At 63.6% G+C, this 56112-nt stretch carries 58 protein-coding genes, 1 tRNA gene and 1 pseudogene (2 of these 60 only partly in view); 47 read left to right on the forward strand and 13 right to left on the reverse strand.

All coding sequences use genetic code 11. The annotated features are described in order from the left end of the window. From BRA1417_RS40755 to BRA1417_RS41800, 14 genes are all read left to right on the forward strand, one after another. Positions 1-525, forward strand: partial view of a head maturation protease, ClpP-related gene (locus BRA1417_RS40755; protein WP_051448370.1) — the 3' portion only. It extends 213 nt beyond the left edge of the window; the window shows 525 of its 738 coding nt (coding positions 214-738); its start codon lies off the left edge, out of view; the stop codon is at positions 523-525. A gap of 164 nt (positions 526-689) precedes the next feature. Then, a complete protein-coding gene (locus tag BRA1417_RS40760; RefSeq protein ID WP_198034853.1) occupies positions 690-2123 on the forward strand; it encodes a phage major capsid protein in 1434 nt (477 codons plus the stop codon). Positions 2124-2211: 88 nt separating this feature from the next. After that, positions 2212-2754: a hypothetical protein gene (locus BRA1417_RS0123225; protein ID WP_027517863.1), complete on the forward strand. Its 543-nt coding sequence runs from the start codon at positions 2212-2214 to the stop codon at positions 2752-2754. A gap of 99 nt (positions 2755-2853) precedes the next feature. Next, positions 2854-3234, forward strand: a complete 381-nt coding sequence (locus BRA1417_RS0123230) for a hypothetical protein (protein ID WP_027517864.1) — start codon at positions 2854-2856, stop codon at positions 3232-3234. Between the two features lie 77 nt (positions 3235-3311). Further along, the gene (locus tag BRA1417_RS0123235; protein ID WP_156948876.1) at positions 3312-3569 is read left to right on the forward strand and encodes a hypothetical protein; all 258 of its coding nucleotides are present in this window, start codon (positions 3312-3314) and stop codon (positions 3567-3569) included. Positions 3570-3572: 3 nt separating this feature from the next. Next, the gene (locus BRA1417_RS0123240; protein ID WP_027517866.1) at positions 3573-4115 is read left to right on the forward strand and encodes a DapH/DapD/GlmU-related protein; all 543 of its coding nucleotides are present in this window, start codon (positions 3573-3575) and stop codon (positions 4113-4115) included. After that, positions 4109-4723 carry a hypothetical protein gene (locus BRA1417_RS0123245; protein ID WP_027517867.1) on the forward strand — a complete coding sequence of 205 codons (615 nt, stop codon included), beginning with the start codon at positions 4109-4111 and terminating at the stop codon, positions 4721-4723. The genes BRA1417_RS0123240 and BRA1417_RS0123245 overlap by 7 nt, the downstream gene beginning before the upstream one ends. Further along, complete coding sequence (locus BRA1417_RS0123250) at positions 4720-5037, forward strand: hypothetical protein (protein WP_027517868.1); 318 nt, start codon at positions 4720-4722, stop codon at positions 5035-5037. Before BRA1417_RS0123245 ends, BRA1417_RS0123250 begins: the two co-directional genes overlap by 4 nt. Next, positions 5034-5690, forward strand: coding sequence for a hypothetical protein (locus BRA1417_RS0123255; RefSeq protein WP_027517869.1), 657 nt, complete (start codon positions 5034-5036; stop codon positions 5688-5690). The genes BRA1417_RS0123250 and BRA1417_RS0123255 overlap by 4 nt, the downstream gene beginning before the upstream one ends. After that, positions 5680-6057 carry a hypothetical protein gene (locus BRA1417_RS0123260; protein ID WP_027517870.1) on the forward strand — a complete coding sequence of 126 codons (378 nt, stop codon included), beginning with the start codon at positions 5680-5682 and terminating at the stop codon, positions 6055-6057. The genes BRA1417_RS0123255 and BRA1417_RS0123260 overlap by 11 nt, the downstream gene beginning before the upstream one ends. Before the next feature lie 9 nt (positions 6058-6066). Continuing rightward, positions 6067-6315: a hypothetical protein gene (locus BRA1417_RS0123265; RefSeq protein WP_027517871.1), complete on the forward strand. Its 249-nt coding sequence runs from the start codon at positions 6067-6069 to the stop codon at positions 6313-6315. A 3-nt stretch (positions 6316-6318) separates the two neighbouring features. Next, positions 6319-8136 (forward strand): hypothetical protein, encoded by a 1818-nt coding sequence (locus BRA1417_RS0123270; RefSeq protein ID WP_156948877.1) that lies wholly within the window; start codon positions 6319-6321, stop codon positions 8134-8136. Then, positions 8133-9026, forward strand: a complete 894-nt coding sequence (locus tag BRA1417_RS44195) for a hypothetical protein (protein WP_027517873.1) — start codon at positions 8133-8135, stop codon at positions 9024-9026. Before BRA1417_RS0123270 ends, BRA1417_RS44195 begins: the two co-directional genes overlap by 4 nt. Beyond that, complete coding sequence (locus BRA1417_RS41800) at positions 9023-12220, forward strand: hypothetical protein (RefSeq protein WP_027517874.1); 3198 nt, start codon at positions 9023-9025, stop codon at positions 12218-12220. The genes BRA1417_RS44195 and BRA1417_RS41800 overlap by 4 nt, the downstream gene beginning before the upstream one ends. Before the next feature lie 15 nt (positions 12221-12235). Here the strand turns inward: BRA1417_RS41800 and BRA1417_RS0123285 are convergent, their stop codons facing one another. From BRA1417_RS0123285 to BRA1417_RS0123300, 4 genes are all read right to left on the reverse strand, one after another. Next, a complete protein-coding gene (locus BRA1417_RS0123285) occupies positions 12236-12457 on the reverse strand; it encodes a hypothetical protein (RefSeq protein WP_027517875.1) in 222 nt (73 codons plus the stop codon). Positions 12458-12471: 14 nt separating this feature from the next. Continuing rightward, complete coding sequence (locus BRA1417_RS0123290) at positions 12472-13185, reverse strand: PEP-CTERM sorting domain-containing protein (protein WP_027517876.1); 714 nt, start codon at positions 13183-13185, stop codon at positions 12472-12474. Between the two features lie 140 nt (positions 13186-13325). Further along, positions 13326-13862 (reverse strand): hypothetical protein, encoded by a 537-nt coding sequence (locus BRA1417_RS0123295; RefSeq protein WP_027517877.1) that lies wholly within the window; start codon positions 13860-13862, stop codon positions 13326-13328. Positions 13863-14337: 475 nt separating this feature from the next. Continuing rightward, the gene (locus BRA1417_RS0123300) at positions 14338-15081 is read right to left on the reverse strand and encodes a choice-of-anchor K domain-containing protein (protein WP_027517878.1); all 744 of its coding nucleotides are present in this window, start codon (positions 15079-15081) and stop codon (positions 14338-14340) included. Positions 15082-15229: 148 nt separating this feature from the next. On the opposite strand from BRA1417_RS0123300, the gene BRA1417_RS0123305 reads away from it, so the two are divergent. From BRA1417_RS0123305 to BRA1417_RS0123410, 20 genes are all read left to right on the forward strand, one after another. Beyond that, entirely contained in the window at positions 15230-15871 is a 642-nt protein-coding gene (locus BRA1417_RS0123305) for a phage head-tail connector protein (RefSeq protein WP_156948879.1), read from the forward strand. Next, positions 15868-16218, forward strand: coding sequence for a hypothetical protein (locus tag BRA1417_RS0123310; RefSeq protein ID WP_027517880.1), 351 nt, complete (start codon positions 15868-15870; stop codon positions 16216-16218). Before BRA1417_RS0123305 ends, BRA1417_RS0123310 begins: the two co-directional genes overlap by 4 nt. After that, positions 16215-16673, forward strand: a complete 459-nt coding sequence (locus BRA1417_RS0123315; RefSeq protein WP_027517881.1) for a hypothetical protein — start codon at positions 16215-16217, stop codon at positions 16671-16673. Before BRA1417_RS0123310 ends, BRA1417_RS0123315 begins: the two co-directional genes overlap by 4 nt. Before the next feature lie 55 nt (positions 16674-16728). Next, positions 16729-17979: a phage tail tube protein gene (locus BRA1417_RS0123320; RefSeq protein ID WP_027517882.1), complete on the forward strand. Its 1251-nt coding sequence runs from the start codon at positions 16729-16731 to the stop codon at positions 17977-17979. Between the two features lie 140 nt (positions 17980-18119). Then, positions 18120-18593, forward strand: coding sequence for a hypothetical protein (locus tag BRA1417_RS0123325; protein WP_027517883.1), 474 nt, complete (start codon positions 18120-18122; stop codon positions 18591-18593). A 149-nt stretch (positions 18594-18742) separates the two neighbouring features. Further along, positions 18743-18937: a hypothetical protein gene (locus BRA1417_RS44200; RefSeq protein WP_156948880.1), complete on the forward strand. Its 195-nt coding sequence runs from the start codon at positions 18743-18745 to the stop codon at positions 18935-18937. Then, a complete protein-coding gene (locus BRA1417_RS40770) occupies positions 18915-19625 on the forward strand; it encodes a hypothetical protein (RefSeq protein WP_051448373.1) in 711 nt (236 codons plus the stop codon). Before BRA1417_RS44200 ends, BRA1417_RS40770 begins: the two co-directional genes overlap by 23 nt. Beyond that, positions 19625-22192, forward strand: coding sequence for a hypothetical protein (locus BRA1417_RS0123345; protein WP_027517885.1), 2568 nt, complete (start codon positions 19625-19627; stop codon positions 22190-22192). Before BRA1417_RS40770 ends, BRA1417_RS0123345 begins: the two co-directional genes overlap by 1 nt. Beyond that, entirely contained in the window at positions 22192-22548 is a 357-nt protein-coding gene (locus tag BRA1417_RS0123350) for a hypothetical protein (RefSeq protein ID WP_027517886.1), read from the forward strand. The genes BRA1417_RS0123345 and BRA1417_RS0123350 overlap by 1 nt, the downstream gene beginning before the upstream one ends. Further along, positions 22545-23048: a DUF1833 family protein gene (locus tag BRA1417_RS0123355; RefSeq protein ID WP_027517887.1), complete on the forward strand. Its 504-nt coding sequence runs from the start codon at positions 22545-22547 to the stop codon at positions 23046-23048. The genes BRA1417_RS0123350 and BRA1417_RS0123355 overlap by 4 nt, the downstream gene beginning before the upstream one ends. Beyond that, the gene (locus BRA1417_RS0123360; RefSeq protein ID WP_027517888.1) at positions 23045-23449 is read left to right on the forward strand and encodes an NlpC/P60 family protein; all 405 of its coding nucleotides are present in this window, start codon (positions 23045-23047) and stop codon (positions 23447-23449) included. Before BRA1417_RS0123355 ends, BRA1417_RS0123360 begins: the two co-directional genes overlap by 4 nt. Further along, positions 23446-27279: a host specificity factor TipJ family phage tail protein gene (locus BRA1417_RS0123365; protein ID WP_027517889.1), complete on the forward strand. Its 3834-nt coding sequence runs from the start codon at positions 23446-23448 to the stop codon at positions 27277-27279. The genes BRA1417_RS0123360 and BRA1417_RS0123365 overlap by 4 nt, the downstream gene beginning before the upstream one ends. Before the next feature lie 12 nt (positions 27280-27291). Beyond that, entirely contained in the window at positions 27292-28737 is a 1446-nt protein-coding gene (locus BRA1417_RS0123370; RefSeq protein ID WP_027517890.1) for a hypothetical protein, read from the forward strand. A gap of 28 nt (positions 28738-28765) precedes the next feature. Then, complete coding sequence (locus BRA1417_RS0123375; protein ID WP_027517891.1) at positions 28766-30802, forward strand: hypothetical protein; 2037 nt, start codon at positions 28766-28768, stop codon at positions 30800-30802. A gap of 351 nt (positions 30803-31153) precedes the next feature. Then, entirely contained in the window at positions 31154-31933 is a 780-nt protein-coding gene (locus tag BRA1417_RS40775; protein WP_051448374.1) for an N-acetylmuramoyl-L-alanine amidase, read from the forward strand. Beyond that, positions 31933-32463 (forward strand): sterol desaturase family protein, encoded by a 531-nt coding sequence (locus BRA1417_RS41805; protein WP_027517893.1) that lies wholly within the window; start codon positions 31933-31935, stop codon positions 32461-32463. The genes BRA1417_RS40775 and BRA1417_RS41805 overlap by 1 nt, the downstream gene beginning before the upstream one ends. Positions 32464-32510: 47 nt before the next feature. Then, a complete protein-coding gene (locus BRA1417_RS0123395) occupies positions 32511-32867 on the forward strand; it encodes a hypothetical protein (RefSeq protein WP_027517894.1) in 357 nt (118 codons plus the stop codon). 9 nt (positions 32868-32876) lie between these two features. Beyond that, on the forward strand, positions 32877-33293 hold the full coding sequence (locus BRA1417_RS0123400; RefSeq protein WP_027517895.1) for a hypothetical protein: 417 nt from the start codon (positions 32877-32879) through the stop codon (positions 33291-33293). Then, complete coding sequence (locus tag BRA1417_RS0123405; protein WP_027517896.1) at positions 33290-33580, forward strand: hypothetical protein; 291 nt, start codon at positions 33290-33292, stop codon at positions 33578-33580. Before BRA1417_RS0123400 ends, BRA1417_RS0123405 begins: the two co-directional genes overlap by 4 nt. Positions 33581-33643: 63 nt before the next feature. Further along, positions 33644-33952, forward strand: a complete 309-nt coding sequence (locus BRA1417_RS0123410) for a hypothetical protein (protein WP_035968754.1) — start codon at positions 33644-33646, stop codon at positions 33950-33952. A gap of 18 nt (positions 33953-33970) precedes the next feature. On the opposite strand, the gene BRA1417_RS44205 is transcribed toward BRA1417_RS0123410, so the two are convergent. Beyond that, the gene (locus tag BRA1417_RS44205; RefSeq protein WP_156948881.1) at positions 33971-34225 is read right to left on the reverse strand and encodes a hypothetical protein; all 255 of its coding nucleotides are present in this window, start codon (positions 34223-34225) and stop codon (positions 33971-33973) included. A 331-nt stretch (positions 34226-34556) separates the two neighbouring features. Here BRA1417_RS44205 and BRA1417_RS40785 point away from each other — a divergent pair, with 331 nt between their 5' ends. The 5 genes from BRA1417_RS40785 to BRA1417_RS0123440 are packed head-to-tail and all read left to right on the forward strand — an operon-like array spanning position 34557 to position 36592. Further along, positions 34557-34946, forward strand: coding sequence for a hypothetical protein (locus tag BRA1417_RS40785; protein ID WP_035969494.1), 390 nt, complete (start codon positions 34557-34559; stop codon positions 34944-34946). Next, the gene (locus BRA1417_RS0123425; protein ID WP_156948882.1) at positions 34943-35263 is read left to right on the forward strand and encodes a hypothetical protein; all 321 of its coding nucleotides are present in this window, start codon (positions 34943-34945) and stop codon (positions 35261-35263) included. Before BRA1417_RS40785 ends, BRA1417_RS0123425 begins: the two co-directional genes overlap by 4 nt. Before the next feature lies 1 nt (position 35264). After that, on the forward strand, positions 35265-35534 hold the full coding sequence (locus BRA1417_RS0123430; RefSeq protein WP_027517899.1) for a hypothetical protein: 270 nt from the start codon (positions 35265-35267) through the stop codon (positions 35532-35534). Then, positions 35531-36211 (forward strand): hypothetical protein, encoded by a 681-nt coding sequence (locus tag BRA1417_RS0123435; RefSeq protein ID WP_027517900.1) that lies wholly within the window; start codon positions 35531-35533, stop codon positions 36209-36211. The genes BRA1417_RS0123430 and BRA1417_RS0123435 overlap by 4 nt, the downstream gene beginning before the upstream one ends. A gap of 12 nt (positions 36212-36223) precedes the next feature. After that, complete coding sequence (locus tag BRA1417_RS0123440) at positions 36224-36592, forward strand: hypothetical protein (protein WP_027517901.1); 369 nt, start codon at positions 36224-36226, stop codon at positions 36590-36592. A 386-nt stretch (positions 36593-36978) separates the two neighbouring features. Here BRA1417_RS0123440 and BRA1417_RS0123450 read toward each other — a convergent pair whose 3' ends face one another. Together BRA1417_RS0123450 and BRA1417_RS0123455 are read right to left on the reverse strand one after the other, a co-directional pair. After that, a complete protein-coding gene (locus BRA1417_RS0123450; protein ID WP_027517902.1) occupies positions 36979-37800 on the reverse strand; it encodes a hypothetical protein in 822 nt (273 codons plus the stop codon). A gap of 186 nt (positions 37801-37986) precedes the next feature. Continuing rightward, entirely contained in the window at positions 37987-38589 is a 603-nt protein-coding gene (locus BRA1417_RS0123455; RefSeq protein WP_027517903.1) for an RNA ligase family protein, read from the reverse strand. Positions 38590-39394: 805 nt separating this feature from the next. Between BRA1417_RS0123455 and BRA1417_RS46325 the strand changes: the two are divergent. After that, positions 39395-39499: pseudogene (locus BRA1417_RS46325) on the forward strand (PEPxxWA-CTERM sorting domain-containing protein); the annotation flags it as partial. Between the two features lie 70 nt (positions 39500-39569). On the opposite strand, the gene BRA1417_RS40790 reads toward BRA1417_RS46325, so the two are convergent. The 4 genes from BRA1417_RS40790 to BRA1417_RS0123480 all read right to left on the reverse strand — a co-directional run bounded on the left by BRA1417_RS40790 (position 39570) and on the right by BRA1417_RS0123480 (position 40703). After that, positions 39570-39815, reverse strand: a complete 246-nt coding sequence (locus BRA1417_RS40790; protein WP_035968758.1) for a hypothetical protein — start codon at positions 39813-39815, stop codon at positions 39570-39572. Between the two features lie 13 nt (positions 39816-39828). Continuing rightward, positions 39829-39990, reverse strand: coding sequence for a hypothetical protein (locus BRA1417_RS44930; RefSeq protein ID WP_198034940.1), 162 nt, complete (start codon positions 39988-39990; stop codon positions 39829-39831). A gap of 217 nt (positions 39991-40207) precedes the next feature. Further along, complete coding sequence (locus tag BRA1417_RS0123475; protein ID WP_027517905.1) at positions 40208-40525, reverse strand: hypothetical protein; 318 nt, start codon at positions 40523-40525, stop codon at positions 40208-40210. 101 nt (positions 40526-40626) lie between these two features. Further along, positions 40627-40703: transfer RNA gene (locus BRA1417_RS0123480), tRNA-Arg, on the reverse strand. 403 nt (positions 40704-41106) lie between these two features. Here BRA1417_RS0123480 and BRA1417_RS0123485 point away from each other — a divergent pair. From BRA1417_RS0123485 to BRA1417_RS0123510, 6 genes are all read left to right on the forward strand, one after another. Continuing rightward, positions 41107-46311, forward strand: coding sequence for an alpha-2-macroglobulin (locus tag BRA1417_RS0123485; RefSeq protein ID WP_027517906.1), 5205 nt, complete (start codon positions 41107-41109; stop codon positions 46309-46311). Between the two features lie 11 nt (positions 46312-46322). Beyond that, entirely contained in the window at positions 46323-48449 is a 2127-nt protein-coding gene (gene pbpC / locus BRA1417_RS0123490; protein ID WP_245286264.1) for a penicillin-binding protein 1C, read from the forward strand. Positions 48450-48499: 50 nt separating this feature from the next. After that, entirely contained in the window at positions 48500-50242 is a 1743-nt protein-coding gene (locus BRA1417_RS0123495) for a glycosyltransferase family 39 protein (RefSeq protein ID WP_027517908.1), read from the forward strand. Between the two features lies 1 nt (position 50243). After that, a complete protein-coding gene (locus tag BRA1417_RS0123500; RefSeq protein WP_027517909.1) occupies positions 50244-51089 on the forward strand; it encodes a phosphatase PAP2 family protein in 846 nt (281 codons plus the stop codon). Between the two features lie 63 nt (positions 51090-51152). Then, entirely contained in the window at positions 51153-51899 is a 747-nt protein-coding gene (locus BRA1417_RS0123505) for a glycosyltransferase family 2 protein (RefSeq protein ID WP_027517910.1), read from the forward strand. Beyond that, complete coding sequence (locus tag BRA1417_RS0123510) at positions 51896-52234, forward strand: lipid-A-disaccharide synthase N-terminal domain-containing protein (RefSeq protein WP_027517911.1); 339 nt, start codon at positions 51896-51898, stop codon at positions 52232-52234. The genes BRA1417_RS0123505 and BRA1417_RS0123510 overlap by 4 nt, the downstream gene beginning before the upstream one ends. A gap of 10 nt (positions 52235-52244) precedes the next feature. Here BRA1417_RS0123510 and BRA1417_RS0123515 read toward each other — a convergent pair whose 3' ends face one another. Continuing rightward, a complete protein-coding gene (locus BRA1417_RS0123515) occupies positions 52245-53936 on the reverse strand; it encodes a Na/Pi cotransporter family protein (protein WP_027517912.1) in 1692 nt (563 codons plus the stop codon). 133 nt (positions 53937-54069) lie between these two features. Then, complete coding sequence (metC, locus tag BRA1417_RS0123520) at positions 54070-55254, reverse strand: cystathionine beta-lyase (protein WP_027517913.1); 1185 nt, start codon at positions 55252-55254, stop codon at positions 54070-54072. A gap of 395 nt (positions 55255-55649) precedes the next feature. Between metC and BRA1417_RS0123525 the strand changes: the two genes are divergently transcribed. Next, positions 55650-56112, forward strand: partial view of an amino acid ABC transporter substrate-binding protein gene (locus BRA1417_RS0123525; RefSeq protein WP_027517914.1) — the 5' end (the start) only. The gene runs 554 nt beyond the window's last position; 463 of the gene's 1017 nt are visible here — the first part of the coding sequence; the start codon lies at positions 55650-55652; its stop codon lies off the right edge, out of view.

The raw sequence follows: 56112 nt of genomic DNA on the forward strand, positions 1-56112 counted from the left end.
ACCATCGACCTTCGGATCAACTCCGAAGGCGGTTCAGTGTTCGACGGCAAGGCGATGTACTCGCTCCTCAACGAGCACAAGGCCAAGAAGATCGTGCACATTGACGGGCTGGCGGCGAGCGCTGCCTCGTTCCTGGCGATGGCCGGCGACGAGATCGAGATTGCCGAAGGCGCCTTCGTGATGATCCACAACGCCTACACCATTGCGATGGGCGATGCGCGCGAGCTGCGACGCTCGGCCGAGATGCTCGACACCGTCAACAACACCATCATCGACGTCTATGCGGCGCGCACCAAGGGCGATCGCAAGAAGATCACGCAAATGATGAACGACGAGACCTGGATGACCGGTGCGGAAGCCGTCGAGAACGGCTTTGCCGATCGCATGGTCGAGAATCTGAAGATCGCCGCCTGCGTCAGCAACGCAAAGGCGCTCGAGACCTTCAAGAAGGTCCCAGCATCGCTGAAGCCGAACAACCGCCGCGCCGCTGCCGCCTTTGCGCGCATCGCGGCGCTGAAGACCTGATCACGAGATTCCGTCTGCAGACGGATACGCGCCGCAGTGATGCGCCGCGTCAATCGCGACCGATGTGAGATCGGCCGCATCATAGGTCCCGTCGTGAGACGAGACAGCCCATAGAAGGACAGAATTCTATGACCATGAAGAGCGCCCTTCTGGGCGAAACGAGAATGCTCGCTTTGCTGTCGACCTCGCGCCTGGCCGCACTTGCGGCGGTCGGTGCGATGTCGATCGGCATGATCCGGATGGACACCGCCGGCAACACGCTTCCCGAGCTCGAGGCGCGCGCCGTCGAGATCAACGCGGCGCTCGATGCCTTCCGCGTTCGCGCTGAGGCCGGCGAGGATCTCACCGACGAAGAGACCGACGAGATTGAGGCCACCGCCGGTGAGCTCGAGAAGCTCAACAAGAAGATCAAGGCGATGAAGCTGCTGCAGCCCACGGGTCAGGGCCGCCGCAGCTCGCCGGAGGCGCGGACCGAACCTGCCGCCGGCGGCCGCCGCACCGTGCCGGCCGAGCCGCGGCAGGATGCCCAGCGCATGGGCTTCCGCTCGTTCGGCGAGTTCGCGCAGACGGTGCAGAACCATTACCGCGGTAACGTGAATGATCAAGTCACGCGCCTCCGCAACGCCGCGACAACCTTCGGCAATGAAGGTGTCGGCGCCGATGGCGGCTTCCTGATCCCCCCGTCGTTCTCCGCCAACATCTGGCAGAAGGTCAACGGCATCGAGAGCCTGCTGTCGCGTTGCACGCCGCTGACCACTGACGGGAACAGCCTCACGATTCCGAAGGACGAGGTCACGCCTTGGGACACCACCAAGGGTGTGCAGGTCTACTGGGAGGGTGAGGGCCAGCAGATCCCGCAGTCCAAGGGCCTTTACGAAATGGGCCAGCTGCGTCTCTCCAAGCTGTCGGCCCTGGTGCCGATCAGCGAAGAGATGATGCAGGACGCTTCGGGCCTCGAGTCCTGGCTGAATGCCAAGGCGCCGCAGAAGATGACCTCGAAGATCAACACCGCGATCGTCGCCGGCACCGGCGCCGGTCAGCCGCTCGGCATGATCCCGGGCTATGGTGCGGTCGGTGCGTCCGTCATCCAGGTCTCGAAGGAAACCTCGCAGCCCGCTGCTACCGTCTGGTTCGCCAACATCAACAAGATGTGGGGCCGGATGTACGCCGGGTGGCGCAGCAACGCGATCTGGCTGGTCAACCAGGACGTCGAGCCGCAGCTCGAAGGCATGGCGTTTGTCGGCAACGGCATCACGCCGACGGCGGCGTCGTCGACGCCGGTCTATCTGCCGCCCGGTGGCCTCAACGACGCGCCGTATGCGCGCCTCAAGGGCCGTCCGGTCGTGCCGATCGAGGCGTGCTCCGCACTCGGCAATCTGGGCGACATCATCCTCTGCGATCTGAGCCAGTACTGGGCCCTGACCAAGGCGGGTGGTGCGATCCAGACCGACACCAGCATCCATCTCTACTTCGACCAGGCGCTGACGGCGTTCCGCTTCATCTTCCGGGTGAACGGTCAGCCCGCCTGGTCGGCGCCGATCACGCGCCAGAACGGCAGCAACACGCTGTCCTGGGCCGTCACGCTGCAGGCGCGCTGATCCGACTGAGCCTGCGCCTTACCCGGCGCAGGCCTCCCCGCAATCCTCGCGCCCCGCGCGGCGCCATTTCTCGAAGGGACCACCCCAAATGGACTTCAACCAGCACTTCTGTGAAAAGAACCAGATCGCGCAGGGCTTGCTGCCGGTTCTGATGAACACCGCGGCCAACAACGGCGACTGGGTCAGCATGAAGGGCTACGGCCGCATGGCGATCCTGGTCTTCAAGGCCGTCGGCACCGCCGGCGACGATCCCACCATCACCATCAAGCAGGCGACCGACGTATCCGGTACCGGCGCGAAGGCGCTCGGCTTCACCGAGGTCCGCAAGAAGCAGGCCACGCCGAATCTGCTGGCGGTCGACCAGTTCACCAAGTCCACCGTCGCGTCTCCCGCGACCAACGACACCTTCAACACGACGAACGGCACCTGGACGAATACGGATCTCGCCGAGCAGGCCGCGATCATCGTCATCGACATCAAGGCCGAGGATCTCGACGTCAACGGCGGCTTTGACTGCATCCAGGTCTCGATCGCCGACATTGGCACCAACGCCCAGCTCGGCTCCGCGCTCTACTTCGGGCACGAGCCGCGCTACCCGAAGGATGCACTCGACTCCATGATCGTCGACTGATCGGTCTCCCTTGATCGACAAGTAGCTGGAAAGCCCCGCCATCGCGCGGGGCTTTTTCGCGTCTAGGGTATAGGGCAGTTTTCAAAACCGGAGCCGATCATGAAGATCCAGTTCGTTCAGCAGCACATCCTCCGCGGCGAAACGCGCGACAAGGACGTTGTCTTTGAGAAAGACCAGGTGGTCGATTTCGGCAAGGACCGCGTCGAAAACAGCTACGCGCAGGCGTACATCGATCGCGGCTATGCCGTCGAGTTCGACGAAGCTGGCGATCGCGTGCGCGAGAAGGGCAAGGCCGATACCACCAGGGCCGCAGCGAGGCTCGAAGCCCGCGGCAAGATCGTAATTCCGGACGATCTGTCGACGTTGGCCGATGCTGATCTGATCAATCTCGGCCGATCGGTCAGCGACGACCAGGTCAAGACCAAGGATGATGCGCTGAAGGCGATCGAGACCGAGAAGGCTCGCCGCAACCCTACGTGACGCCGGAAGGCGATCGGCTCGATCGCCACCTCCGGACCTCCATCACCGAGCTCTCCAAACCGAGCGAGCAAGCAACCATGCGCGGCATTCAGCGGCTGGCCAACGCGGCAGGCAATCTGATGAAGCAAGCGGACGCCGAGGCTGATGCCGCGGCGTCCGAGCTCGAGGCCGCCTATGCCGAGCAGGCCAGCGTCGCGAAGCGCTATTCGGCCTTCGCCAAGCAGGTCTCGCAGGCTTCGAAAGAGGCGCTCGATAATCTGAACCAGATCAGCAACGTCCCTTTGCCGGATGGGGACGGCTCCGAGAAGCCGCCCGGTTCGACGCCGGGCTCCTGATCCATGATCGACCCGTCTGCGTTCATCCATGAGCGGGCGCTGGCCGATGCGAGCGTCAGCATCGGTGCGCGCAGTCGCGTCTGGCAGTTCGCGAGCGTCATTCGCGGGACCGTGCTGGGTGAGGACTGCACCGTGGCGTCCAGCGCCACGCTCGACGGGCCGGTGTTCGGGGATCGCTGCATCATCTCGCAGGGTGTGGCGATGGGGCCGGGGTTTCTGATCGGCGACGATGTCTTCATCGGCCCGAACGTCACGGTCTGCAACGACCGCTGGCCACGGACCTACAAAACGGGCTTCGACCTCAAGAAGTTTCAGTCCGGCTTCGTCACGGTGCGGATCCACAATTGGGTGAGCATCGGCGCCAATGCCGTCATCCTGCCGGGCGTCGTGCTCGGAAAGCGCGTGATGGTCGCTGCCGGCGCCGTAGTCGACCGCAATGTGCCGGCGGATTGTCTCTATACCCGCGGGGGCAAGATGCTGCCGCTGTCCGAGAAGCATGAGACCCGCTACGCGCGGGCGCGGATGCGCAAGGCACTCGAATGCTGACGGTCGCAACGTTGCTGTGGGATGCGAACGACGCCTCGCTGCCGTTCTCGCGATGCTACAACGAATCCTGGGTGCGCAAGCTCCACGACGGCTTCGACCGGAACCTGACGCAGCCGTTCCGCTTCGTGCTGTTTACCGATCGGGAACGGCCGCTTCCGGCTCATATCGAGCAGGTCCGGATGAAGTCGAAGATGCCGGATTATTCGTCCTGCATCGAGCCGTATCGTTTTGGGGTGCCGATGATCCTGGTCGGGCTCGACACGATCGTCACCGGTAGCATCGACCACCTGGCGGACTATTGCCTGAACGCAGACACCATCGCGCTGCCGCGGGATCCGTTCTTTCCGGAGCATGCATGCAACGGCGTCGCACTGATCCCGGAGGGTCAACAGCACGTCTGGCGCAACCATCGCGGCGAAAACGACATGGATTGGATGCGGGCGCAGGATCACGTCTTCATCGACGACCTGTTTCCGGGGCAGGTCGTCAGCTTTAAGGGTCATGTCCGCGATCACGGACTTGGGGATGCCCGCATCGTCTATTTCCACGGCAACGACAAGCCGCACCAGCTGCCCAACGTGCCGTGGATCCAGGAGCATTGGCGATGATCACCTATATGCAGAATTCTCATCTGCGTGATCGCAGGGCGGTAGTCGAGATTAATCCGACTCTTATCGCCGAATGCGTTCCGGTCTTAGTCGATGCGGGCTTCAAGATCGTCGGCAGCGCGACGTCTCGCGGCCTGCCCATCGAAGTCGTTCGTCTCATCATTGAGGGCGACGCACTGCCGGCCGAGTGTGATGGCGCGCATGGCTTGCTACTGGTTAGCCTGACCGTGCAGCAGGAGCAGTATGGCCGCCAGCGGATCACGCGCGTAAAGGATGTCGCCCTCGTCAGGGGCGCCGAGGCCGTCACCGCATGACCGTGGCTGCCTCACGCGAATTCGAATACTGGTCGCCCGAGCCCCTGTTCAAGGGCGAGACGATCTTCTGCCTGGCGTCGGGCCCGGGCCTGACCGCGGAGATATGCCAGCGGATCCGCGGGCGCCGGGCCATTGCCATCAATTCGAGCGCCGTGCTTGCGCCCTGGGCCAGCGTGCTGTTCTTCACCGATTCCGGCTGGTACGAGCCGCGGCGCGAGCTGGTGGCGAACTGGGCCGGCCTGGTGGTGTCGATGTCGCGGACTGCGAAGCGCGAGCTTCCCGACAAGGTCAAGCGGGTGCAGGGGGAGGGCGACCCCCAGGCGCTGCCGGGCTTCAGCCGCGGCCCTCACGTCATCCAGCAGGGCCGATCGAGCGGTCATACCGCGGTGAGCCTGGCGATCGCGCTGGGCGCTTCGCGAGTGGTGTTGCTCGGCTATGACATGCGCTTCGTCGGCGGCCGCGAGCACTGCCACGACGAGTACAAGGGGGCGGCTCGCGATGTCGAAATCTACAGCCGCGAGTTCGTACCGGGCTTTGCCGGCTGGGATGAGGCCGCGCGCGCAGTCGGCGTCGAGGTCGTCAACGCGACCGAGGGCAGCGCGGTGAAGGAATTTCGGTTTGCCAAGCTCGAGGAGATCTTGAATGCCCCGTAGTCTCGCTCTTCTCGCTTCCGCGGCTTGCATTGCGCTCCTGTCGACTGAAGCGTTCGCCGCCAAATGCTATGTGAGGGAATACGCGGCCGTCGGCGCCGTGACGCGCCAGGGCGGCGTCGCCTTGCAGGCTGCGGCCGAGCCGCCGATCGTCGATCAGGCCGCCGTCGACTTCACCAGCGGCCACGCGGAGTCGGCGGCCTTCAATTCCGAAACCCGCTACATCCGCGTGTGGTGCGATGCTCAGGCTTCGTACCAGACAGGGGCAGCTCCGGTCGCGACCAACGCGATGTCGCCCCTCACGGCGGCGTTTCCGGAGTATTTCGGCGTGACGCCGGGCCACAAGATCTCCGTCGTCGCCAATCCCTGACGCCATCCGATGAACTTGAAGCAATTACTCGCCGCCACGATCGGCGTCGCGCTGCTCCTGGGCGCGCTCAAGGCGCCCGAGGTCTATGCGTTCGGCATGGGCCGCGAAGGCGCGAGCTTTGGCAGGATGGGTGCGATCGTGAAGAAGCAGAGCGGCGGAGCTGGCGCGAACACCGGCAGCATCCTGCTGGTCGATGGATCGTCGTTCCTGCTGCAGGTCGACGGGACGAGCCGTGTCTGCCTAGCTGGAGGCTGCTGAGCCATGAGATTATCCTGGAAATCGCTTGCGGTCGCAACCGCGCTGATCGGGCTGTCGCCAGCGGCTCATGCCGCGAATAGTGCCGTGCCGGCTATGACCGCCGCGACTTCCGTGGTCGGGACGGATCTGCTCTACTGCATCCAGTCGAGCGGCACCCTAGATCGAAAGTGCACGCCAGCCCAGATGGCCGCGTACATCTACGGCCTGACCAGCGGCGACGCGACGATCAACGGCACGGGCGCGGTGACGTTCGCCACGGTGAACGCCAACGTCGGTGCGTTCGGGTCTGCCACGCAATGCGTCGCTCACACGGTGAACGCCAAGGGCCTGATCACGGCCACTTCGGCGGTGACCTGCACGCCTGCAATTGGCAGCCTGACCGGCACGGGTACTGGCGTTATCACTGCCCTGGGTGTCAACGTGGGCACCGCAGGCTCTGTCGTCGTCAACGGCGGCGCGCTCGGCACGCCGTCCTCCGGCACTGCCACGAACCTGACGGGCACCGCCGCTGGCCTCACGGCCGGCAACGTCACGACCAACGCAAACCTGACCGGCGCTGTGACATCGAGCGGCAACGCTACCTCGCTCGGATCGTTCACTAGCGCGCAACTCCTTGCCGCCCTGACGACCAAAACCGGCAGTGGTAGCGCTGTGTTCGGTACCGCGCCGACGATTGACAGCCTGAACGCCACGACCGCCATGACGCTGGCATGGATCACGGGCTCGACGCAGTGTTTGCAGGTCAACACGTCCGGCGTTGTGAGCGGCACCGGCTCGGGTTGCGGCGGCTCCGGCTCGACCGGCGCGAACCCGACCGCTACCGCCGGCCCTACGGCCAACAACGGCGTCGCCACCACATTCATGCGGTCGGATGCTAGCCCTGCTGTGCAGCAGGGCAGCGCCTCGCAAAAGGGCATCGTTCAGGTTGACGGCACGACACTCCTGGCTTCGTCCGGCGTCATCAGCGCCGCGCCAACGACGGTCGCAACCAGCGTCCAGACTGGTGCGAATTATCCGTTCTTGACGGGCGACCAAGCGAAGCTTGTCTACCTCAACAACGCCAGCAATCAGGTGCCGACAATTCCGCAGGCCGGCACCACTGGCTTTGCTGCAAGCTGGTTTGTTCAAGTCTGCAACATCGGCGCAGGCACTCAGACAATCACACCGACCATCTCAACCATAGGGGGCGCAGCCAGCTATCTGTTGCCGGCGGCATCCGCGGCTGATCCTGCTTGCGTCGCCGTCGTGTCTGATGGCAGCAACTACGTGATAGCTCCTGACTTCACAAAGGATGCCTCCAGGTTTTCTGCGGGTGTGTTGGCCGCCGCGCGAGGCGGTGCCGGTACTATTACTGGCGCTCTGAAGGCGAACGGTTCGGGCGTTGTCTCCCAGGCAGCCTGCGCCGATCTGTCGAATGCACAGACCGGCTGCTCCACTGCGACCGGCACGTCTGGCGGGACGCTGCCGCTGCTCAATGGCGCGAACACTTGGTCCGCTACGCAAACCTTCGGGCCGGTGGTCGGTACCGTCACTACGCAATCGGGCACCACCTACACCTTCGCATCGAGCGATTGCGGCACAACGGTTCGCTTCTCCAATGCAGGCGCAGTGACTGCGACGATTCCTCAAGGCTTGCCTGTGGGTTGCAACATCGCCGTCATGCAGGCCGCAGCCGGTCAGGTGTCTGTCAACGGCTCTGCGGTAACCCCTGCCACGTTGCAGAGCGCGCACAGCTACACCAAGACATTCGGGGCAGGCGCAATCATCGGCCTCTTCAATGACGCCACCAATCATGTGGTGTTGACGGGGGATGGCGCATGATCCGAGCAATTCTAGCGTGGCTCATGCTGTGTTCGGGGGCTGCCGCGCAAGTTGGGCAGATGCCGAACATTGCTCAGTTGCAGCCTGCATCGGCCGCATATGCCGGGCCGGGCGATGTCGTCGCGAGCGCCTCCGGGTGGTGGGGCTTTCGAGCCTACAGCGCCGCCAAAAAGGGCACCAAGGCGATAAACGTCTGCAACGTGAGTGACGTTGCTTGCGCCGACATGAACACGGACGCCATAACTGGCGCGCTCGTCATCACCCTTGTGGGCGGGTCAGATTGCAGTTCTGTCACGTGCACGATCAAGACCGTTTATGACCAGAGCGGCGGCACGAATTGCAGCGCTGCGGCTTGCGATCTGACCAATTCGACGATCGCCAATCGGCCCACGCTGCAAACAAACTGCGCCAACGGTCAGCCTTGCGCTGTGTGCAATGGCGCGTCCTCGCAAAAGCTAGCGAACACATCGGCGCCGACGCTCGCGCAGCCTATCAGTGGTGCCTATGTTGGTGCTCGGACGGGCACGTTTACGACGGGAGGCGGCTTGCTCTCTTCCGCCTCGACAGGTTTAATCGCTGGCTTCGCGCCAAGCACAAATACATTCCGGATCTTCAACGGAACGTCTCTACCGGCGACGGCGTCAGACTCTACTGTCCATTCGTTTCAGACGGTTTCAAATAACACGTCGAGCGTCGTAGTTGTCGATGGATCGGCAACTAGCGGTACGTCCAGCACTGGCGGCATCGCTACAAATCTGGATATCTGCAATTCAAATGGAAGTTTTCTGACCGGCCAATGGATGGAGGCCGGCTTCTGGACTGTTGCGTTCACCAGCACGCAATACGGAAACTTGCGGCTAAACCAGAAGGGATTTTGGAATACGCCATGAAGAAAGTAGTAGCTGTACTTTTTAGCGCTGTGCTTGTCGTGCTGCTGCTGTCGCCCGCGCTTGCGTTTATACGCGGCCAGCAGTCAGGGTTCAGCGGTGGCCGCACGCAGATTGGGCTCAATGGCATCGGCTTCACCGGCGAGGGGATGTACCTGAACATCCTTAAAATATCCGGCAATTGGAACTGGGCAGACAACGCGAGCGGTGGCCCCGGCCCCGACATGCTGGACTCGAACGGTTATCCGATTTTCAAATCGACGTACCTGGGGAATAGTTGCGGGTCTGGTGGCATCTGCCACGGCGGCATCAAGACCGTCACGGAGGTGCCCCCGTGTGCGACGCGTTCATGCTCCTATGTGCCGATCTCTACAGGGACGTGCACCTGGTCGGTCTCAGGTTCCGGCAGCATGTCGGTGAGCGGTGTTAACACGGTTGGGGCGACCTTCACTGCAACACCAACATTCCTAAGCAATCTGAACGCGTCGCAGGTTACGTTCCAGATTACGGCGACCGACGCCACCACGCCATGCACGAGCCTGGCCGTCGTCCATGTCGATGACGTGGTAGGAGCCGATTTCACCAACTATACGACCAAGGCCGGCACTGCGGTCGGCAAGTTCGGCTCGAAATTTTTGTCGCGGTTAGTCCAGGCAAAATTTGCCGTGATCCGTTTCATGAACTCGCAGAACACAAATGCGTCGAACGTGACCAGATGGGAAGATCGGACCCCGCAGAACTACGTTTTTTACAACGCCTACACGTACAATGCCGCCTATTACACAGGGGCCTCGACCAACAGCGGCACTTTGGGGAACGACTTTGCGGTCTCGCTTGGAAGCGGAGGCCCGGTCGATAAGCAGCCCTTGCACGTTCTCATAGGGCCCGATGGCAAGGCGACTTCTACGGGATCGACGATCTCCGGCAGCGTTCTGACCGTGGCTGGCTACACTGGCGGGACGTATGCCGTAGGCCAGCGTCTATCAGGGACTGGCGTTGACGCAAATCTTTATATTGCTTCCCTCGGAACGGGCACCGGCCAAAATGGCACGTACAACCTCTCGCAATCCGCCAGCACGGTTGCCGTGGGGCAGAGCATCACAGGTTGGTACGGAACGAGAGTGGTCGGAACGACGGCTGCAAGCTGCTCTTTGTCGTGGCCTGCACATGGCGTAAGCGTAAACGACCCGATAGGGTTTTATTCCAGCGGCACCATTGCCGACAGCCTGCCCTTTTATTCCGGTGGCAATTATTACGTCGTGAGCGTGCCTGACGCTGACCACGTTACCGTATCGAACACGGTTGGAGGTACGTGTCTCCAGGCCGCTGTAACCAGACCTTCATCCACAATCGCGATCAGACAACCGACGCTGAGCCTCAACGGCTCGACCCCGATCACCATTAAGAATATGTACAGCAATACGCTGACAGGGCCGAACGCAATCTCGGGCGCGAACACGGAAAATCCGGAGAGTGGTCGAATCGGAACCTTTGTCTACGATGACGATCTGAAGTCTTATTTGATGTTCGGCGGGACACAGGGTGACGGGCTTTTCAACCAAGGCATCATCAACGGCATTCCGATCGAAGACTGTCTGCTGCTCGCCACATACGTGGGCGCTCATCCATGGTTTGTGCAGCCGTTTTTGACGTCGAACGCATCTGCGGGGGCGGCGTATCCGAACTGGATCAATGGCCTCGCTACGTACCTGAAGGCCAATATGCCGGCTTGGATGATTCCGCGCATCGAGCCCGTCGTTAATGAGGACTGGAACTCGCTTTTCTATGGCACCAGCTACTCCAACAACAAAGCCAGTGTCTACTGGGGAACGCCAACGTCTCCTAACCTGAACGATTACAATAACTATTATGGATACGCCGCGTCTTTGAGTGGGCAGGCAGTCAATGCTGTTTTCGGTGGCTCAGTGCCTAGGGACGGCAAGAGATACCAAGTCCCGATTGGCGTGCAGCAGACTAGCAGCCCGTCATCGAATGACGCGCGCCTTGCGTCTACCAAGTTTCTAAGCTCCGGCCCAACGCCGCCAGCAGGGTTTGTTCAAGAGGCCGCCTACAAGTGGGTTACGCATGAGGCCCCCGCGAATTACTACGGTCTTAGCCTCGGTGCCGCTGCTCTTGTCCAGACGGCTTACCTATACAGCACGGGCGACGCCACCCAACTCACGTCCTATGTGGCCAGCACCGGGTTGAGCAACCCGCCTAACGGCGGATCGATCCCGGTCAAAGTTGCTTCTTTCCTTGACCATTATCAGTGGGGGCAGGGCACCGGAGCCTACACAGGCAAGCCATGGGCACTTGACGGAATCGCTATTCGACAGACCGCTTATGAAGGCGGCTGGTCTCCCCCTTATGTGCAAAACACCGTGCCTGGCACGCTGGATTTCACAACCAGTTCGGCCAGCGTCAATTCATCCTCCCCGGTCACATCGGTCAGCAAAGCGGCAGCAGCCGTGCTCGCGATGCCGACGACAACGACTCCTTTCGGCACGGTCCCAAATACCGGCAACGGCGCCGTGGTGGGAATGCCCATCCGCATCGTCAATGCGGCCGGCGGCGACTTCACCAAGCTGAACAGTTCGCGCCAGACCGTCACATTCACAAACAGCTCGTGCGATATTTCGCTGACGGCGAACGGGTACGTTGCCAACGAGGCGGCTGTGTTCAACACCAGCGGTTCGCTGGGAGCGTCGCTGACTGCTGGAGCGGCCTATTTCATCGTTAACCCGACGACCAATGCTTTCCAAGTGTCGCTCACAAAGGGGGGCTCGTGCATCTCGATCAACACAGCGGGAATATCTGGAAGCAATCAGGTGACGCCCGGCTGGTTTGTCAATGGCGTTGGCGGCGCGCTCGGTGCGAACAATATCAGCCTTGATGTCGATACCAGCGCGTACACCGGGACTTACGCTGCCAGCAGCGCGTCGGCGGTCTACATCAACGATGGCAACAACAATTCGATGATAATGTTGGCGTCGCTGTCAGCCAGCAACGCCGGCTCATTCTTGGCGGGGAATGGCTCTGCATTCTACGATCAGCTTATTGCCAACGGATGCGAATTTCCGTCTCAGTTCGATATGGCGGGCAACAACGCCACGTTACCGTGGTCCCCGCTTTATCCGAACGTCTACGTGACACCCGACCCGTCCTATTGGACTGCGATCTCAGCCTACAATCACTGAGTCCGGAGATAGTTCTCACCCAAAGGTTCGGGCGATGAACTTTGCGATCCTGACGGTCGGGCGGCTTTTCACGTCGATACGGTTTGCGAAGACACCAATCCCGAGCGGGATGTCGCCTTCAAGCTCAAACAAACCTTCTTTGGTAACGGAGAATTCGAGCTTCTTGCCGTCGACCTCGAAACTGTAGATCCCAGCACGTGTGAAATAGCTGTCGCGTAGTCGCCATTGTGATTTCATGCAACCCAATTCCCTTAAGAGAAGTTCTCCGCGCGCCTGTTCCTCGCGACTGAAATACCAATTGTCGAGAAGCCTAGGATCAGCATCACCCAAGTTGTCGGCTCAGGGACGCTTGTGATCGGCGCGGATAGTCCATCGACCACAATATCAACAGAGGAGATCGAAAGGGCGTAACCCACTGTCCCACCCCCTTCACCACGCGTGCCATACCAGTAGGTGAGCCCGCCTGATCCAACGAAGTCTTTGATGCTGACCGGTGTGAGGATATCGCTCGGAAGCAAAGGGTTATCACCAGTTATCCAGAGATGAACGGCTTGGCCGTAAGCCCCTTCTAGGCTGTTGATGTACCCCAGAGCTGTGAAGATATGACCATTGTTGATCGTCAAGGTGGCGTCGGACCAGAAAAATTCGTCGAACATGCCGGTGGCGAAGCCAGGTGCTCGTTCCGGCTGGGAGTTGCAGGAGCAACCTGGATCGGTAGTATAGAACGCGGTGGGACTGACAATAGCTCTGGCATCATTGGTATCGAAGACGAAGCCAAAGACGCCCCGTCCTGAACCTAAAGCGCCTTCTCCAAATCCGCCGGGAGCCGTTTGGCCCGTCCTAGGGTCGTAGTTACCAGACCAAGAGGCAGCATAAGTGCCAGTGTAGTTCACTTGGATAATGGCCGCTTGGGCGCTGAAGTTGACGCTGACAAACGCGGCGACCAGCAATAAGAACTTGAGCATACTATGACACTCCTAAAGGGCAGGCATTCCACCGTTCGCGCGGGGATTGAGTCAATCGCGGAAGCCAAAAAAACTCTGTTTGACTTCCTTATGTTCGCTAGGCGTTCTCCGGCCCGCCTAGCCCAGAAAGAAAGTTATAGTCAAAATTCGGGGACTCTTAAGGTTGGGCCACACAGAAGCCCCATCAGCATAATAAGTATCTGTACTGTCATCAGAAAGAGGTCTCTATTATTCGTTGGGGCACTAACCGGAGGCCCCCCGGCCAAAAACGCTTCAAAGGGTGTTGCCCCTCCATGGAGGACACCATCAATTTCGAGGCGAGCGATAGATTTGAGCGATCGCATGTGGTCAGAAATAGGGGGCTTATCGAAAGTCAGGGGTTCCGGACGGTGTGCAAACTCGTTCCGGATATCCCTAATGCGATCGAGGTCCCATCTTACATCGGCACTATAGAGCTGCAACAGATAGCCAAGAGTTATGTTGCGGGCGAAGGCCGTATCAACGAACACGCGGGCTGCTTTTTCATCCGATGATAGTACTCGCTTAAGCGCATGCTTCAACCCGTCTTCAATGAACGAGCCGGCCATGATGGCTAGCGCTCGATCGGAGTGCTTTCCGTTTTCAAGGTCTTCGATGATCTCGCGATCACGATCATCTCTAATGAACCATTGCGGCATGCATTACCTTCTTTCGTTTCCGGAAGGAATTGGGGAGGGCGTCAGAACTTCTTCAGCAGCCGAGCGGCTTCCTCTGCCTTCAGACAAGTAATAGACGACTTCACGTGCGAGGCGGCGGCCAATTAGCTGCACGATCGTGCATTTTTACCCGCGATCTGGACCGGTCGGTACCGGTAGAGGATTGGTGTCCTCGAGACCGCGGGCTCACCGCTCGGCCGCCTTGGATAGAGGCATGAGATTCCGGTTAGTGCCGGCTCACCCGGTAAGGTTCAGAGGAAGTCCCGAAAATGAGGTCAATCGTCACGGTGGCATGCCCGCCTCGGATACGGCGCTGACGACGCTTGAGTTGGTGAAGCTTCAGCTCGGGCATCAACGGTGCCGACTGCAACAACGACGAGGTACTGCAGCAAAGAGAGAGGCATGACAAAATGAGAGACCGCCCGAAGGCGGTCTCTGTACTCTTCTATGATGGCGATCAGGCGGCGTCGAGCGCGGTTGATCGATTGCGGCGGCGATAAGCCATGAAGCCAACGCCGGAGAAACCGAGGATCATCATCGCCCAGGTTGAGGGCTCAGGCACTCCGCCGATCGTACCCGATGTGTCGCTGGTCACTTCAGCGTAGAGATCGGCGGTTGCTGTCAGGCCTTCGCGAACGTGAAGTTGGGAGCCACTCGAGGCCAGAAAGCCATCGCCTACAACGTTTTCGAAGCCGACCAATTTGACCGTGTAGTTGGTGCCGCCGACATTGAAGATAGTCGGAGTGAAGGTCGAAGGAAGGTTGACGTAATCTGCATCAGCGTCGGGATCAACGTTGCCATTTGTAGTGATCACCAAGCCCAGGCTGAAAATAGTCTGGATCAAGCCGAGCGCCGGATTCGTGAAGTTGGTGGCCAAGTTAAAATCGATCGAGTTCGGAGTGGTCCCGACCGCGGTCGTCCCATTGAAATAGGTCAGCGTTCCTACTTTAAATGGCGTCTCGAAAGCGCTTGAGAACCCGACACCTGCAAACGTCAGGGAATTGGGCCCGGTGCCGAAACCAGCGCTGTCGCCGTAAGTGAAGGCGTTTGTACCGACGCCCGTGACCGTCGCACCGCCGGGCTGGGGGTTAACGAAGCTCGCATCAGCAGATCCGATAACGTCGGCAGCGAACGTTGGGACGGCGCTGATTGCGGTGAGGAGAGCGGCGAGACCAAGTGATTTTAATTGATGCACTTTCAAACTCCCAATTTAAATTAACAATAGTTAATTCTTTACCCGCCACGCCCGCGCGTCAATACGCTTTCCGCCTCTCCTGGATGGAATTCAGAGTGACCAAGCTCACACGCCTTCCCGTCGCCATTCACTGCTTTGCCGCCCCGGAGCCCGCATGAGATCGATCGTTACGGTTGCCAGTCCAGCTTCGGACACGGCGTTGACAACGCTGGAGCGGGTGAAGCTCGAGCTCGGCATCCCGGATTCCAATACCGCCAGCAACGAGGTCCTGCAGGAGAAGATCGACGAGGCCTCGGATGATATCGAGGCCGCTCTCGGCTTCCGCCTGGTGCGGGAGACCGCGGTGGAGACCTTCTGGCACGAGCAATATGACAGCGCGCCGGAGAAGCTCGTCCTGGACCGGACGCCGGTGGCTTCGATCACGAGCGTGGTGGTCGATGGGGTCGCGATCGACGCCTCGACCTGGCGGCTCGATCCGAACACGGGTGAGCTGTTTGCGCTCTGCAACGGCTATCCGAGCGTCTGGTTGTTCTTGCAGAGCATCGTCGTGAGCTATGGTGGTGGGTATATCCTGCCGCCGGCGAGCAACCGGACTTTGCCGAAGGGGATCGAGGGTGCGTGCGTGGCGCTGGTGTCGAGCTTCTGGGCGGCGCGTGGGCGGGATCCGACGCTGCGGTCCGAAGAGATTCCGGATCTGATCAGCGCGACGTACTGGGTCGGGGCCGTCGGCGAAGATGGCGAGCTGCCGCCCGACATCGTCGCCAAGCTGGCGCCGTTCCGCAGGGCGATCGCATGACGCCGGAGATGGCACGGCAGCGCTATGCGATCGCGCTCAGTCGCTTCAGCCAGGTGACGATCCGTCGCTACTACGGCGCGGGCAGCCCGCGGGCGCACTATGAGAAGGCCTGCCGCGGTCGCGAATTACAGTATTCGCCAAACGAGATCGTCGGGCCGATCCTGCAGGGGGACTGGAAGATCATCCTGCTGGCTGAAGATCTCGAGAGCGGCGCCGTGAGCCTGCCGCTGTTGTCGACCGACAAGGCGGTCGTGCGCGGCAAGGAGCTGACCATCGCCGGCATCGACGACAAGACACGTCGGTTCGGCGACGTGTTGGTGGCCTATGTGTTGCAGGTGAGGGGATGAGCACCACCGAAGCCCAGGCCCGCGCCGCGGTCCGTGCGCAGCTGCCCGGAAGCGCCTTCGCGTTCCCGATCTATTGGCAGGGTGATGACGCACCGACCTTGCCGGACACGCCGGCGGCGTTCGCGTTCGTGGTGTTCAACAATGAGGGCTCCGGCGGGCGGCCGGCAGCGTTCGGCGGCGGCCGCGGCCGCAATCTGTTTCGCAACCGCGCCCTGGTCGAGGCCTACGTGTTCTCGCCGATCGGCGCGGAGACCGGCGCCGATGCCGCCTCAGGCCGGGCCGAGCTGATCGCGGCGCGGCTGCGCGGCTTCCGTGACAACGATATCAGCGTGTTCAGCGCCGACGTGATCTTCATCGGACCGGGGTCATCGATCTCGGTGCCGGGCGTGACGGCGCCGAACAGCTATCAGTGCGCGGTCGCCGAGATCGTGCTCACGTTCGACCAGATCGGCTAGAGCCGCAACCGCACCGTCGAGACGACGGCGCACTCCATCTCGAAAGGACCATGCCATGCCCTTGGCCGAAGGCGTATCAGCCAGTATCCGCTACAAAGCCTATTCGACCGGCGTCATCACGTCGAACGTCGAGCCGGTGCCGGCGGTGGACCCTGCCGTCACAGGCGGCCAGATTCTGCGGCGCGTCTCGTCGTCGCTGAAGCTTGGCAAGGATACCTATCAGTCGAACGAGATCCGGACCGATCGGCAGATTGCCGATTTCCGGCACGGCAAGCGCAGCGTCTCGGGATCGATTACGGGCGAGCTCTCGCCGGCGACATGGTTCGACTTCATCGAGGCGTCGTGCCGCGGCACGAAGTCGGCTGCGTTGATCGCGCTGGGGCCGTCGGCGCTGACCAGCATCGCCGCCGACAATGCGACCAGCAAGTTCATCGCCGCCGGCGGCGACCCCGTGGCACTCGGCTGGCGCATCGGCGACATCCTGCGCGGGACCAACCTGTCGGACCCCGACAACAATGCGAAGAACTTCATGGTGACCGGCTTTGGTGGCACCAGCAACCGCAATATCTCGGTCTATCCGGCGCCGGATACGATGACGGCGGACACGTCGTTTTCGCTGACGAACACGGGCAAATCCATCTTTGTGCCGTCGTCCAGCTTCGTGTCGCGCAAGTTCGGGATCGAGATCTACAACTCCGATATCGACGTCTCGCGGCTGTTCACGGAATGCCGCGCGGCGGGGTTCACGCTGAACCTGCCCGCAAGCGGCATGGCAACGATGGAAGTGCCGTTCATGGGCCGCGACATGGTTGTCGGCTCCGGCGCGTCGGCGCCGTTCTATACGGCGCCCGCGGCCGAGACCACGACCGGCCTGATCGCGGCAGTGAACGGCCTGTTGATGGTGTCGGGCGCGGCTGTCGGCGTGGTCACCGGCCTCAACATCAAGATGGATCTGAGTCCGTCGGTCGATGCCGTCGTCGGTCAGAACTTCGTGCCTGAGGTCTTCCTCGGACGCGCCAACGTGACCGGCCAGGCCACGGCATTCTTCCAGGACTCGACGCTGATCGGGGACTTCATCAACGAAAGCGAGGTCTCGATCCTCGCCTATTTGACGACAACCTCGGCGCTGAATTCGCCGGCGATGTCTATCTATTTGCCGCGCGTCAAGTTCGGTGATGCGGACGTCGCGACCTCGGGCGAGGGCGGCCAGGCCATCACCATGCCGTTCCAGGCATTGAAGGCCGATGGCACGACCGCGGGCGACGAGGCGACCACGATCCGCATCGTGGACACCCAGGCGACCTGACACACATCCACAGTTCCCCGCCGCACACGGGGATCCTCGCACGGGCTGGCCGCAGTGATGCGCCCTGACCGGGCGGTGACGTCACCGAGCGGCCTCGCTGGCGGGCGAGGCCGTTCACCCTTCCGCCAAAGGAAATCAGCATGAGCAAGTTCGGCAATCTCGCCGCGAACACGTCCGAGGTATTCAAGGTCGAAATCATCGACGCCACCACCGATGAGGTGCTGCGCGACAAGGAGGGCAAGGCCTCTTACATCGAGGTGCTCGCCGCCGACAGCGTCGAGGGCAGGGCCTTCGATCGCGATCGCCAGCAGGTGTTCCGCAAGAAGGCCGCGCGCACCCGCGGCGGCATGCCGGACTTTGATCAGCTCGAGGAGAACGTCGCCAAGTGTGCGGCGCTCACCAAGGGCTGGTACCTAGTCGATCCCGTCACGCGCGAAAAGATCGATGTCGACTGCACCCGCGCCAACGCGCTGGAGCTGTATTCGGCGCCGGGCATGCACTGGCTGTTCATCCAGCCGTGGGTTGCACTCAATGATGCTGCAAATTTTATTCGGAGCTCGTCGAGGAACTCTACGCCTTCGCCGAGCACGAATTCCGCAACCAGAGAAAGCTGAGCGACTGCGCGACAGTCGGCGATCACGCCGAGTCGGCGGCGCGCCAGTTCGCCGCCCTCGGCAAGAAGGTCAAGGTTGCCGCGATCGACGATGCCGCCGAATGCCCGGAGGCGCTGGCGTATCTCTGGCGCTTCTTCGCCGAACTGTCGATGGGGCTGGCGTCGAACGGCTTTGGGCCGGCGCTGGTGACATGGGAAGCATTGCGGGCATGGTCCGAGTTCATGGCTGTCAGCCTGGAGCCTTGGGAGGCGAAGGTGCTGGTCACTCTTGGATACCGGCGGGCCGTGATCGCCGACGAAGAGCAGGCAAAAAAGGCGCAGCGTGGCGGTCAGAACAAGAATTGATTCCATCGCAACCGACATCAACCTCATCGTCAGCCGCGATCTTTCGCCGACAGGCCAGAGCCGCGCGATCGCCGACTACGCGCGGACTGAAATTGCCCGCGCCGACGACAAGAACAAGCGCATCTTGGGCCGCGTCCCGCCCAGGGTGATCACGGTCGACGGGCGCAAGGGCGGCCAGCTTGAGGATGTCCGGCCGAATGGCGGGTCGATCATTACCGAGTGGGAAATCGTCAGCGACGTCCTGGTATGGATCGGCGATACGCTAAGGGATCGCTCGCCATTTGTCTCCGGCGATTTCCGTGAGGGATGGATGCTGCTGGCCGACGGTCAGGTTGTCGAGTTGGGCGGACAGATCCCGCCGGCGGACGTGTACACCTTCGTCAACGTCGTGCCGTATGCGCGGAAGATCGAGGTGGGCAAGACGACTTCGGGGCGCGACTTCGTCGTTCAGGTCCCGAACAGAATTGCCGAGCGCACGGCCAAGGATGCAACGGCGAGGTTCGGCAATATTGCCAAGATCAGGTCGGTCTGGATATCGCTTGCCAATCCATACACTCTGAAGAACGACCAGGTCTCACGCTCGTTCGCCGGCGGCAAGATCCGCATCAGTAAGCGGCAGCGCCCCGATCGCGTCCGGGGCAGTGCGATCACCTATCCCGCCATCACTGTCACCCTGAAGGCTGCATAATGGCTGATGTGCAAGAGGCCGTCCGGCGTTTGTCAATCCAGACGACTGAGACCGGTACGGCCGACGCAACAAAAAAACTGAACGACCTTGCCAAGGCGCAAGGCGGCGTTGCCGTGGCATCTGCGAACACCGAGAAGGCGACGCTGTCGCTCGACAAGAGCTTTACCTCGATCGAGCGCAAGTATGTCGCAGGGGTTCGCGCCCAGCAGGACTATGAGAAGATCCAACGTCAGGTAAATGCGGCAGTATCGCAGAACCCCGCGCTGCAGGAGCGGGCGAACGTCGTCCTGGCAGCTGCACGTGAGCGGCATGACCAGCTTGCTGGCTCGCAGCGGGCGTTGAGCGTGATCGCGTCCGACCTTAACGGCAGGGTGCAGGCACAGGCAGGTTCGTTCGGCGTGGTGGGGCAGGCCCTGACGGCGTTAGGTCCGGCGGGCCTCGCGACGGCGGCTACCCTTGGCAGTTTGGCTGCGGCATTCTATCTTGCGTCTGCGGGGGCACATGAACTCGCGGCGAAGGCTCGTGAGCTAAAGGATTTCAGTGAAGCGACAGGCCTGACGGTCAACCAGGTGCAGGCGCTACGCTCGGAGGCAACCAAGTTCGGGGTCGACTCTGATACGCTGCAGGCGGGCCTGCAGAAGTTCACGACGGGGTTTCAGGAGCTCCGGCTGGGTACCGGGGATCTGCTGACGCAGGTTCGGCGCATCAATCCTGCTCTCGCCGATCAGATGGCGCTCGCAACCGATACCGCTACGGCTTTTACGCTGTACGGCCAGGCGGTCGCCCAGACAACCAACATCTTCGAGCGAAACGCGCTGGCACGGGCGGGCCTCGGCAAGGGCGGCCCGACGGTTGCTGAATTTCTCGGCAAGGTTGGCGACGTCAAGGCGTTGGCTGATGCCTACGAAGCGGCCGGCAAGGGCCTGCAGAGGAACATGATCGACAAAGTGTCGGAGCTGGATCTGCAGATTGCCAAGACGACCGGCAAAGCCAGGGAAAATTTCTCGTCGATCTTCGCAGAGCCGGTGCTGCAGGCCGAGCTGACGTTTGCAAAGGCCTTCCTCAGCGTCTCGGAGATCGCGAAGAACTTCTCAATGTCGGAGGACTTGAAGCGGTATTTACAGACGTATCTGCGGATCGCAACAGCGCCGATTCCGGTCGTTGGCCTCGCGGTCTCGGCCGGACTTGGTCTGGCCGGTTCGGGCGGCGGACGTCCGAGCACGTCGATCGACGATGCTCACCGGCAGGCATCGATGGCCGAGGCGCTTGCCATTTCGGATGCCGTTCCCCGGACGCGACCTTCATCCGGAGGCAGCACCGAAACGCCGGAGTCGCTGGCGGCCAAATGGCGGAACTACGTGTCAGTGCTGGGTACCGCGGCTACGCCGAGCGAACGGCTCAATGCCGCGATCTCGGAGCTGGGGGTCAAGGCGAAAGAGGCGGGCGTCGATGCAGACGTGTTGGCGCGTGGAATCGCAGGACTGAAGCTGGACGACGCGATTGCGCGCCAGAGCGCACACAATTCCGCGCTGGGCGCTGCCGCATCTCAGGCTGATCTTCTCCGGGCAAAGACGTTGGAGCTTGTCAAGGCCCAACAACAGGGAGCCGGCCTTACCGATCAGCAGATTGCAAAGATCAAGGAAGTGACCGCGGCGCAGGCGCTCGGAACCTACCAGATCGATGCTGCAACTGCCGCGGAAGAGCTTCGCATCAAAACGCTGTTGATGGGCTCGGAAGCGGCGTTGTCCTACGCGACCTCGCAGGACATCATCAACAAGAAACTGCAGGCGGGCGAGCCGCTCAATGAAGACCAGATCAAGCAGATCAGGGCTTCAGCCGATGCCTATGCGAAGGTCAAGACGCAGGCCGACCTCTATAGCGAGGCGCTCAATGGCATAGCCTCGTCGATGTCCAGTACGCTGACAACCGGGATCACCGACATTCTGGATGGGACCAAGTCAATAGGGCAGGGCTTCCAGGACATGAGCAAGATGATCGTTCGCGCCATCGAGGAGGCGATCGTTAAGCTCCTGATCGTCGGTCCGCTCATCAATGCGCTAAAGGGAAGCCTTGGCGCGGGCGGCGGCTTCGATCTCTCCAGCTTGTTTGGGGGCGGCGCGGGATCGATCAATGCGAACGGCTCGATCGCGGGCGCCGTCGGGGCAACATCGGTCGGCGGCGCGCCGCTGGTTGGCCTGCACAGTGGCGGCATCGTGGGCGCGGAGGCGACGTTCCACCGCTACGTCCATCCGGCTCATTTCAATGACGCCATGCGCTACCATACCGGCGGCATCGCCGGCGACGAGGTCCCGATCATCGCCAAGCGCGGCGAGGGCGTGTTCACGCAAGGGCAGATGGCTGCCATGGGCGGCGCGTCTTCGCCGAAGGTCAGCGTGACCGTGAACAACTTCGGAAGTGAGCAGGCGACGGTGAACCGGAAGCAGAGCGCCAACGGCGATATCGATTTCGAGGTGATCATCGGGGCAGCCGCGGCCAAGCAGGCCGGTAACCCCGGCTCGTCTCTCAGCCGCGTGCTTGATCAGCGCGGCAGATTGGCGTCGCGCTGATGGTGGACGCGTGGCCCGGGACGCTGCCACAAGTCGTCTTGGTGGACGGCTTCAGCCAGACTATCGGCGACGGCCGGATTCGGATGAAGCCAGATGCAGGGCCGGCGCTGGTTCGTCGCCGCTCGAGTGCCATGCCGAAGGCGATGCCGTGCAACATCGATGTCGACGACGATCAATGGGATGATCTCATGACGTTCGGAGAGACGACTTTGATCGGCTGGACGCTGCCGTTCACGTTTCCGGATCCCGCGGGCGGCGCTGACCTGCTCGTGCGGTTTGCCGACAATCTGCCGTCGCGCAGCGAGGTCGTCACCGGCGTATGGCGGGTTGCGCTCGATCTGGAGATTTTGCCTTGAGGGTCTTATCCCTGAACTTCCGCCAGGCCCTGTTTGCGCAGCAGTCGGGCGAGGTCCCGATTTTCCTGCTGACCATCACGCATCCGCAGCTTGCGAATCCGATCCTCTTGACGACCGATCCGACGACGCGGATCACGACAGATCCGCTGGTTTACGGCACGGTGTCGCGCGGCGAGACCTATCTCTTTGCCGGCGTCGACATCACCTTGCCGGACGAGCAGGACAAGTCGCCACCGGCCTCGAAGCTGTCGATCCAGAACGTCACGCGCGACCTGATCCCGCTGGCGCGCTCGGTCGCGACGCCGCCGCAGGTACTGATCGAGGCCGTCCTGGCCTCAGCCCCCGATACGGTCGAGACCACTTTTGCGACGTTCGACATGGCCAATCTGGTCGCGGACGCCGCCATGCTGAATTTCGACCTGACCATCGACGCGCTGGCGACCGAGCCGTACCCGTCCGGCACGTTCTCGCCGGCCTCGTTTCCCGGACTGTTCTATTGAGCAAGGCGTTCGAGCCCTATGTCGGCATTCCCTATCTCGAGCGCGGCCGGAGCATCTCCGGCTGCGATTGCTACGGCCTGGTGCGACTGGTGCTGGCCGAGCTGCGGGGCGCCGAGCTGCCGTCCTTTGTCGAGGCCTACGTCTCAGCAACCGACCGCGCCGCGCTGGCGCGGTTGATCGCAGGCGAGATCGCGCCATGGCAGCCCGTTGCGTTCGGCGAGGAGCGGCCCTTCGACGGCGTGCTGATGCGGGCAGGGCGGCTGTTGTCCCATATCGGCCTGGTGGTCGAGCCGGGGCGGCTGCTGCACGTCAGCGAGGGCGAAGAGTCCAGGATCGAGCGCTATCGTGCACCGCCGCTCAGCCATCGCGTCGTCGGGTTCTACAGGTGGCAGGCCGTATGATGCTTCCGGTTCGGCAGCTGCACCAGGGCGAGATCCTGTCGCCGGCGGCGACCGTGCGCGTCATCGGGCGGACCCATCCGCTCGCCGGCGAGCGCGTGGTGCGCGACGTCGCGGCCGGGCTGTCGATTGCCGAGATCCTCGCGCTTTGCGCCGGTGAGAGCTATGCCGGCGGCTTTATCGTTCATATCAACGGGCACGCGGTCCCGCCGGAGCATTTTCGAAAGGTGCGGGTCAAGGCGGGCGCGACCGTTACGTTCATGCCGCGGCTGCAGGGCGGCGGCAACGTCTGGCGCACCGTCCTGTCGGCGGTCATCGCGGTCACGGCGCTGGTGGTTGCGCCTTATTTGGCGCCCTTCCTTGTCCCGTTGGGGCTGTCGCTCGGTGTTGCCACCGCTCTTGTCGCCGGTGGCATCATGCTGGCCGGCACGCTGGCGCTCAACGCGCTGTTTCCGGTGCGGCCGCCGCAGCTCGGCGACAACACCGCTTCGGCCTCGCTCAATTCGATCCAGGGCGCGCAGAACCAGGCTGCGCCGTTCGGCGCGGTGCCGGTGGTGCTGGGCCGTCACCGCCAGTCGCCGTTCTATGCCGCCAAGCCCTACACCGAGATTGTCGGCGAGGATCAATATCTCCGGCTGCTGTTCTGTCCCGGCTATGGCCCGCTCGCGATCGACGACTTGCAGATCGGCGAGACGCTGCTGTCGTCCTATTCCAATTACGATATCGAGGTGCGCCAGGGCCTTGTCTCGGATGCGGCGGTGACGCTCTATCCCGGTACCGTCGACGAGGTCGCGCTGTCGATCACGCTGGCCAATGGCAATGATCCTGCCGGCTCGGATACCGGCACCGGCGGCCCATGGCAGAGCCTGACCACGCCGCCCGACACCGACGAGATCTCGCTCGATTTCGTCGCGCCGCAGGGCTGCTACCAGGTCAACAGCAACAGCGGCAATGCCGACGAATATCGCGTCACCATCAAGTGCCAGTATCGGCCGGTGGGGACGGTCAGCTGGTTCAACATGTCGGACGCCGTCTTCAATCGCTCGACCAGCCCGATCAGGCGCGGCGTGCGCGAGGTGGTTGCGCGCGGACAGTACGAGGTGCGCGCCAAGAAACAGACCGGCGATGGCCGTGACGACAAGATCAAGGACGAGGTGGCGTGGACCGCGATCCGCTCGCTCAAGAACGCGGCGCCGATCGGCTTTGCCAAGCCGCTGGCCTTGATCGCCCTGCGGATCCGCGCCAGCGATCAGCTGTCCGGCGTCATCAGCACCCTGAACTGTATCACCACCTCGCTGGTCAAGGCCTATTCCGGCGCTGGCAATGTGTGGAGCGACGACACCGCCTCGCAATGGCCGCCGGATCTGTTCCGGCATGTGCTGCAGGGCCCGGCCAATGCGCGGCCGGTTGCCGATGCCGGCATTGATCTCGGCAATCTGCAGGAATGGTGGGTCTACTGCGTCGCCAACGGTTTCAAATTCAACCAGGTGCTGACATCGGCAGGCTCGGTCTATGACAAGCTTGCCGACATCGCCGCAGCTGGCCGCGCCGTTCCGACTTTCATCAACGGCAAATGGGGCGTGATCTGGGACCGGCCGGATGATGCCATCGTGCAGCACTTCACCCCGCGTAACTCCTGGGGTTTCCAGCTGCAGCACCCCTATGCCCAGCAGCCGCACGGCTGGCGAGTCAGCTTCATCAACGAGGACAACGGCTTCACGCAGGACGAGCGCATCGTCTACGACGACGGCTACGATGCCACCAATGCGACCCTGTTTGAGGGGTTACAGTTTCCCGGTGTCACCGATCCTGACGGCATCTGGAAGCACGGCCGGTTTCATATCGCGCAGTCCCGGCTGCGGCCGGAGAAGATCTCGCTCAATGTCGGCTGGGAGCATCTTGTCTGCACCCGCGGCGATCGCGTCCGGGTCACTCACGACGTGCTGCTGATCGGGCTCGCTGCGGCCCGGGTCAAGGCAGTTCCGGGTCAGACCATAATGGTGGATGGAATTGAGGTGACGCTCGGCGCGCAGGAGATCGTGATCGATGAGACCGTCACGATTGAGGCCGGCAAGACCTACGGCATGACCTTCCGCGTCCCCGACGACGTTCGCACCATCACCCGCGCCGTCGATGCGGTGATGACGGCTGGCGACTATACCGCGCTGACGCTGGTCGGGGACCTCTCCGGCATTGCCGACGGCGTCCTGGTCGCCTTCGGCGAGACCGACCGCGCCAGTGCCAATTATCGCGTCCAGGGGATCGCGCACCAGAAAGACCTGATCGCAACCCTGACCCTGGTCGACGATGCCCCGGAAATATCGCAGGCCGATCAGGGCGAGATCCCGGCCTACAATCCGAACGTCACAATCCCGGCCGATCCGTTCTCGCTGCCTCCGCGCGACCTGCAGTATCTCGAGGTGATCGACGGCTATGGTGCTTCGGTCCGCGCCCTTGTGCACCTGTCCTGGCAACTGCCGCGCTTCGGCAATGTCGCATCCTTCGAGGTGCAGCAGCAGGATAACGATGGCGGCGCGGCCTGGGTGACGGTTGCGTCCGTGCTGCCGCCGAACATGTCGGCGGACGTACCGATTATCGCGGCTGGTGCATGGAGCTTTCGGGTTCGCTGCGTCTTCACCAACGGCACGGTGTCGGCGTGGACGGCGCTCAACGGGCTGGCTCTGCTCGGACTGTCGTCTGTTCCGGGCGACATCGTCAACCTGCACCAGCACAGCGTCGATGGCCAGACCGTGCTGGATTGGGACGATGTCACCGATCACCGCCTGGTCTATTACGAGGTCCGCAAAGGCACTTCGTGGGACACCGGCCTGGTCGTCGGCGATGTCGTCACCCAGCCGCCATGGCCCACCACGGGCGACGGCACCTATCACGTCAGGGCCTATGTGCTGTCGCCGTTCGGCGTGCGGATCTACAGCGCTTCCACAGCCTCGATCGCGATCGCCGATTCCATCATCTCGCGCAACATCATCGTCTCCAACGATGAGCAGGCTGCGGGATGGCCGGGTGGGCTCGATGGCGGCGTCATCGCCGGCAGCTTCATCCGCACCGACGTCGGCGCGGCGATCTCGATGCCTTGGGCGCAGGAGATCGTCGACCAGCTCAGCCTCGATGGCCTGCACATCGCGGTCTATCTCTCTTCGGTGATCGTGGACATCGGTCGCGCCGCCGAGTGCCGGTTCTGGACCGAGTACGAGGCCTCCGGTGTGCTGCAAGGCGAGGATTTTCTGGCGCAGCCGGACGTCCTTGGATCGGGCGATATTCTCGGGACCTCGCCAACACGCTTCATCCAGGCGTTCCCGATCTGGCGGTTTGCATCCTCGGGCACCAACGACGTCTTTACGCCGACGGACGTGTTTGCGCCGACCGACGTGTTCACGGCGGATGTTGTTTGGGGGGATTTCGTTGCGATCGCGTCGGGCACGCGGGTCGGTCGGTACTTTCGCGCGGGCTTGGTGCTGATCACCAACGACGCAACCACGGACGCGACCGGCACGAAGTTCAGTTGGTTCGTCGACGTGCCCGATCGCAATGACGACTACACCGAGCTCGCCGTGCCGAACACCGGGCTCGAGGTCACCTTCTATAGCGGCGGCTATGACGCCACGCCCGCGGGCGGGGCCACGCCGGTGCCGTTCAATGGTGGCCCGAACGGGTCAACCGTGCCGCACGTGCAGCGCGCCATCATCAACGGCAGCAACGGCGACGAGGTCAAGGTCACCAACCTCACGCTGGCGGGCTGCACCGTCCATGTCGTCAACGCCGGCTCCAACGTGACGCGCAGCGGCGTCAATCTTCTGGTTCGCGGCTTTTAGGAGCATCACGAAATGAAGCGTCAACTTCACCTGATCGCCATCGCGGCGATCGCGGGATCGATCGCGGCCGGCGCCGTGCAGTCGCTGATCTCGGCCTGGGCCGTGCAGAACGAGTTGGTGCCGCCGACGTCCGGCATCTACACCGGCGTGCAGTACTCGCAAAAGATCGGCGATGCTTTTCGATCGCTCGCGAGCTGCAACAAAGGCGCAACCGCGCCGGCCAATGTTGGCGGCGCGACGGTCGACGGCCTTTGTTGGATCGACGATTCCCTGACGCCGTGGAGCGTCAAGCAATATGTCAACGGCGGCTGGGCCGTCACCGGCTACCTCGATCCCTCCAACAGCAGTTTTTCGGGCGTCGTCGGCGGCGGGCTTGGTTCGATCGCCTCGGCCTCGACCACGGATCTCGGCTCGGTGCCGCAAGCCAGCGTGACCATCACGGGCACCGCGACGATCTCCGCGTTCGGTTCGGCCGCGCCAGATGGTACGATCAAGTTCATTCGGTTTGCTGGCGCGTTGAAGCTTGCCAATTCTGCCGCGCTTGCGGTCCCTGGCGGCTATGACCTGGTCACGGCGGCCGGCGACCGCGCGATCGTCACACATCTCGGCAGCGGCAGCTGGGAAATTACGCAATACACCCGTGCCAATGGCATTCCGGTCGACGTCGCGTCGGTCGGAAAGATCGAGTACGGCAATTTCGAAAGCATCCCGCCGAATAGCGTTTCCGGCTACGGCCAGGCGCTGTCCAGGGCGAGCTATCCGGTTTACCTGGCAAAGGTGACGCGGGCGCAGAACGGCACCCGTACCTCCGGCAATGCGACGATCACGGGCATCGCCAACACGGAAGGGTTCGGCCCCGGCATGCCGGTCGAGGGCACCGGCATCAATGCCGGCTGCATCATCGCGAGCTTCGTTCAGAACACCTCGATCACTCTCAACTCGTCCTCTTGCGTTACTGCGTCGGGGACATCGGCCGTTACTGTGTTTCTGACGGGCTACGGCGTTTCGGGGAACTCCACCACGGTCGGTGTCAAGGATTGCCGCGGCCGAGCCCTTGCGGGGCGTGATCTCTTCAGAAACGGCGCTTGGGCAAACCGGCTGACCCCGTCCTATTTTGGTGTGGACTCATCGATATCTGGCATCGCCAATGGTTCGGAATTTCAGACGCTGACCCTCGGCCAGCTCCCGACTGGGATTACCGTCGCCGGGACCATTCACGTCACCTCGGATCAGGGCAACATCCCGTCGAGCACAACCCAATCGGGTGCGGTCGATGCCACCAGTGGCACTCGCTGGGGCATCATCGGGCCGGCCTCAGGCACCACGCCTGCGACGATCGGCGACATCACGTCGACCGGTACGGCGCAAACCATGACGTCGACGAACACCAGCGGCAATTCGCATCCGATCGTACCTCCGACGCTGATCGCCGACTGCGTCGTTCGCGTGACGCCGTAAAGCGCCCTCTGGAAAAGGAACACTTCGCATGAAGCTGCAACGCCTTCTCGGCGCGGTCTGCGCTGCGCTGCTGCTTGTCGCGCCGCTGCGCGCGGCCGAGCAGTCGAGCTATGTCACGCCGACCGCCGGGCCGATGAGCATGGCCACGTTCACGGCGACCTATCTCAATCCGGCACTCCGGGCGCTGGCGGCATGCCACAACGGTTCATCGGCGCCGGCAAACGGGCCGAGCAGTGCGCCGATGGCCTATCAGGTCTGGTGCGACACCACGACCAACCCGGCGATCGTCAAGCGCTATGACGGCGCGTCCTGGGTGGCCATCGGTGCGCTCGATACCGTCTCCCACGCTTGGACGCCGTACCTCACCGGTGGCACCTCCGGCGGCCTGCCTTACTTCTCGAGCACGGGGGTGATGGCGTCCTCGGCCTTGCTGGCGCAGAACGGTTTTGTCGTCGGCGGTGGCGCTGGTGCGGCGCCGGCCTCGATCGCGGCGTGCACGGCCGACCAGATCGCGTTCGGCCGGACCGGAAGCGCGCCGCTGTGCCGCACGGTGACCGGTGACATCAGCTTTGCGACTGGCGTCAGCGCGGTCGGCGCCTCCAAGGTCACCTCGGCGATGCTCAATGCCGACGTATTCTCGACCGCGCATAGCTGGTCCGGCCAGCAGACTTTGGTGGCGCCGATCCTGGGCACGCCGGCCTCCGGGACGCTCACCAACGCCACGGGCCTGCCGATCGCGACGGGCGTCTCCGGGCTTGGCACCGGCGTCGCTGCGGCGCTCGCGGTCAATACCGGCTCTGCCGGCGCGCCGGTGTTGTTCAATGGCGCGTTGGGAGCGCCATCGTCGGGCACGCTGACCAATGCGACGGGGCTGCCGGTGGCGAGCGGCGTCAGTGGGCTTGGGACCGGGGTTGCGACATTTCTGGCGACGCCGTCCAGCGCGAATCTGCGTGCGGCGTTGACCGACGAGGTCGGGACCGGGGCGGCGTATTTCATCGGCGGCGCGCTGGGCACGCCGGCCTCGGGCACAGCAACCAATCTGACTGGGCTTCCGATATCGAGCGGACTGACCGGAGCCGGGACGGGGGTTCTCACGGCGCTCGGCACCAACGTCGGCTCCGCCGGCTCGGTCATCGTGAATGGTGGTGCGCTGGGGACGCCGTCCTCGGGAACGCTAACCAGCGCGACCGGCTTGCCGCTGTCGACCGGCGTCACCGGAACGCTGCCGCTCAGCAATGGCGGCACCGGCCAGACCACGGCAGCGGCGGCGCGCGCCTCGTCCGGCCTCAATGTCGAGAGCTTCACCGGCCACGGCGACTCCATCTACACGATCCTGGCGACCGATCGCACCGTTGGCACCAACGCGGCCTTTACGGCCTCGCGCACCTGGACTCTGCCGGCCGCCAGCGTCGTCAATCCCGGCCAGGACCTTGTTGTTGCCGACTTCCAGGGCACGGTGACGGGAACCAATACGCTGGTGATCCAGCGCGCCGGCTCTGACACCGTCAACGGCGGCAGTGCGGTCACGATCTCGGTTGCGAACGGCGCCTATCTCTTCAAGAGCGACGGCGTCTCGAAATGGACCGCGCAATCGATGGGCGCGGCCTCAGGCGGCGGCGTTTCCAGCGTGACGTGCTTTGGCGTGGCGATAACGAGCTCCGGCACCTGTGCGACGGCCGCAACGAAGTCGGATCAGCAGACCGGCACTTCGACGACGGCGATCGTCACGCCATCGCAGCAGCAAAGTCATGATAGTGCGCTGAAGGCCTCGGCCGTTATCACGCAGTCTGCCGGGACATACACCCTGGTCGCCGCTCCCGTCAGCTACGGCGTCGCGTCGATCTCAAAATCATCGACAGGCATCGTGGTGGTGACGCTGAGCACGGCGATGGCGAGTGCTAACTACAAGGTGTTGTGCATGGCCACCCAGACCACGCCAGTCACCGTCCAGGAAGCGGGCGGAAACAGAACGACGACCACATTCGAGATAAGAATCCAGAGCGTCGGGGCAACCCCCGCCGCAACCGACAGTGGATTTTCCTGCGACGTTTCCGGGCGTCAGTGAGTTTGGGCGCACCGAAGCGCGGCGGCTGCTCCGGCGAACTGACAGAAATGCGCGGTCGCGGTGGCGCTTCCATAGGTGGTCGTGGGTGCGAATGCTGCGAGGGACATCGTGAGCAAAAGCGGAAGGCATATTCCGCAGGCCGCTGCCGCCAGCCCGACAACGGCTCCCGTCAATATTGCAGCTTGCTCGTCCATGTTGTCCCCCCAGCCGCGCGCAACCTGAATCGGAATGGCCTGAAAGTCAAGGGTTGGTCGGGAAAACCCGCCAGACCAAGTGGCGCGCCGACGCTGTTCCAGCTCAGGGAACTCTCGATATGCCGCCATCGCGGCATCTTCAGAAGGAGCTAAACCAATGACCTACAGCCTGACCTGGCTGCCCGGCGTGCTGCGCGACGCTGGCCTCGAGGTGCTCGAACATCCCGGCTGGCAAACCCGCGGCCATGGCGATATGGGCAAGGTGCAGGGCGTGTTGTGCCACCACACCTGCGGGCCGCTGCATGGCGATCTGCCCGACATCAATGTGCTGGTCGACGGCCGGCCGGATCTCGGCGGCCCGCTCTGCAATCTCGGCCTCGGCCGTTCGGGAAAGGTCTACATGATCGCGGCCGGCAAGGGCTGGCACGCCGGCGCCGGATCCTGGCAGGGCGTCACCGACGGCAATTCACACTTCATCGGCATCGAGGCCGAGAACACCGGCGAGACCAAGGGCCCGCGCGCCGAGGCGTGGCCCGACGTGCAGATGACGGCCTATATGCGGGTCTGCGCCGCGATCATCACGCACATCGGCGCCGGTGTGGGCATGGTCGCTGGCCACAAGGAATATGCACGTCCGCTCGGCCGCAAGGACGACCCCAGCTTCGACATGGTGATGTTCCGCGCCGGCGTTGCCCAGAAGGTCGCGAACAAGCCGGTCGCGGCGCAGGTGCCGCACCAGGCCGCAGGCGCCGGCACCGTCAACATCGACGGCCTCAACGTCCGCTCCAACGCTTCGGCGGCCTCGACCATCGTCGGCGTGCTGTTCAAGGGCGACAAAGTCGAGGTCAGCGGCGAGGTGATGAACGGCACCAGCAAATGGCTGCGCGTCGCCGGCGGCTACGTCGCCGCGCGCTATGTGGACGTTGCGGCGGGCTGATGGAAACCTGGCTCAACCTGTTCCGCCGGACCCGGCGGGAATATTTCGCGGACTTCTTCATCACGCCGCCGCTCACGCTCGGCCTGGTGCTGATCTCGCTGGCGCAGGCTGATTGGTGGTGGCCGGTGCTGTTCGGTGCGGGACTGCTGCTCTGGACCTTCTATGAGTACGTCACGCACCGCTGGGTCGCGCACGGCGTACCCTTCTTCCGCGAGGCGCACGCGCTGCACCACAAGGCGCAGCGCGACTACATCGCCCTACATCCAGTGGCGACGCTTGCGATGTATCTGGTGTTCTGGGCGCTGTTCGGCTTTGGCGGCGGCGCGATGTCGGCCGGGTTTTCGTCAGGCTACGTGTTCTACTCGATCTTGCACACCGCCTTCCATTACGGCGCGATCGAGCCTGGGCAGGGCCTCTATCGTCTGAAGCTGCGCCACGCGCTGCATCATCGCGCCGATTGCAATTACGGCGTTTCGACCTCGCTTTGGGACCGCGTCTTCGGCTCCGAGGCCGAGATCCGTCTCGTCTGAATCCGCCGCGCGACGGCATCGCGCTCAAGCATCATCGGAGAACGACCATGCAGCTGCCTACTCAGGCGCAAGTCAACACGGCTGGGCGCTATGCCGGCGCGATCGCCGGTACCGCGTTCGCGATCTTCGGCCTTCAGGCCAAGGGCATCTCGCTCGACCAGGTCAAGGCGATGATCGCGGCACTCGGGACCGTGATCAACGACATCGTTGTGTTCGCGGGCCTTGCGGCGACGGCCTACGCCTCGATCCGGGGCGTCGTGAGCTCGAGCCCGACCGGGCAGGCGGCATCGATTGGTGCCAACGCGTCGACCGTAGTGCAGCCCGCGCCTGGCGGGACCGCCACGGTCACCATCACGGATCCGGCGATGGCTTCGGCTGCGCTCGACGCGCAGCGGAAGGGCTAGGGGGCCGTGATGCTGAAACGCATTCTCGCAATTGCCGGGCTGGCTTTCGCGCTCGCCGGCTGCGCGCAGTGGCAGGCGATCGAGCAGAAGGTCTCGACCGTCGCCAATGCGATCTCCGGCGCCACGGTCAATCCGCAGGCCGTCCTGGTCGCCTCGAACATCTTCGATGGACTCGAGGTGACCGCGACCAACTATCTGCGGCTGGTCAAGTGCAACGGCACCACGCCGGTCTGCCGCGATCCCGTGGCCACCAGAGCCATCATCCCGGCCATCCGTTCCGGCCGGGTCGCCCGCAACAACCTGCAGCAGTTCTTCAAGGATCATCCGGGTCAGCTCGGCCCGGCCGGCCTCTACGACGCCCTGCAGAAAAGCATCGGGACGCTGCAGAGCGTCTTTGCGCAATACCAGATCGGAGGTGCGTCTTGACCGCGATGCTGACCACAATCCTCGGCCTGATCTCCGCGCTGGTGCCGGCGGGCACCAATGCGGCGCTGATCGAGAAGATCATCGAAGCCCTGATCGCAATCGTCCCCGTGGTGGTGAAGGAATATCAGGACCTGGCCCCGATCGTCCGCAACATCATTGGCGCGCTCAAGGCGGATCCGTCGACCACGGCGGCCCAGCTCGAGCAGCTGCAACAGCTCGAGGTGCAATGGGATGCCGACTTCGAGGCCGCGGCTGCGGCCGCTATCGCCGAAGACGGTGCCGGCTGAGCAAAATCCAGAAGGCGCGCCGCCGCGGGCTGTTCCGCGGCGGCAATCGGGCATGGGGATACGATGACAGCGACGCATCTCACGGAAGAAGACATCACCCGCATCGTTCGCGCCGTTTTGGATGCGGAAGCCGAGCGGCGCGGTCATACCCTCGATGATGTCGTGATGAAGGCGGTCGCGACAATCCTGACGTCCTTCGGCGTGGAGGATGATGATCGCAAGGAGATTCGGGCTGACTTCGAGCACCTTCGCAAATGGCGCAAAAGCGTGGAGCAGGCGCAGAGCCTGACGTTCCGCATGATTTTGACGGCGATCGTCACCGGCCTCGTCGGAGCAACCTGGCTCGGCATCAAGACGCTGCTCGGCAAATAACGATCGGCTCATAACCACTCAGTTCCAAAGGAGCATCACATGGTTCGTCACCGCATTCTCGCGGCGATTGCGCTCGCCTGCGCGACGCTGTTTTTCACGTCGACGGCAGACGCGCGGCATCTGCGCCATCACGCTGCGCACATGCAGTTGGCCCATCCCGACTGCAACGTGATCTTCCCCTGCGACGGGGTCGTGAGCTCGCCACGCGGCGAGATGATCGCACGCAAGGTCGGGATCGGCACGCCACAGAAGATCTATCGCCAACGCGCGCAAGGGCAGGGCGCCACGATCGTGTCACACCCAGCCGGTTGCCCGGCGCGGGCTTTCTGTGGCTGCGGGGCGGCCCTACGTGTCTTCGGCCAGCCCTTGCGCGAGCTATGGCTGGCGGCGAACTGGTTCAAGTTTCCGCGCGCAGCGCCTGGCGCCGGCATGGTCGCAGTGCGCCGGCACCATGTCTTCGTGCTCGAGCAACATCTCGGCGGGAGCACCTGGCAGGTCTACGATGCCAACTCAGGCGGGCACGCCACGCGCATCCACGCCCGCTCAATCGCTGGCTACACAATCGTTGACCCGCATGCCGGCGGCTGGCCTGGAGGGCGTAGCCATGCGCTGCGACTGGCTTGTGCCGCTCTTCATCCTCTTGGTCGCGGTGAGCTGGCCGCTGCCGTTTGTGCTCGCGCGCGAAGATGGCCGCTTCGCCAATTCGGAGCTTAAGCCCTGGTTCGACGGCTTGCGCAGCGGCAAGGGCCCGTGTTGCTCCGATGCCGACGGCTATGCGCTCGCCGACGTCGATTGGCAGAGCGCGGGCGTTCGGTACCGCGTGAGGATCCCGCGCTCGAACGACCCGGCCGATAAGAACGTGATGGTCTGGGTGGACGTGCCCGAAGATGCCGTGCTCACCGAGCCGAACCGCGCGGGCCGCACCATGGTGTGGCCGATCTGGGGCTACCAGGGGCCGACGATCCGCTGCTTCATGCCCGGGAGCATGACGTGAGGAATCCCACCAGACGAAAGTTTCTCGGCTTGCTCGCGGCAGCGCCCGTTGTCGCGCCAATGGTCGCGCAGGCTGCGGCTGCACGGAAGCTATATTTCAGCGGCGGCATTTCCGGGCTCTCGGGAGAGTTTCTGGTTGGCGAGGCGTGCGGAGAATCGCTGCTCACTCCGGCTCAGATGAACGCCTTTGACGCGGTGCTTTCAGCCCCGGCCGCGCCGAATGAGGCGTTGCGACGCTTGATGAGCATCGTGCCGCCGTGGAGCATTCCAAACCGTCTCTACGGCGCGCGCATCAACGACGACGGGGACGCGGTTTAGCATGTCGTCAATCCGCAAGCGTGTGTTCGGCTATCTCTGCGCAGCGCGCGAGCGAGGCGCCTTTCTCGTCTCCGGTATCTTCTGCGGTCTCGATGCTGAAGATATCGCCGACGAGATCGCGCGGGATTGGGATTCCGGTGATCGCGACGGCAAGCTGCTGTGGTCTCCCGGTGACAGCAAGCCGGAGGCTTCCGATATCGCGGCGCATGTAGAGGCATGGCTAGACCAGGAGGACGGCGTTCCGGCGCGCCGCGAGAAAATAAAGTCATGACACCGATCAAGGTCTTTTTTCTGGAGCCGACCGATCGCGAGCGGCAATGGCTGCGGCGCTTCCAGTTCTCGAGCAAGCGGATATGCAGCGCCAATGCCTATGGCTGCGACGCCATGTTCGAGATCGGCGAGGCCGACATTCTCTACACTGCGGACGGCATGATTGACGCGACGTCACAAGGGCCTCGCGCCATTCCATCCCGCGAGGATCCGCGGTGGCCCAGAACCTGCGCTGCGTGCGGCGAACCATTCCAACAGCATGACGAATATCAGCTTCACGGGAAGCAGATTTACGTCCGGCCGGATACTGGCGAGCGGTTCACGCTGCGCGACGCGCCGATCGGAGCCTGCTGGGATGCATGGTGGGTCCACCAGCGCGCCCGCCGGCGGTTTCCGGGGGAGGCGGTCGAGGCCGCTGGCGTCGGCAACATGATCGGCCCGGATGGCCGATCGCTGGTTGTCCGCTGCCCCGACGGTCATGACTGGATGATCGACAGCCGAGCGAGCAACTGCACCATGAAGGAAGACGACGCTCACCATTGCTGGGTGCGCCACGGCCGGCCCGAGGACGGCACACTTCACGTCGACAAGGCAGGCAATACCTGCGCTGCCGGCGCCGGCTCGATCCAGACCGACAAGTGGCACGGCTTCTTGCGCAACGGCTTTTTGGTTGAATGAGACGAGGCATCGATGAGCAAAACGATCTACGCACACACGGCCCTGAATCCACTTTACCCGGGCTACATCAACTTCACGCGCGAGGATGACGGCACGGTTTCCGTTCACCTGCGCGGCGACCCTCGATCAGTGGAGGCCTCGTACATCTGCGGATATGCGGCGGACAAGGGGAAGCCCGGCCGCTGCACGGCCGGCGACGATCGCTGCAACAACTACTGCAACATGGCCCCGTCAAAAGGACCGATGCAGCGGTCGCCGGCAGCCTGCGTCCAGGTCATCTGCAGCGAGGTCGTTAAGCTCTCGCTCTCGTCGGCCGAGTTCGAGCAGCTCGTCGCCGCTTTCGAGGAGATCGGCCGGCAACCTGAATTCGTCCGAGTTTAACCTCCCGGACGAATGCCGAGCCGCTGGGGGCGGCTCGGTCAGCCCGGCGCGCCATGACCCGGTGCGCCGGGTTTTCTTGTTACGAATGAAAAAAGCCCGCGAGCGTGAGGGGGAGGGCGCTTGGACTGCAAAGCCGACTAGCGCTGTCTTCGCTCCCGCATCCTGCGGGTGAGCCTGTCAGCCAGTATGGCGGCCAGAAAGCAAGCCGCCAACATCCCGCCCGAAAACAGAGCCAAGAACCAATTTTGGATCATTTCTCAACTATGCCTATTTGGTCCGCGACGCTTCGATACCAGGCCCTGGAGACCCATGCGGCGTGGCGGGGTTGTTACTTGCCGGTCTGCAAAGCTGACCGCGTTTTCGGAAGCAACAGCTTTGCCAGCAGTTCAACCCGGGGGCCGGATTTTTTGTATCTCCTTCATCAGCTGTAGGCGCGGGTCGTCATTGTCTTCGAGGTGTTTCTCGAATGACATCAGGTTGGTCCGAGATCTCCTAGCCTGCTGGTCTTCGTAGCCCTCGTTGCCGGAATATTCACAGTACTTCTGTAGCGCGGCGAGCGCGTTGTTGGCGGTTTCGCGCCATCGCTTCAGTCTGCTTATGGCTAACGGTTTGCTTGCGTTCCAGGTGGATAGTGCCCGCGCGTCCTGATGCAGTCTGCCGATGTCGGTCTTTAGATGTCGCGACATGATCGCGATTTCTGTGTAAATCGCTTTCAATTCCGGGTCGATCTCCCAGCCCAATTTGGCGTCGATCTCGTCGACGATGCGCTTCAGTTCGTTGTCGTCGTCCACTGTTTCCACGGCCGGTGGCGTGATCGGCCATGGCGGAGGATGGTCTAGTCGGACCTCGGCATCTCGTCCGTACAACCAGATGCTTTGAAGAAGCGATTCTGAGATGAAGAACATCGTTTCTCTGGCAAGGCGGCGTTGCAGTACGGCCTTGTCGGAAGCTGCCGATGGGCTATTGATAGTGACTGGCCCGGCGTAAATCGTTCCCGCATTGCTACCGATAGCCATCGCCGTGTTGTTGGCGCCTTGTGCGCTCGCGTTGTTTTGAGGCTTTGCTGAGGCCTCTGGCTCCGGCTTGAAGCGGAGGATCGCGGTCGGACCAAATACGCCCAAGAGCCCCGCGATCCCTGCAAAAGCGACGAGGCGCAATGCCCAGTGGATATCGACGAGCAGGGCGGAGATCTTGAAAATGTAGTCCATCAGGGGATCAAAAACTTCGCGACGGGGTGCAACCAGTAGCAGAATACAGGGCCAGCGGCCTCTTTGTCACCAATGGGTTGCCGGCAAACAGGCGCAACGTATCCAGTATCCAAAAGGTACCATGTTGCAAAAGAAACGCAGTAAAAACAAAGGCTGACCCTCGCACCATCCGGGGTGCGCCGGGCCTTATTTGTGCGCGTCCATCACCCGGGTGAATGCTGGGTGCGTGCGGTTCTTGACCTTGATCCAGTCCTTCGACCGGCCGCCGCTGTAGCGGCGATCGCGGCGCTTCGACACCAGGCCCTCGAGGCCCATGCGGGCGGCGGCGCCGAACAGCTCGCTGCCGATCTCACCTGGCTCGAACGGCGCGACGAACATGCCGTCAGGGCGGCCGCGCAGCAGCCGCGCCAGATTGGTCTTGCGCATCGAGAGCGGCAGTGCACGAAGATCCTCGCCGCCAAGCGCGAGGACGTCAAAGGCGTAGAGCTGCACCTCGTCGTCGTGCTTGCGCGAATGCAGCGCGTTGAAGTCGGACACGCCGTCGACGCCGAGCACCACGGCCTCGCCATCGATGACGAACTGCTGCTCGCGGTTCTTCAGCGCCGCTTCGACGATCCAGGGGAAGCGCGTCGTCCAGTCATGGCCGTTCCTGGTGATCAGCCGCACGGCCTTGCCCTGGCGCTCGACGCGCAGGCGATATCCGTCATATTTAATTTCGTGGATCCAGTCGGCGCCGTCAGGCACGACCTTGGCGGCCGTGGGCAGGCAGAACTCGAACGATTTGGGCATGGCTGAAAGATGGGCATCGGCAACGCTTATTGCGAATCTGGAACCCGCGCGCCGAGCGGAAATGGGTGGAGGGTACGCGTCGCGGTCGAGGTTGTCAGAACGCCCGCGGCGCGGACCTAAACGCCAGCTAAGATGCTAAAAGCGCTTGAGATTGCCGTGTGACGTGGCTGCAGCTCGACCATACCGTCGCGAGTGACCAGCTTGGTAAATAACCCAAAGTGGCATTGCATCGACGGCGGAGTAAGCGTAACGATTCATTTACTAATAAAATCAATGGGCTGGAAAAATGAAAATGCACAAGGTTATATCGAGGACAATCGCGGCCTTAGCGATTGTTGGGTTTGGCTTCATCTCTGCCGCGCAAGCTGCTCCCGTTGTTACCTACAGTTGGACAACGACGAGCCAAGGTTTTGGCCCCCATGTGGGCCAGCCGTCCCTCGCCACCTTTGACGTTCCGTTGAGCGATGTGCTCGCGGGAATGATTCCCATGTTCGACGTGACAAATATCCAGGTCGCGTATCCCGGAATTACGTTGAACGCCTTCACCGTCAGCGGTACCGGCTTCGACTTCGCTGCCTACGTGAATCCTGTCAACGGCCAGTTTGTTTTTCACGATAATCAGCAGGGATTCGCGATCTTTGCCTACGACAGCAGCGATCCGAATTTCACGACCTTTGTGTCTATCCTTGCTGACAATCCCGTCTCGGGCATTGTGAAAGATCAGTTCAACGCACTCAACCACGGGACCCCTTATGCCGGGTTCCCGACCGCCGGATATTGGACCGCGAGTTTCCCCGTCGTCGCGGCGGTGCCTGAACCTTCAACTTGGGCGATGATGATGCTCGGCTTCGCAGGTGTCGGGTTCATGGCCTATCGGCGCAAGTCGAAACCAGCGCTAACGATCAGCTGATCCGACGCGGCCATAATTGAACTGAAGAGCCGCCTCGAGCGGCTCTTCTCATTTGACGGGAGAGGTCGGACTAGCTCCGCGGCTTCCGACGTGGCTTTCCAGCCGGGTTCCGCAGCAGCTGGCGCATGATCTCCATGTTGGTGAGGCCGGGGTCGAAGCCCTTCGGCAGCACGGGCAGCTCGTCGTGCGCGGCATCGTTGCAGTTCGGGCAGGGCTCGCCGGCGCCGCCACAGCCGCAGGCCTTGGGCCCGTCCCAAGGCCGATCGGGATGGCTCTCGCAAACCCAGTGAGTGCCGTCACAGCGGGCGCATGCCACGTCCGGTCCTCCGTCAATGTGCCGTGGGCTCTTCCTCGATCTCCTGGCCGTGCAGATGGTCGAGCACGTCACCCAGGTCGCGCATGTCCAGCATCTTGCCGCAGACCGGGCATCGGATGAAGTGCTCGCGTTCGTCTTGCGGCGCAGGACCTTGCGGCTTGCCCTCCCGGAACATCAAGCCGCGCCCCGGAGCGGCAGCGTATTGCGGTCGAGGCGATCGGCCGGCACGATCGAGGGCGAGGAACGCATACGCTTACTCCATACTATCGCCCCCGACGGAGACACGGCCCCGGCTTCAGGGGGCTTTTGAGGTTAGGCCGGGGCCGCTCCGCCAGCTCGGGCGGTGAGCCGGCAGCGGTTTAACCTTCGACCGAATTCCACGTTCCTTGTCTTTATCGGTGCCACGGGCGCCGGCGGCCCTGGATCTCGCGTGCCTTCCTGATGTCATCGTAGCTGATCTGCCCGTGCAGATCGTCCCACGCGGTGCGGAAGCGGGCCTTGGCCTCGGTGAGGCTGCCGGCGCCGCCGCGGTGCTGGTCGCGCTGGGGCACGTTCGGCAGGAAGACCGACCAGGACCACCCGTCGCTGCCGCCGACGCCGACGCCGCGCAAGATCCGTCCGATCGAAAGCTCGTCCCAGATTACCTCGTAATCATCAGGCACGGTTTCGCCGCCGATCACGGTGCGGCGCATAGTGAGGTCGTCTGACATGTGAGAACGAATAGAGAATTTTTCCTCACCCGAAAAGGGTGCTCAAAAGGTGAGAAAACCACGCCATTTTTTGTCAGCAAAATCAGCGACGCTAAAAGCGCTGGCGATCCCGGCAGGAATCGAACCTGCAACCCTCAGAGTAGAAATCTGATGCTCTATCCAGTTGAGCTACGGGACCGTCTTGAGCCGCCCTGGTTTGGGGCTGGCTGTTCATCTACCATGCCAATATGAAAAATATCGCCTTTCGCCAAGCCTGAACCGAACCGTTTTCCGCGAAGCCGCGACAAAGCGGAACGGTGGGGTGTCAGGGTGCCGGGTTGAGCGGCAGCGGACTGGACGATGGATCACATCGCCGGGAACGCTGGAAAGCTTCCGGGACACGGCCGCCGGACGACTGGTCGGGTATTGCTGCGCCATCAGGACGGCGTGCGTGGCGGTAGCTTGATTGGTCTCCTCTGGGCGTGCCTTGTCATGGCGAATGCGACGGTTTGCACCTTTGGTTCCATCGCCTTGAGTCCGTCACCTTTCCGCGCATTTCATGCGACAAGCGGCGTTCGTCCGCGATTTCCGGGAGTCCATCCATGATCGGTCTTGTTCGCGCCGTCACACTCTGCGCCACGCTGGCGTTCGGCCTTAGCGTTGCGCAGGCCGCCGACAAAGCCTTCAAGCGGGACGACCTCGCCGATTCCGCGATCAAGCTGGAGGCGCAGATCAAGGGCGAGGCGGGGCCGGTCGCCAAGAGCGGCGCGAGCTTGCGCACCGATGCCGATGCTGCCTTCCGGCGCAACGACTATCGCACCGGCCTGTCGGTGCTCGGCCAAATCGCGGCAACCACGCCGGAGGATGCCGGCAACTGGCTGCGGCTGGCGAAAGTCATCTTCCAGATATCGCCGAAGAGTTCGAGCGAGCAGACCTTCCTGCTGGAGCGCGCCTCGACTGCCGCCTACATAGCCTATCAGCGCGCCGGCAATGCGGGCGAGGAGGCCGACGCGCTCGCGGTGCTCGGCAAATCGCTGTCCGAACGGAAACTGTGGCGGCCGGCGCTGGATGCGCTGCGGCTGTCGCTCGACATGCGCGAGGTCGCCGATGTCCGCGGCCAATATGAGAAGATGCGCGACGAGCACGGGTTTCGGCTGCTCGACTACACCGTGGATTCGGACTCCGCCAGTCCGCGCGCCTGCTTCCAGTTCTCGGAGGAGCTGGCAAAACGCACCGATTTCGCGCCGTACCTCGCGCTGGCGGGCCAGGACAAGCCGGCGCTGTCGGCCGAGGGCAAGCAGCTCTGCGTCGACGGGTTGAAGCATGGCGAGCGCTACAACATCAATCTACGCGCCGGCCTGCCGTCCACCGTGAAGGAGGGCCTGCCGAAATCGGCCGAGTTCAACGTCTATGTGCGCGACCGCAAGCCGTTCGTGCGCTTCACCAGCCGCGCCTATGTGCTGCCGAGGACAGGCCAGCGCGGCATTCCCGTCGTCAGCGTCAACACGCCAGCCGTCAACATCAACGTGTTCCGGATCGGCGACCGCAATCTGATCAACACGGTGGTCGACAGCGATTTCCAGAAGACGCTGTCGAAATACCAGCTCAGCGATCTCGGCGGCGAGCGCGGCGTGAAAGTCTGGACCGGCGAGCTTGCGACCGCGATGACGCTGAACCAGGACGTCACCACCGCATTCCCGGTCGACCAGGCGCTGGGCGAACTCCAGCCCGGCGTTTATGTGATGACGGCCGCGGCTAAGGGGCCGGGCTCGGACGACGACTATCAGCTCGCCACCCAATGGTTCATCGTCTCCGATCTCGGCGTCACGGTCTATTCCGGCAATGACGGCATCCATGTCTTCGTGAATTCGTTGGCGTCGACCGATCCGGTCGGCAAAGCCGAGGTGCGGCTGGTCGCGCGCAACAACGAGATCCTGGCCACCCGCAAGACCGATGACAGCGGCCATTTGCTGTTCGAGGCGGGGCTTGCGCGCGGCGAGGGCGGCCTGTCGCCGGCGATGCTCACCGTGACCGGCGAGAAGGCCGACTACGCCTTCCTCAGCCTCAGGTCTTCCGCCTTCGATCTGTCGGACCGTGGCGTTTCGGGCAGGGCTGTGCCTGCGGGAGCCGACGCCTTCGTCTATGCCGAGCGCGGCGTCTACCGCTCCAGCGAGACCGTCTATCTCACCGCGCTGTTGCGCGACGGGCAGGGCAACGCCGTCACCGGCGGGCCGATGACCCTGGTGATCGAGCGCCCCGACGGCGTCGAATACCGCCGCGCCATGCTGGCCGACCAGGGCGCCGGCGGGCGCACCCTGTCCGTGCCGCTCAACTCGGCCGTTCCGACCGGGACCTGGCGGGTGCGCGCCTTCACCGATCCGAAGGGCTCTTCGGTCGGCGAAACCACTTTCATGGTCGAGGACTACGTCCCTGATCGGATCGAATTCGACTTATCTGCCAAGGACAAGCTGATCAAAGCTAACGCTCCAGTGGAGCTTAAGGCGGACGGTCATTTCCTCTATGGCGCGCCGGCCTCCGGGCTGGCGCTCGAAGGCGACATGTTGGTCGCGCCCGCGTCGGAGCGGCCGGGCTTTGCCGGGTACCAGTTCGGCGTCGCCGACGAGGAGACCACCTCGAACGAGCGCACGCCGCTGGAGAACCTGCCGGAAGCTGACGCTAATGGCGTTGCGACTTTCCCGGTCACGCTCGACAAGCAGCCGGCCTCGACGCGGCCGCAGGAGGCGCAGATCTTTGTGCGCATGGTCGAGACCGGCGGCCGCGCCGTTGAACGCAAGATCGTGCTGCCGGTCGCGCCTGCTGCTGCCATGATCGGCATCAAGCCGCTGTTCGGCGATAAGAACGTCGCCGAGGGCGACAAGGCCGAGTTCGATGTCGTGTTCGTCTCGCCCGAGGGTGAGAGGCTTCGCCGCGATGGCCTGCGCTACGAGCTCCTGAAAATGGAGTCGCGCTACCAATGGTATCGCCAGAGCAATTACTGGGAGTACGAGCCAGTCAAATCGACCTCGCGCGTCTCCGACGGCGACGTGACCGTCGCCGCGGACAAGCCGTCGCGGATTTCGCTGAGCCCAAAGCCCGGCCGCTACCGGTTGGACGTGAAGTCGAACGACGCCGACGGGCCGGTGACCTCGGTGCAGTTCGACGTCGGCTGGTATTCCGACGGCAGCGCCGACACGCCGGACCTCCTGGAGACCTCGGTCGACAAGCCGCAATACGCCTCGGGCGACATGATGACCGTGTCGGTCAACGTCCGTAGTGCCGGCAAGCTGACCGTCAACGTGCTCGGCGATCGCCTGCTGACGACGCAGACCATCGACGTCAAGGAAGGCACCGCGCAGGTGAAGCTCCCGGTCGGCAAGGATTGGGGCACCGGCGCCTATGTGGTGGCGACGCTGCGCCGTCCGCTCGATGCGGCCGCGCAACGCATGCCGGGCCGTGCCATCGGCCTCAAATGGTTCGGCATCGACAAGCAGACCCGCACGTTACAAGTGAAGCTGACGCCGCCGGCTCTGATCCGGCCGAATGGGATGTTGAAGATCCCGGTCAAGCTCGACGGGCTCAATCCGGGCGAGGACGCCAAGATCGTCATCGCCGCGGTCGACGTCGGCATCCTCAACCTCACCAATTACAAGCCGCCGGCGCCGGACGACTATTATCTCGGTCAGCGCCGCCTGAGCGCGGAGATCCGCGATCTCTATGGGCAACTCATCGACGGCATGTCGGGCACGCGCGGGCAGATCAAGTCCGGCGGCGACGCCGGTGCCGCCGAGCTCCAGGGCTCGCCGCCCGCCCAAAAGCCGCTCGCGCTCTATTCGGGCATCGTCACCGTTGCCGCCGACGGCACGGCAGAAGTGAGCTTCGACATTCCGGAGTTCGCCGGCACCGCGCGCGTGATGGCGGTGGCGTGGACCGCGACCAAGCTCGGTCGTGCCAACACCGATATCGTGATCCGCGACCCTGTCGTGCTGACCACGACCCTGCCGCGCTTCCTGCTCAACGGCGACCACGGCACGGTCAATCTCGAGATCGACAATGTCGAGGGGCAGGCGGGCGACTACGTCATCAACGTGAAGACGGGCGGGCCGGTGAAGATGACCGGCAATCCCGCAACCACGGTCAAGCTCGCCGCCAAGCAGCGCAACTCCTTCTCGCTGGCCATCGATGCGACGGCGGCGGGGCAGGCGACGCTCGACGTAGACATCAAGGGGCCGAATGGCCTGGCGCTGGCGCGCCACTATGCGCTCGACGTCAAGGCGGCGACGCAAGTTCTGGCGCGGCGCTCGATCCGGACGCTCGCAAAGGGTGAGAGCCTGACGTTGACCTCGGATATGTTCGCCGATCTCGTGCCGGGTACCGGCAGCGTCTCGGTCTCGGCCAGCCTGTCGACTGCGCTTGATGCGGCGACGATCCTCAAGGCGCTCGATCGCTATCCCTATGGCTGCTCGGAGCAGATCACGAGTCGGGCGATGCCGTTGCTCTATGTCAACGATCTCGCTGCCGGCGCGCATCTGGCCATGGACACCGAAGTCGACCAGCGGATCCGCGACGCAATTGAGCGGCTTTTGGCCCGTCAGGGCTCCAATGGCTCGTTCGGGCTGTGGTCGGCAGGCGGTGACGACGCGTGGCTCGATGCGTATGTGACGGACTTCCTGACCCGCGCCCGCGAAAAGGGGTTTGTGGTGCCGGATGTGCTGTTCAAGACCGCGCTGGATCGTATCCGCAACTCCGTCGTCAACGGTAATGAGCCGGAGAAGGACGGCGGCCGCGATCTCGCCTACGGCCTCTATGTGCTTGCGCGGAACGGCGCGGCGCCAATCGGCGACCTCCGCTATCTCGCCGACACCAAGCTCTCCAACCTCGCAACTCCCATCGCGAAATCGCAGCTCGCCGCCGCGCTCGCGCTGGTCGGCGACCGCAACCGCGCGGAGCGGGTCTATGGCGCAGCCCTCGACAGTCTCGCCCCAAAGCCGGTGCTGGAGTTCGGCCGCACCGACTATGGCTCGCAGCTCCGCGATGCCGCAGCGCTGGTGTCGCTTGCCAGTGAAGGCAACGCGCCGAAGGCGACGCTGACGCAGGCGGTGTCGCGGGTCGAGACCGCGCGCGGGCTGACGCCCTACACCTCCACGCAGGAGAATGCGTGGCTGGTGCTGGCGGCGCGCGCGCTCGCCAAGGAGAACCTGTCGATGGAAGTCGACGGCCAGCCGGTCAAGACCGCGCTGTACCGCAGCTACAAGGCTGTGACGCTGGAGGGCAAGCCGCTGAAGATCACCAACACCGGCGATGCACCAGTGCAGGCGGTGATCTCGGTGTCGGGCTCGCCGGTGACGCCGGAGCCCGCGGCGTCGAACGGCTTCAAGATCGAGCGCAGTTTCTTCACGCTCGACGGCAAGCCCGCCGATATCAGCAAGGTCAAGCAGAACGACCGCTTCGCCGTGGTGCTCAAGATCACCGAGGCCAAGCCCGAGTACGGCCACATCATGGTGTCCGACTATCTGCCGGCGGGCCTCGAGATCGACAATCCAAAACTGGTGTCGTCGGGTGACAGCGGCACGCTGGGCTGGATCGAGGATGGCGAAGAGCCTGAGGATACCGAGTTCCGCGACGACCGCTTCACGGCGGCCGTCGACCGGGCCTCGGATTCCAAGGCGGTGTTCACGGTGGCCTATATCGTGCGTGTGGTCTCGCCCGGCAAATACGTGCTGCCGCAGGCCTACGTCGAGGACATGTACAATCCCTCGCGCTACGGCCGCACCGGGACCGGCACGGTCGAGGTGCGAGCGGCGAAGTGAGTGATGGCAAGATGAGCGGGAGAGAAAATTTGGATGGCCGGGATGAGCCCGGCCATGATGGAGCAAGGAGCAGGGGCCATCGCCTCCTCTCCGGCCTCGCGCTCACGCTCATCGTCGCCATCGTCGGCTTCGTCGCCTGGGCTTACTCCCTCGGTCCGCTGCCTTTCGATGAAGCCCGCCAAGTTTCCACCACCATCGTCGACCGCAACGGCAAGCTGCTGCGCGCCTATGCGATGGCGGACGGGCGCTGGCGGCTACCGGTCGAGACAAAAGCGAACGTCGATCCGACCTATCTGAAGCTGCTGCTCGCCTATGAGGACCAGCGCTTTTACGCACATGACGGCATCGACCCGCTGGCACTGGGGCGCGCTGCGTTTCAGCTCGCGACGAGGGGCCACATCGTCTCGGGCGGCTCGACCATCTCGATGCAGCTCGCGCGGCTGATGGAGCCGCGGCGGCAACGCTCGCTCTATGCAAAGCTGCGGCAGATGGTGCGTGCGATCGAGATCGAGCGCAGCTTGAGCAAGGAGCAGATTCTCGACCTGTATCTCGCGCTCGCGCCGTACGGCGGTAACCTCGAGGGCATTCGCGCCGCCTCGATCGCCTATCTCGGCAAGGAGCCGAAGCGGTTGTCGCTGGCTGAGGCCGCGTTGCTGGTCGCGCTGCCGCAATCGCCGGAGACCCGCAGGCTCGATCGCTATCCCGATGCGGCGCGCAAAGCGCGTGACCGCGTGCTCGACCGCATGGTCGAGGAGCAACAGATCAGCCTCGATGATGCCAAGCAGGCCAAAGCCGTTCCCGTGCCGAAACTGCGCAAGCCGATGCCGCTCCTGGCGCCGCACGCCTCCGATGCGGCGCTTGCGACGGTCAAGGACGCGCCCGTCATCAAGCTGACGCTCGATGCCAACCTCCAGAAGGTGCTGGAGCCGCTGGCGCGCGACCGTGCCATTGCGCTGGGACCGAACATCTCGGTCGGGATCATCGTCGTCGACAATGAGAGCGGCGACGTGCTCGCGCGCGTCGGCTCGGCGGATTATTTCGACGAGCGCCGGGCAGGGCAGGTCGACATGACCCGCGCCATCCGCTCGCCGGGCTCGACGCTGAAACCGTTCATCTACGGGCTCGCTTTCGAGGACGGCTTCGTTCATCCCGACAGTCTGATCGACGATCGGCCCGTGCGCTTCGGCTCCTACGCCCCGGAGAATTTCGACATGACGTTCCAGGGCACGGTGCCGGTAAAAAAGGCGCTGCAGCTGTCGCTGAACGTACCCGCGATCGTCCTGCTCGACCGCGTCGGCGCGAGCCGGCTGGCCTCTCGGCTTCGCCAGGCCGGTGGCAATCTCGTTCTGCCCAAAGACGAGGCGCCGGGACTAGCCATGGGCCTTGGCGGCGTCGGCGTGACGCTGCAGGACCTCGCCCAGCTCTATGCGGGCTTCGCCCGGCTCGGCACCACCAGGCCACTGCGCGAGATCATGAGCGACAGGGACGACCGCGAGCCGCTGCGGCTGCTCGATCAGGTCGCGGCCTGGCAAGTGGGCAATGTGCTGCTCGGCACCCCGCCGCCGGAGAACGCAGCTCACAACCGCATCGCCTTCAAGACCGGCACCTCCTACGGCTACCGCGACGCCTGGTCGATGGGCTTCGACGGGCGCATGACCATCGGCGTCTGGGTCGGCCGGCCCGACGGTGCGCCGGTTCCAGGCCTGATCGGGCGCGTTGCCGCCGCGCCGATCCTGTTCGACGCCTTCGCCCGCACCGGCAAAACGCTCCTCCCGTTGCCGAAGCCACCGAGAGGAACTCTCGTTGCCAGCAACGCCAAGCTGCCGTTGCCCTTGAGGCGCTTCCGCCCGGTCGGGGATCTGGTGCGGACCGGGGGCGAACAGGCCCTGCACATCCAGTTTCCCCTGAACGGCTCGCGGATCGACGTCGATCGCACAGGTGGCGAGGGGGACGCAGCCATGCCGGTCAAGGTCGCCGGCGGCGTTCTGCCCATGACCGTCATGGTTAACGGAACGGCGCAGGGTGAGATCGACGGACGTCGCCAGCGTCTGATCGATCCGCCCGGTCCGGGCTTCGCGCGGCTGACCGTCATCGATGCCACGGGCGCCGCGGACACAGTCGTCATTCGAATTCAGTGACGCTGCCTCAAGCGGTTGTGGCGATGGCGGTTTCAGCGTAAGCGGAACCGATGGCCGAAACCTACCCAGCACCCCGTTTTGGAGCTCCCCGCGAGCCGAAATCCCCGGTGAATCCGGGCAGCCGGCTCGTGTCCATGTTCGACATCGCCACGGCCAGCCACGTCCGCGCGGTTGCCTTCCTGCTGCTGTGCGCGTTGCTGCTATTCCTGCCGGGCTTCTTCACGATTCCGCCCGTTGACCGCGACGAGGCGCGCTTTGCGCAAGCGACCAAGCAGATGGTCGAGAGCGGCGATTATGTCGACATCCGCTTCCAAGAGGACGTCCGCTACAAGAAGCCGGTCGGGATCTACTGGCTGCAAGCGGCCGCGGTCGAGACCGCATCGGCGCTCGGTCTGCCGCGGGCCGAACTGCGCATCTGGGTCTATCGGCTGCCGTCGCTGATCGGCGCTATTGGCGCCGTGCTCATGACCTATTGGACGGCGCTCGGCTTCGTCACGCGGCGCGCCGCGGTGCTTGCAGCCCTTCTGATGTGCGCCTCCGTGCTGCTTGGTGTCGAGGCGCGGCTTGCGAAGACCGACGCCATGCTGCTGTTCTGCGTGGTCGCCGCGATGGGCGCGATGGCACGGGCGTATCTGTCGTGGCAGCGCGCCGAGGACGAGACGCATCCGCCCTGGAGCTGGCCCGCGATCTTCTGGACGGCTCTCGCTGTCGGCATCCTGATCAAGGGCCCGCTGATCCTGATGTTCGCAGGCCTGACCATCATCGCGCTCGCGATCCAGGACCGCGATGCCTCCTGGCTGTGGAAGCTGCGCCCGCTCTGGGGCCTGATGTGGATGCTGGTGCTGGTGCTGCCCTGGTTCGTCGCGATCTTCTGGCGCGCGGGCGACGCCTTCTTCGCCGACTCTGTCGGCGGCGACATGTTGAGCAAGTTGGGCGCGCAAGAATCCCACGGCGCGCCGCCCGGACTATATCTGGTGCTGTTCTGGATCACGTTCTGGCCCGGCGCGCCGCTCGCGGCGATGGCGGCGCCCGCGGTCTGGCGCGCGCGGCGCGAGCCCGGCGCGCAGTTCCTGCTGGCCTGGCTGGTCCCGTCCTGGATCGTGTTCGAGGTGGTGCTGACCAAGCTGCCGCATTACGTGCTGCCGCTGTACCCTGCGATCGCGATCCTCACCGCGGGCGCGCTCGAGCGGCGGGTGCTGTCGTGGTCCTGGCTGATGCGCGGCTCGGCCTGGTGGTTCGCGATCCCCGTTGGCGGCTCGATCATCGCGGTCGTCGGCACGGTGATGCTGACGCGGCAGCCTGCTTTCGTGGCGTGGCCGTTCATCGCGGCCTCGCTGATCTTCGGCCTGTTCGCCTGGTGGCTCCACGACAACAATCACGCCGAGCGCTCGCTTCTCAACGCGCTGGTCGCAGCCCTGATGCTCGCGGTGACAGTCTACGGCATCGTGCTGCCGTCTCTGACGCCGCTGTTTCCGAGCATCGAGATCGCACGCGCGCTTCGCAACGTCACCTGCGTCGGCCCGAAGGCGGCCGCGGCCGGCTATCACGAGCCAAGCCTCGTCTTCCTGACCGGCACGCAGACGGTGCTCACCGACGGTTCGGGCGCGGCGGATTTCCTGCGGCAGGGGAGTTGCCGTTTCGCGCTGATCGAGCAGCGTTCGGAGCGCGGCTTCGTGCAGCGCGCCGAGGCGATCGGGCTGCGCTACAAGGTTGGTACGCGCATCGACGGCTACAATTTCTCGCAAGGGCGTGCGATCTCGATCTCGATCTTCCGCTCGGAAGGCACCGAGTAGGATGTCGGCACCCACCGACATCGCGCCGCGCGCGAGCTATCCCGCGCAATTGCTCGCGCTGTCGGGGCGCGCCCTGGCGCAGCTCGTGCGTACGCCCTCGCATTCGCGCCGCGCCGAGGCCGCGCGAAAGCTGGCGCGGCATTCGCTGTGGCTCAGTGCGGCAGGTGCAGCCCTCGTCATCGCGCTGATGGTCGTGTTCGACCTGACCGAGATCCAGCTGATGCCGGCGCGCGGCACGCCGGGCCTGTGGCCGATCCGCATCCTGACCGATTTCGGCAAGGACGAGTATGTGCTCTCCGCGCTCGGGGGCGGGCTGGTGGTGCTGGCGCTGGTTGCTGCGGGATTGCGCGGCAGAAGCCGCGCGTTGCTGCTCGGCCTCGGCACGCGGCTGCAGTTCATGTTTCTGTCTGTTGCCGTGCCGATATTCGTCGCCGAGATCCTGAAATATCTCATCGGTCGAGGACGTCCGTTCGTCGGCGGCAAGGCCAATCCGTTCAACTTCATGCCGTTCGAGGGGACCGGGGCCTATGCCAGCCTGCCGTCGGGTCATGCGGTGACGGCGTTCGCGCTGGCGTTCGCGGTCTCGGCGCTGTGGCCGCGCCTGCGCGTGTTCATGTTCACTTACGCGATCGTGATCCTGCTGACGCGACTGGTGCTGCTTGCGCACCACCCGAGTGACGTGGTGGCCGGCGCCCTGGTCGGCATGGTCGGCGCCATGGCGGTGCGCTACTGGTTCGCGGCCCGCAGGCTCGGCTTTGCCATCCGTGCCGACGGCACCATTGTGCCTCTTGCAGGGGCGGTCTCGGGCCGCCTCAAAAGGGTTGCCCACGGGGCATCCGCCCCATAAAAGCGGCTGCCTGCCGGGCCCGCCGGTTCCCGAGCCAAGCCAATTCCAACCACGAGCTTCGATTTGTCGTCTCAGCCTTCGGTTTTCCAGCCCTCGGTTTCCATCGTCGTTCCCGTGCGCAACGAAGCCGACAACATCGTGCCGCTGATCGAGGAGATCGGCGCGGCGCTCGACGGCCGCTGGGCCTATGAGATCATCTACGTCAATGACGGTTCGACCGACGCGACCGGCGAACGGCTCGGCGCGGTCATGAAGCAGCGGGACAATCTGCGCCAACTGCGCCATGCCAAATCAGGCGGCCAATCCGCGGCCGTGCGCAGCGGCGTGCGTGCGGCACGTGGGGCGATCGTGGCGACGCTCGACGGCGACGGCCAGAACAATCCGGCCTTCCTGCCGGACCTGATCGCGGCCGTCGAGAACGGAAGCAAGGTCGGACTCGCCGCCGGACAACGCGTCGGCCGCAAGGATACCGGCTTCAAGAAATTCCAGTCGCGCGTCGCCAACGGCGTCCGCAACGCGATCCTGAAGGACGGTACGCGCGACACCGGCTGCGGCCTGAAGGCGTTCCGGCGCGAGGTGTTCCTGATGATGCCCTATTTCGACGGGCTGCATCGCTTCCTGCCGGCGCTGGTGCGCCGTGAGGGTTTTGAGATCGCCTATGTCGACGTGATCGACCGCCCGCGACATTCCGGCGTGTCAAACTACGGTTTCTTCGACCGGCTGTGGATCGGCATCATGGATCTCGTGGGCGTGTGGTGGCTGATCCGCCGCAAGAAGCCGACGCCGGATGTGACTGAGGTGACGGCATGATCATCCAATACGGTCAGGCGCTGAGCAATTATTTCTACGACGTCTTCGTGGCCAAGTTCGACTTCTGGCTCGCGTTCGGCCTCGTCGCGCAGCTGTTCTTTACCGCGCGCTTCCTGGTGCAGTGGATCGCGAGCGAGCGCGCCGGCAACAGCGTGGTGCCGATGGCGTTCTGGTTCTGCTCCATGGGTGGCGGGCTGATGACGCTGGTCTATGGCGTCGTCAAGCGCGAACCCGTGATTATCCTCGGCCAGGCGCTGGCCACGGTGATCTACATCCGCAACATCATGCTGATCGTGAAGAACCGCGGCCGCGCGTCAAAAACGCTGGAGCGCTGATCCAAGGCGACTAGCGCGGCAACGCTGACGCCGCGCCCGTTGCGGGCAGGGCGGCCGTCTCCGCCTCGTGCCTGCGATGGGGCTCGCCGGCCGCGTCGAGCACGGGATAGGCGACCGAGCAGATGTGCGAATGGATGCGGCGCAGGTCTCGTAGCACGTCGAGATGCAGCGAGGTGGTTTCGATGGTCTCCGGGCGGCCCTCGCGCAGGCGGTCCAGGTGGCGCTCGACGGCGGCAAGCTCGGTGTTGCGCAGCGCCGTTTTCTCCACCAGCAGCTTGCGTGCCTCGTTGGCGTCGCCCGACATGAAGACGCCGAAGGCGATGCGCAGCGAATCCATCGTGCGCTTGTGGAAGGCGGCGAGCTCCTCGGCGCCCTCGGGCGAGAACTGGAAGCGGCGCTTGATCTTCTTGGTCGCGAGCTCGCTCAGGCTCTTGTCGATGATGTCGCCGATATGTTCCAGATTGATGGCGAAGGAGATGATCTCCATCGCGCGCCGGCCCTCGCTTTCGTCGAGGCTGCCCCGCATGAGTTTCGTCACGTAAAGCTTGATGGCTTCGTCGAGGCCGTCGACGATGTTGTCCATCTTCGAGACCTGGTCGACCAGCGCGCGGTCGCCGCTCATCATCGCCGCCATCACCTTGCGCAGCATGATCTCGACGAGATCGCCCATGCGCAGGGTTTCGCGGCCGGCATCGGCCAGTGCCAGCGACGGCGACTCCAGCGCGGTCTCGTCGAGATAGCGCGGCCGGGCCGGATCGGCCTCCTGAACACGATCGGGCAGGAGCCGGGTCAACAGGCGCGACATGGTGTCGAGCAGGCCGATGAAGATAATGGCCGTGCCGACGTTGAAGGCGATATGGAACGCCGCCGTCATCCTGGCGAGATCCGGCTGCCAGGCGTGCATGTGCTCGGCGATCGGGCTCAGGAAAGGCAGGACCAGGGCGATCCCGATCACGCGATTGACGAGATTGCCCACCGGCAGGCGATAGCTGGCGGGATCGTCACGCTTGGCGCCTTCGAATACGGGATTGATGGCGCTGCCGAGATTGGCGCCAAGCACCAACGCGAGCGCCGCGTAAGGCGAGATGAACTGCGAATAGGCGAGTGACATGATCAGCAGCACGCTGGCGACGCTCGAATGCACCGCCCAAGTGACGAGCGCCGCGATTACGATGCACAGAACGGGATCGCCGGTGATGGAGGACATCACGACGCGGACGCCCGGTGCGTTCTCGGCCGGCGCCAGCGTGTTGAGCAGAATATGCAGCGACAGCAACATCAGTCCGAGACCGATCAAGACACGGCCGACATCCTTGATCCGCGAGCGCGGGCCCACGCGGAAGGCGACCAGTCCGAGCACGAACAGGACCGGCGCAAGAGCGGCGATGTTGAACGACAGCACCTGCACGATCAACGTCGTGCCGACATTGGCGCCGAGCATGATGGCGAGCGCGGTGACCAGGCTGAGCAGGCCCTCGGCTGCGAACGAACTCGTGAGCAGCGCAGTCGCGGTGCTGCTCTGGAGCAGCGCAGTGAGGCCGAGGCCGGCGGCGAACGCGTTGAAGCGGTTACCAAGCGCCTTGCCGAGCAGCCGTCGCAGGTCCGGGCCAAAGGCGCGCAGAATCCCGCTGTGGACCATGTGCAGGCCCCACAGCAACAGCGCCACGCCGCCCATCAGATCGAGCAGTACCAACGTTCCCATGCTCCGAGTCCGGATTGGAGTCGATTGGTGAGGCTAGCGCCAAATGCTTGAGGTTCAAACCATTTGTTGGCGCGTCGGCGTTAACGTTTGCGGCTTCTGCACGTTCCCCCGGCGCGATGCCTTGTGAGCAGGCTCACATTGCTGCCTTGAGGGCAGCGAAGCCGCGATCGAGGTCGGCCTTGAGGTCGTCGACGCTTTCGAGCCCGATATGCAGGCGCAGGGTGGGGCCGCCCGGCGCCCACTTGGTCGCGGTGCGATAGGCGTCGCAATCGAAGGGAATCACCAGGCTCTCGAAGCCGCCCCAGGAGAAGCCCATGCCGAACAGTTTGAGCGTATCGAGCATGGTGTCGACCGCCTTCTGCGGCGCCGGCTTCAGGACGATGCTGAACAGGCCCGACGCGCCCGTGAAGTCGCGCTTCCAGATCGCATGGCCGGGATCAGTCTCGAGCGCCGGATGCAGCACACGCGCGACCTCGGGACGGCTCGCAAGCCAGCGCGCCATGTCGAGCCCGGAGCGATGATGCTGCGCCAGCCGCACCGACAGCGTACGCAGGCCGCGCAGTGCCAGGAAGACGTCATCGGGACCGGCGCAGACGCCGAGCAGGCGGATGCCTTCGGCGATCTGCGGCCAGGCCCTGGCATTAGCCGAGATGGTGCCGAACATGATGTCGGAATGGCCGCCGATATATTTGGTGGCGGCCTGCATGCTGATGTCGACGCCCTGTTCGAGCGAGCGGTGATAGAGCGGCGTCGCCCAGGTGTTGTCGTCGATGACGAGCGCGCCGCGCCCATGCGCGACCTCGGCGATGGCGCGGATGTCCGGCATCTCGAACGACTGCGAGCCGGGCGCCTCGACCAGAACGGCGCTTGTGTTGGGCCTGAACAGCTTGTCGATGCCGGCGCCGATCATCGGATCGAAGTAGGTGGTCTCGACGCCGTAGCGGGTGAGCATGCCGTTGCAGAAATTGCGCGAGGGCCGATAGACGTTGTCGCAGACCAGGATGTGGTCGCCGGCCTTCAGCACCGAGAGCAGGGTGGTCGAGATCGCCGACAGCCCCGACGGCACGATGCCCACGCCGGCGCATTGCGGCCCCTCCAGAGCCATCAGGGTCTCCTGGAACGCACGGGTCGTCGGCGTGCCGTGCCGGCCATACTGGAACTCGCCGCGATGGGCGTGCAGGTCCTCGGCGGTCGGATAGAGCACGGTCGAGCCGTGGAAGACCGGCGGGTTGACGAACCCCTTCTGCGCCTTGGTGTCGCGGCCGGAGGTGACCAGCCGGGTCTCGGCATGCTGCTCGGAGGGGTGTGAGGAATCCATGCGTCTGCTTTCAAAACCGCGTTTCCACCAGGCGCGCTGCGCCCGCGGGCTGGCCGAAAGGCCGCTGTCGTTAATAACAGAACACAGAAGAGTCCCGTCAACCCCTTGACCCGGCACGCCAGCCGTTCTGTTATCGCAGGTGCTATTCAGTCGCCGCATGTTGAGGGGCCTGCCGCGACCTTCGATCCATCGCCTGACCGGACCATGCGCCACAGCCGTAACGGCGGGCGCCTTTCGGCGAGGATTAAGGTAGGGCCTCCCGGGATCGGCGGGTGATCGGCAAGGTTTTTCAGCATGACTCTTGCAGGGCTGCTTTTGATACGGCTAGCCCTGGCAGAGACGATCGCAAAGACAACGTTCCTGACCTTGAGACGACTTTGAAAGGCCCAAAGCCCATGAAACGCGTAACCCTGGCTCTCACTCTCGCTCTCGCCGCCGGCCTGACTGCCCAAGCCGCCGATGCGCAAACGCTCAAGACCGTCAAGGACCGCGGCATGCTGTCCTGCGGTGTCAGTCAGGGCCTGCCCGGCTTCTCCTCGCCGGACGACAAGGGCAACTGGACCGGGCTTGACGTCGACGTCTGCCGCGCGATCGCCGGGGCGATCTTCAACGATCCGACCAAGGTCAAGTACGTGCCGCTCTCCGCCAAGGACCGCTTCACGGCGCTGCAATCCGGCGAAGTCGACGTGCTGTCGCGCAACACCACCTGGACCATCTCGCGCGACACCTCGCTCGGCGCCAACTTCACCGGCGTGACCTATTATGACGGGCAGGGCTTCATGGTGAAGAAGTCGCTCAAGGTGAACTCGGCGCTCGAGCTCAACAGCGCCTCGGTCTGCGTCCAGACCGGCACCACGA

Origin of the sequence: Bradyrhizobium sp. WSM1417, from assembly GCF_000515415.1 — a bacterium.
In the GTDB taxonomy this organism is placed as follows: domain Bacteria; phylum Pseudomonadota; class Alphaproteobacteria; order Rhizobiales; family Xanthobacteraceae; genus Bradyrhizobium.

Excerpts from the sequence above, each read along its gene's own strand:
- BRA1417_RS0123325 (WP_027517883.1), top strand. The coding sequence starts at position 18,120 with ATGAGCAAGTTCGGCAATCTCGCCGCGAACACGTCCGAGGTATTCAAG.
- BRA1417_RS0123370 (WP_027517890.1), top strand. The coding sequence starts at position 27,292 with ATGAAGCGTCAACTTCACCTGATCGCCATCGCGGCGATCGCGGGATCG.
- BRA1417_RS0123510 (WP_027517911.1), top strand. The coding sequence starts at position 51,896 with ATGATCATCCAATACGGTCAGGCGCTGAGCAATTATTTCTACGACGTC.
- BRA1417_RS44195 (WP_027517873.1), top strand. The coding sequence starts at position 8,133 with ATGATCCGAGCAATTCTAGCGTGGCTCATGCTGTGTTCGGGGGCTGCC.
- BRA1417_RS0123305 (WP_156948879.1), top strand. The coding sequence starts at position 15,230 with ATGAGATCGATCGTTACGGTTGCCAGTCCAGCTTCGGACACGGCGTTG.
- BRA1417_RS41800 (WP_027517874.1), top strand. The coding sequence starts at position 9,023 with ATGAAGAAAGTAGTAGCTGTACTTTTTAGCGCTGTGCTTGTCGTGCTG.
- BRA1417_RS0123435 (WP_027517900.1), top strand. The coding sequence starts at position 35,531 with ATGACACCGATCAAGGTCTTTTTTCTGGAGCCGACCGATCGCGAGCGG.
- metC (WP_027517913.1), bottom strand. The coding sequence starts at position 55,254 with ATGGATTCCTCACACCCCTCCGAGCAGCATGCCGAGACCCGGCTGGTC.
- BRA1417_RS0123365 (WP_027517889.1), top strand. The coding sequence starts at position 23,446 with ATGATGCTTCCGGTTCGGCAGCTGCACCAGGGCGAGATCCTGTCGCCG.
- BRA1417_RS0123320 (WP_027517882.1), top strand. The coding sequence starts at position 16,729 with ATGCCCTTGGCCGAAGGCGTATCAGCCAGTATCCGCTACAAAGCCTAT.
- BRA1417_RS0123440 (WP_027517901.1), top strand. The coding sequence starts at position 36,224 with ATGAGCAAAACGATCTACGCACACACGGCCCTGAATCCACTTTACCCG.
- BRA1417_RS0123345 (WP_027517885.1), top strand. The coding sequence starts at position 19,625 with ATGGCTGATGTGCAAGAGGCCGTCCGGCGTTTGTCAATCCAGACGACT.
- BRA1417_RS0123315 (WP_027517881.1), top strand. The coding sequence starts at position 16,215 with ATGAGCACCACCGAAGCCCAGGCCCGCGCCGCGGTCCGTGCGCAGCTG.
- BRA1417_RS41805 (WP_027517893.1), top strand. The coding sequence starts at position 31,933 with ATGGAAACCTGGCTCAACCTGTTCCGCCGGACCCGGCGGGAATATTTC.
- BRA1417_RS0123235 (WP_156948876.1), top strand. The coding sequence starts at position 3,312 with ATGCGCGGCATTCAGCGGCTGGCCAACGCGGCAGGCAATCTGATGAAG.
- BRA1417_RS0123500 (WP_027517909.1), top strand. The coding sequence starts at position 50,244 with ATGTCGGCACCCACCGACATCGCGCCGCGCGCGAGCTATCCCGCGCAA.
- BRA1417_RS0123455 (WP_027517903.1), bottom strand. The coding sequence starts at position 38,589 with ATGCCCAAATCGTTCGAGTTCTGCCTGCCCACGGCCGCCAAGGTCGTG.
- BRA1417_RS0123255 (WP_027517869.1), top strand. The coding sequence starts at position 5,034 with ATGACCGTGGCTGCCTCACGCGAATTCGAATACTGGTCGCCCGAGCCC.
- BRA1417_RS44930 (WP_198034940.1), bottom strand. The coding sequence starts at position 39,990 with ATGTTCCGGGAGGGCAAGCCGCAAGGTCCTGCGCCGCAAGACGAACGC.
- BRA1417_RS40785 (WP_035969494.1), top strand. The coding sequence starts at position 34,557 with ATGCGCTGCGACTGGCTTGTGCCGCTCTTCATCCTCTTGGTCGCGGTG.
- BRA1417_RS0123495 (WP_027517908.1), top strand. The coding sequence starts at position 48,500 with ATGGCCGAAACCTACCCAGCACCCCGTTTTGGAGCTCCCCGCGAGCCG.
- BRA1417_RS0123295 (WP_027517877.1), bottom strand. The coding sequence starts at position 13,862 with ATGCCGCAATGGTTCATTAGAGATGATCGTGATCGCGAGATCATCGAA.
- BRA1417_RS0123430 (WP_027517899.1), top strand. The coding sequence starts at position 35,265 with ATGTCGTCAATCCGCAAGCGTGTGTTCGGCTATCTCTGCGCAGCGCGC.
- BRA1417_RS0123450 (WP_027517902.1), bottom strand. The coding sequence starts at position 37,800 with ATGGACTACATTTTCAAGATCTCCGCCCTGCTCGTCGATATCCACTGG.
- BRA1417_RS40775 (WP_051448374.1), top strand. The coding sequence starts at position 31,154 with ATGACCTACAGCCTGACCTGGCTGCCCGGCGTGCTGCGCGACGCTGGC.
- BRA1417_RS0123410 (WP_035968754.1), top strand. The coding sequence starts at position 33,644 with ATGACAGCGACGCATCTCACGGAAGAAGACATCACCCGCATCGTTCGC.
- BRA1417_RS0123250 (WP_027517868.1), top strand. The coding sequence starts at position 4,720 with ATGATCACCTATATGCAGAATTCTCATCTGCGTGATCGCAGGGCGGTA.
- BRA1417_RS44200 (WP_156948880.1), top strand. The coding sequence starts at position 18,743 with ATGGGGCTGGCGTCGAACGGCTTTGGGCCGGCGCTGGTGACATGGGAA.
- BRA1417_RS0123400 (WP_027517895.1), top strand. The coding sequence starts at position 32,877 with ATGCTGAAACGCATTCTCGCAATTGCCGGGCTGGCTTTCGCGCTCGCC.
- BRA1417_RS0123395 (WP_027517894.1), top strand. The coding sequence starts at position 32,511 with ATGCAGCTGCCTACTCAGGCGCAAGTCAACACGGCTGGGCGCTATGCC.
- BRA1417_RS0123260 (WP_027517870.1), top strand. The coding sequence starts at position 5,680 with ATGCCCCGTAGTCTCGCTCTTCTCGCTTCCGCGGCTTGCATTGCGCTC.
- BRA1417_RS0123475 (WP_027517905.1), bottom strand. The coding sequence starts at position 40,525 with ATGTCAGACGACCTCACTATGCGCCGCACCGTGATCGGCGGCGAAACC.
- BRA1417_RS0123245 (WP_027517867.1), top strand. The coding sequence starts at position 4,109 with ATGCTGACGGTCGCAACGTTGCTGTGGGATGCGAACGACGCCTCGCTG.
- BRA1417_RS0123290 (WP_027517876.1), bottom strand. The coding sequence starts at position 13,185 with ATGCTCAAGTTCTTATTGCTGGTCGCCGCGTTTGTCAGCGTCAACTTC.
- BRA1417_RS0123265 (WP_027517871.1), top strand. The coding sequence starts at position 6,067 with ATGAACTTGAAGCAATTACTCGCCGCCACGATCGGCGTCGCGCTGCTC.
- BRA1417_RS0123515 (WP_027517912.1), bottom strand. The coding sequence starts at position 53,936 with ATGGGAACGTTGGTACTGCTCGATCTGATGGGCGGCGTGGCGCTGTTG.
- BRA1417_RS40760 (WP_198034853.1), top strand. The coding sequence starts at position 690 with ATGCTCGCTTTGCTGTCGACCTCGCGCCTGGCCGCACTTGCGGCGGTC.
- BRA1417_RS0123485 (WP_027517906.1), top strand. The coding sequence starts at position 41,107 with ATGATCGGTCTTGTTCGCGCCGTCACACTCTGCGCCACGCTGGCGTTC.
- BRA1417_RS0123270 (WP_156948877.1), top strand. The coding sequence starts at position 6,319 with ATGAGATTATCCTGGAAATCGCTTGCGGTCGCAACCGCGCTGATCGGG.
- pbpC (WP_245286264.1), top strand. The coding sequence starts at position 46,323 with ATGAGCGGGAGAGAAAATTTGGATGGCCGGGATGAGCCCGGCCATGAT.
- BRA1417_RS0123240 (WP_027517866.1), top strand. The coding sequence starts at position 3,573 with ATGATCGACCCGTCTGCGTTCATCCATGAGCGGGCGCTGGCCGATGCG.
- BRA1417_RS0123350 (WP_027517886.1), top strand. The coding sequence starts at position 22,192 with ATGGTGGACGCGTGGCCCGGGACGCTGCCACAAGTCGTCTTGGTGGAC.
- BRA1417_RS0123375 (WP_027517891.1), top strand. The coding sequence starts at position 28,766 with ATGAAGCTGCAACGCCTTCTCGGCGCGGTCTGCGCTGCGCTGCTGCTT.
- BRA1417_RS0123230 (WP_027517864.1), top strand. The coding sequence starts at position 2,854 with ATGAAGATCCAGTTCGTTCAGCAGCACATCCTCCGCGGCGAAACGCGC.
- BRA1417_RS0123310 (WP_027517880.1), top strand. The coding sequence starts at position 15,868 with ATGACGCCGGAGATGGCACGGCAGCGCTATGCGATCGCGCTCAGTCGC.
- BRA1417_RS0123285 (WP_027517875.1), bottom strand. The coding sequence starts at position 12,457 with ATGAAATCACAATGGCGACTACGCGACAGCTATTTCACACGTGCTGGG.
- BRA1417_RS0123225 (WP_027517863.1), top strand. The coding sequence starts at position 2,212 with ATGGACTTCAACCAGCACTTCTGTGAAAAGAACCAGATCGCGCAGGGC.